Source organism: Streptomyces sp. HUAS YS2, from assembly GCF_033343995.1.
Classification (GTDB): Bacteria; Actinomycetota; Actinomycetes; order Streptomycetales; family Streptomycetaceae; genus Streptomyces; species Streptomyces solicathayae.
The window spans coordinates 2,265,001-2,322,671 of sequence record NZ_CP137573.1 but is presented as its reverse complement, the minus strand read 5'-3'; the positions used below and the strand labels follow the sequence as shown (position 1 = coordinate 2,322,671).

Sequence of the window (57,671 nt, the reverse complement as noted above, 5' to 3'; positions counted from 1 at the left end):
GGCGGGTTCACGATCATCACCGATAGGGGCTGGGCATGTTCGGCACGGGGAAGAGCACGGGACTTCGGAAGGCAGGGGCGGCCGCCGCCCTCACGGGGGTGCTGCTGACCGGCTGCAGCAGCACGCCGGAGAGCGACGACAAGCCGAGGCCGGAGGCATCCCCCTCCGCCCCCGCCTCCACCTCGCCCGTCCCCACCGCCGGCGCGCTCACCGAGGCGCAGCTCAAGGCCGCCGCCCTCACGGACGGTGAGAAGGCCGGGAAGTACACGGTCTCCGACTACACCCTCGGCGCGCCCCTGGGCGAGGCGTACACCGCCGATCCGGCCGTCTGCCAGCCGCTGGTCAGCCTCGCCGAGGACGTCGCGGACCCCGACCCGGCCGCCGAGGTGCACCGCAAGGCCGACATCCCGGAGGAGACGGTCGGCACCACCGTCGCCGTCACCCTCCGCGCGTACGGGGCGGACGGCGCGAAGACCGTCCTGAAGAACCTGAACACCGCCGGGAAGCAGTGCGCCGCCGGGTTCGTCGAGCAGCGGGCGGTCGCGCAGGCGAAGTACCTGAAGGTCGAGACGCTGCCCGCCCCGAAGATCGGCGACGAGGCGGTGGCGTTCCGGTTCACGATCCTCGACGTCAAGGGCGCGCTGACGCTGTACGAGTACCTCACCGTCGTCCGTGCGGGCACCACCACCCTCGCCTTCCGGGCCGACATCACCGACACCAAGGACATCGGGGGCGTGCCGGCCGAGGTGATCGACGCCCAGTGGAAGAAGTTCCGGGGGGCGGCCCGGACCTGAGGCACGACCTGGGGCACGAGCGGTCCGTGGATGCGGCAAGAATGGGGGGCATGAGCGATCGCCCCTCACCTCTCGCGGACCCGCACACCGCCTTCGACCCGTCCGAAGGCCGCCGGGACATCGTCGTCCTCGGCGCCACCGGGTCCATCGGCACCCAGGCCGTCGACCTCGTCCTGCGCAACCCCGACCGCTTCCGCGTCACCGCGCTCGCGGCGTCCGGCGGCCGGGTCGCGCTCCTCGCCGAGCAGGCGCACCGGCTGGGGGTCGACACGGTGGCCGTCGCCCGCGAGGAGGCGGTGCCGGAGCTGAAGGAGGCGCTGGGGCGGCAGTACGGCTCGGAGCCCCTCCCGGAGATCCTGGCCGGCCCGGACGCAGCCACCCAGCTCGCCGCGTCCCCCTGCCACACCGTCCTCAACGGCATCACCGGCTCCATCGGCCTCGCGCCGACGCTCGCCGCCCTGGAGGCGGGCCGCACCCTCGCCCTGGCCAACAAGGAGTCGCTGATCGTCGGCGGCCCGCTGGTCAAGGCGCTGGCGAAGCCCGGCCAGATCATCCCGGTCGACTCCGAGCACGCCGCCCTGTTCCAGGCGCTCGCCGCCGGCACCCGCGCCGACGTCCGCAAGCTCGTCGTCACCGCCTCCGGCGGCCCGTTCCGCGGCCGTACCCGCGCGGAGCTGGCGAACGTCACGCGCGAGGACGCGCTGGCCCACCCGACCTGGGCGATGGGCCCGGTGATCACGGTGAACAGCGCCACCCTGGTGAACAAGGGCCTGGAGGTCATCGAGGCGCACCTCCTCTACGACATCCCCTTCGACCGCATCGAGGTCGTCGTCCACCCGCAGTCGTACGTGCACTCCATGGTCGAGTTCACCGACGGCTCCACGCTCGCCCAGGCCACCCCGCCGGACATGCGCGGCCCGATCGCCATCGGCATCGGCTGGCCCGAACGGGTGCCGGACGCGGCCCCCGCCTTCGACTGGTCCAAGGCATCGACCTGGGAGTTCTTCCCGCTCGACACCGAGGCGTTCCCGTCCGTCGGACTCGCCCGACACGTGGGCGAGCTGGGCGGCACGGCCCCGGCGGTGTTCAATGCCGCGAACGAGGAGTGCGTGGCCGCGTTCCTGGACGGCCGGCTGCCGTTCAACGGGATCATGGACACGGTCACGGCCGTCGTCGCGGAGCGCTTCGGCACTTCTGAGAACAGAAAAAGCACGGCCGAAGGCGGAGCGAAGCGGAGCGGAACCCCCACGGGAACCTCCCTGACGGTCTCGGACGTCCTCGAAGCGGAGACCTGGGCCCGTGCCCGGGCCCGGGAACTGGCGGCGAAGTCCAGCGTGGAGGCGCGCGCATGACCACACTCCTCACGGTCCTCGGCATCGTGCTGTTCGCGTTGGGGCTGCTCATCTCCATCGCGTGGCACGAGCTGGGCCACCTCTCCACGGCCAAGCTGTTCGGCATCCGGGTGCCGCAGTACATGGTCGGCTTCGGCCCGACCGTCTGGTCGCGGAAGAAGGGCGAGACGGAGTACGGCTTCAAGGCCATCCCGGCCGGCGGCTACATCCGCATGATCGGCATGTTCCCGCCCGGCAAGGACGGCCGGATCGAGGCCCGTTCCACCTCACCCTGGCGCAGCATGATCGAGGACGCGCGAGAGGCCTCCTTCGAGGAGCTCCAGCCCGGCGACGAGGACCGGCTCTTCTACACGCGCAAGCCGTGGAAGCGCGTGATCGTGATGTTCGCCGGCCCGTTCATGAACCTGATCCTGGCCGCCGTGGTCTTCTTCGGCAGCTCGATGATCCTCGGCTACGAGACGCAGACGACCAAGGTCGGCGGCGTCCAGAAGTGCGTGATCGAGCAGAGCCCGAAGGGCAAGCAGCGCGAGCAGTGCGCCACGACCGACCCGGTCTCGCCCGCGCACGCGGCCGGGCTGCTCAAGGGCGACAAGATCGTCGCGTTCAACGGGCAGCCCGTCGAGGACTGGAACACCCTCTCGGACCGCATCCGCGACACCATCGGCCCCGCCACCCTCACCGTCGAGCGGGCCGGCAAGCAGCTCGACCTGCACCCGACGCTCATCGAGAACAAGGTGCTGAAGAAGGACGAGGACGGCAAGGTCGTCCAGCCGCTGACCACGGTCAAGGCCGGCTACCTGGGCTTCCAGTCCCAGACCGAGGTCCTGCCGCTCACCTTCGGCCAGTCCGTGGACCGGATGACCGACCTCATGCAGTCGGGCGTGCAGTCGGTGATCGCCCTGCCGGGCAAGATCCCCGACCTGTGGGACGCGGCCTTCGGCGACGGCGAGCGCAAGCAGGACTCCCCGGTGGGCGTGGTCGGCGCGGCCAGGATCTCCGGCGAGATCATGGCCGTGGAGGCCCCGCCCGAGCGGATCCTGTCGATGATGCTGTCCGTCCTGGTGATGTTCAACATCTCGCTGTTCCTGTTCAACATGCTGCCGCTGCTCCCGCTCGACGGCGGCCACATCGCCGGCGCCCTGTGGGAGTCCATCCGCCGGCACACCGCGCGGCTGTTCAAGCGGCCCGACCCGGGCCCGTTCGACGTCGCGAAGCTGATGCCGGTCGCGTACGTGGTCGCGGGCGTCTTCGTCTGCTTCACGCTGCTGGTGCTCGTCGCCGACGTCGTCAATCCGGTCAAGATCACGTAGCGCCGACCGCGCGCAAGGGGGCGGCCGGACACCCCGTGGTGTCCGGCCGCCCGCCCCCGGGGCTGTAACCTCGGAGGCCGGAGCCCGCCGCCGTACGGGACCTCGATCCACACCTGGCCACACTTGGGGTTGCACAGCTGATGACCGCGATTTCTCTCGGTATGCCGTCCGTTCCGACCAAGCTCGCCGAGCGCCGGGTGAGCCGGAAGATCCAGGTCGGGTCCGTGGCCGTCGGCGGCGACGCGCCCGTCTCGGTGCAGTCGATGACGACGACCCGCACCTCCGACATCGGTGCGACGCTCCAGCAGATCGCCGAGCTCACCGCCTCCGGCTGCCAGATCGTCCGGGTCGCCTGTCCCACGCAGGACGACGCCGACGCGCTCGCCACCATCGCGAAGAAGTCGCAGATCCCGGTGATCGCCGACATCCACTTCCAGCCGAAGTACGTCTTCGCGGCGATCGACGCCGGCTGCGCGGCGGTCCGCGTCAACCCCGGCAACATCAAGCAGTTCGACGACAAGGTCAAGGAGATCGCCAAGGCGGCCTCCGCGGCCGGCACCCCGATCCGGATCGGCGTCAACGCCGGCTCGCTCGACGCCCGCCTGCTCGCGAAGTACGGCAAGGCCACCCCCGAGGCGCTCGTCGAGTCCGCCCTCTGGGAGGCGTCCCTCTTCGAGGAGCACGGCTTCCGCGACATCAAGATCTCGGTCAAGCACAACGACCCGGTCGTGATGGTCAACGCCTACCGCCAGCTCGCCGCCCAGTGCGACTACCCGCTGCACCTCGGCGTCACCGAGGCCGGCCCCGCCTTCCAGGGCACCATCAAGTCCGCCGTGGCCTTCGGCGCCCTGCTCTCCGAGGGCATCGGCGACACCATCCGCGTCTCCCTCTCGGCCCCGCCGGCCGAGGAGATCAAGGTCGGCATCCAGATCCTGGAGTCGCTGAACCTGCGCCAGCGCCGCCTGGAGATCGTGTCCTGCCCGTCCTGCGGCCGCGCCCAGGTCGACGTGTACAAGCTCGCCGAAGAGGTCACCGCCGGCCTGGAGGGCATGGAGGTCCCGCTGCGCGTCGCCGTCATGGGCTGCGTCGTCAACGGCCCCGGCGAGGCCCGCGAGGCCGACCTCGGCGTCGCCTCCGGCAACGGCAAGGGCCAGATCTTCGTCAAGGGCGAGGTCATCAAGACCGTCCCCGAGTCGAAGATCGTCGAGACCCTCATCGAGGAGGCGCTGAAGATCGCCGAGCAGATGGAGAAGGACGGCGTCATGTCGGGCGAGCCCGAGGTCGTCACCGTCGGCTGAGCCGCGGCCCCGTACGGCACCAGGGCCCGTCCCCCACCGGGGGACGGGCCCTGTCCGTCAGGAGCGGTGCCGCCCCGGCACTCCGGGTAGAGTTCAGCAGATCAGCAGGCCGACATCCTGTCGTTGCCGCGAAGGAGTGCTGGAGCGGCCCTCGTGTTGACGCAGACCACCATCCGGGTCCTCGAACCCGCCGACCTCGGTGCCGCCCTCGCCGTTCTGGAGAGCGCGCCGGTCGAGAACGCCTTCGTCACCGCCCGCGTCCAGGCCGCCGGCCTCGACCCCTGGCGGCTCGGCGGCGAGATGTGGGGCTGGTACGCCGACGGCCGGCTGCGCTCCCTGTGCTACTCAGGCGCCAACCTCGTCCCCATCTGCGCCACTCCCGAGGCGGTCCGCGCCTTCGCCGACCGCGCCCGCCGGATCGGCCGCCGCTGCTCCTCCATCGTCGGCCCCTCCGAACCGACCGCCCGGCTCTGGCGGCTCCTGGAGCCCAGTTGGGGCCCGGCCAGGGACGTCCGCGCCCACCAGCCGCTGATGGTCACCGAGCAGCCCTCGGCGACCGTCGACGCCGACCCCTACGTCCGCCGGGTCCGCAAGGACGAGATGGACGCGATCATGCCCGCCTGCGTGGCCATGTTCACCGAGGAGGTCGGCATCTCGCCGATGGCCGGCGACGGCGGACTGCTCTACCAGGCCCGCGTCGCCGAACTCGTCGGAGCGGGCCGCTCCTTCGCCCGCTTCGAGGACGGCAAGGTCGTCTTCAAGGCCGAGATCGGTGCCGCGACCCGCCAGGCCTGCCAGATCCAGGGCGTCTGGGTCGCCCCCGAACACCGCGGCCGCGGCCTGTCCGAGACCGGCATGGCCGCCGTCCTGCGCTACGCCCTCGCCGACGTCGCCCCCGTCGTCAGTCTGTACGTGAACGACTACAACACCCCGGCCCGGGCCGCGTACCGCCGCGTCGGCTTCCGCGAGGTCGGCGCCTTCATGAGCGTGCTGTTCTGACGCGCTTGTATCGTGCGCGCATGGATGACGCTGATGTCACGATCGGACCGGTCGATCTCGCCGCGCGGGTGGACGAGGCCCTCGCCGTCCAGGCCCTGGCCTTCGGGCTGAGCGAGGACGAGATCGTCGTACGACGCCACATCGTGCTGCGCCACCTGCAGAACCCCGGCGCGTGCGCGTACGGCGCGACCACCCCCGACGGACGGCTCGCCGGCTTCGTCTACGGGATGCCCAACGACCGCACCCACTGGTGGTCCACCGTCGTCGAACCGTACCTGCGGGCCAACGGGTACGAGGGCTGGCTCGACGAGTCCTTCGTCATCACCGAACTCCACGTCCACCCCGCGTACCAGGGCCGAGGCATCGGACGGACCCTGATCACCACCATCACCGACCGGGCCGAACAGCCCCGCTCGATCCTCTCCGCCATCGACACCGAGAGCCCCGCGCGCGGCCTGTACCGCAGCCTCGGCTACACCGACCTCGCCCGCAAGGTCCACTTCCCGTCGGCGGCCCGGCCGTACGCGGTGATGGGCGCCCCGCTGCCGCTGCTGCGCCGGAACTGATTTCTCCGAGCCGGGCAAGCCCGGCTAACCTCAGGGCCATCACCCAAAAGTCCGGCAGGAGTACGAGAACCATGGCCAACGCACCGGTCCAGCGCATGTCCCAGTTGATGGCGAAGACGCTGCGCGACGACCCGGCGGACGCCGAGGTCCTCAGCCACAAGCTCCTCGTCCGCGCCGGCTACGTCCGCCGCACCGCCGCCGGCATCTGGAGCTGGCTGCCCCTCGGCAAGAAGGTCTTCTCCAACGTCGAGCGCATCGTCCGCGAGGAGATGGACGCCATCGGCGCCCAGGAGGTGCTGCTCCCCGCCCTCCTGCCGCGCGAGCCCTACGAGGCGACCGGCCGCTGGGACGAGTACGGTGCCGAGCTCTTCCGCCTGCAGGACCGCAAGGGCGGCGACTACCTCCTCGGCCCGACCCACGAGGAGATCTTCACCCTGCTGGTCAAGGACCAGTGCTCGTCCTACAAGGACCTGCCGGTCATCCTGTACCAGATCCAGACGAAGTTCCGCGACGAGGCCCGCCCCCGCGCCGGCATCCTGCGCGGCCGCGAGTTCCAGATGAAGGACTCGTACTCCTTCGACACCGAGGACGAGGGCCTCACCCAGTCCTACAACCTGCACCGCGAGGCGTACCGGCGGATCTTCGAGCGCCTCGGCCTCGACTACCGCATCGTCGCCGCCACCGCCGGCGCCATGGGCGGCTCGAAGTCCGAGGAGTTCCTCGCGCCCGCCGAGGCCGGCGAGGACACCTTCGCCGACTGCCCCAACTGTGACTTCGCGGCCAACACCGAGGCGGTCGCCTACGAGCTGAAGTCCGTCGACGGCTCCGCAGTCGCGGCGGCCGAGGAGATCCCCACCCCGGACACCCCCACCATCGAGACCCTCGCCGCCTCCCTCGGCGTCCCGGCCTCCGCCACGCTGAAGAACCTCCTGGTGAAGGTCGACGGCGAGATCGTCGCCGTGGGCGTGCCCGGCGACCGCGAGGTCGACCTCGGCAAGGTCGAGGCGCACTTCGCGCCGGCCACCGTCGAGATGGTCACCGAGGCGGACTTCGCCGAGCGCGGCGACCTGGTGCGCGGCTACGTCGGGCCGCAGGGCCTGGACAAGGTGAAGTACCTCGCCGACCCGCGCGTGGCTCCCGGCACCTCCTGGATCACGGGCGCCAACAAGGAGGGCATGCACGCGAAGAACGTCGTCGCGGGCCGCGACTTCGAGGTCGACGAGTACGTCGACGTCGTGGTCGTCCAGGAGGGCGACCCGTGCCCCAAGTGCGGCACCGGCCTGAAGCTGGACCGCGCGATCGAGATCGGCCACATCTTCCAGCTGGGCCGCAAGTACGCCGACGCCCTCAAGCTCGACGTGCTCGGCCAGAACGGCAAGCCGGTCCGCGTGACCATGGGCTCGTACGGCATCGGCGTCTCGCGCGCGGTCGCGGCGCTCGCCGAGCAGTCCGCGGACGAGAAGGGCCTGTGCTGGCCCGCCGAGGTCGCCCCGGCCGACGTCCACGTCGTCGCGGCGGGCAAGGCGCTCCAGACGGAGCTGGCCCTCGAGGTCTCCGACAAGCTGTCCGCGGCCGGTTTGCGCGTGCTGGTCGACGACCGCGCGGGCGTCTCTCCGGGCGTGAAGTTCACCGACGCGGAGCTCATCGGCGTTCCGAAGATCCTCGTCGCCGGTCGCCGCTCGGGCGAGGGCGTCGTGGAGCTGAAGGACCGCCGCACGGGCGAGCGCGAGGAGCTCACGGTCGACGAGGCGATCGCCCGCCTGACGGCCTGACGTATCGGCCGTCGGCCGCCGTCCCTGGAACGGAACCGTTCCCGGGGCGGCGGCCGTCGCGGTGTCAGGTGGTCTCCTCCTGGGGAGCCGGTTCCACCGGCGCGCCCGCCAGATCCTCGATCGCCTCCACCGCGTCCGCCGCGCCCCGCAGGTACGCGGGGCTCGGCGCGGGTGGGGGCTCCAGGCCCGGGAGGGGCTCCTGTGGCGTCATGGGCTTCTGCGCCGCCGCAGGCGCGGGCGCGGCCGTGCCGCCGCGCTCCAGGAAGCGCAGCAGCTCCACCGGGATCGGCAGCACCAGCGTCGAGTTCTTCTCCGCCGCCACCGCCATCACCGTCTGCAGCAGCCGCAGCTGCAGCGCCGACGGCGCGTCCGCCATCTGGTGGGCCGCCTCCGCCAGCTTCTTCGAGGCCTGCAGCTCCGCGTCCGCGTTGATCACCCGCGCCCGCCGCTCACGGTCCGCCTCCGCCTGCCGGGCCATCGACCGTTTCATCGTCTCCGGCAGCGACACGTCCTTGATCTCGACGCGGTCGATGGAGACGCCCCAGCCCATGGCCGGGCTGTCGAGCATCAGCTCAAGGCCCTCGTTCAGCTTCTCCCGGTTGGAGAGCAGATCGTCCAGCTCGCTCTTGCCGATGATCGACCGCAGCGAGGTCTGCGCCATCTGCGAGACCGCGAACCGGTAGTCCTCGACGCGCACCAGCGCGTCCTGCGCGTCCACGACCTTGAAGTACACGACCGCGTCCACGCGCACCGTCACGTTGTCCCGGGTGATGCCCTCCTGAGCCGGCACCGGCATCGTCACGATCTGCAGGTTCACCTTGTGCAGCCGGTCGATCACCGGAACGATCAGGGTGAAGCCGGGCTGTCGCACGTCGCTGAGCAGCCGCCCGAGGCGGAACACCACGCCCCGTTCGTACTGCTTCACCACGCGCGCGGCCGCCGCCGTGTACACCCCGGCCGCCACGGCCGCGCCCGCCAATGCCAACAACAGGTCTTCGATCATCACGGCCCCCAGTTCCGAGCCGAACGACGTCACTGAAATTCCAGTGTGACAAATGGGGTATTCCCCTACAGCCAGCCCGCGAACTCCAGAAGCAGCTCCGCATCCTGTCGGCGGCCCGCCGCCAGCGCCCGCGCGGCCGACTCCACCGCGCGGAACAGCGTCCAGCCGCGCAGCCGGTCCCGGTCGATCTCCAGCGAGTCCGCCAGCTTGTTCACCCGTCGCCGGGCCGCCGACGCCCCCGCGGAGGAGGCCACCAGGTCCTCCACCCGGTCCCGGACCAGTCGCGCCAGGTCGTAGGCGCGCTCACCGACCAGCGGCTCGGGCCCGACGGCCAGCCAGGGCGCGCGGTCCCCGGCGAGGACCTTGCCCTGCCGGAAGCAGCCGTGCAGCAGCAGGGTCTCGGGGGACCGGGCGACCAGCTCCTCCCGTGCCGCGAGCGCGACGGGCAACAGCTCGGCCGCCGCTGCGTCACCGCGCAGCACCTCCATCGCGACCGCCTGCCGGGCCGTCCGCTCGGCCACCGACTCGAAGCCGTGCCCGTCGGCCGGCTCGACCCACAGTTTCCGCACCACTCCGGCCGCCTCGAGCAGCGCCTTCGCGTCCGGCAGGGAGCGCAGCGACACCTCGGGGTGCAGCCGCTCCAGGAGCAGCGCACCCTCCTCCGTCTCGCCGAGCAGCCGGACCGCGCCCCAGCCGTTCCAGTGCGCGAGCGCGTCCCGCTCCAGGTCCGGACGGGCGAGGACCGGTGCGATCTTGAGCGCGGCCGGCTCGCCGTCCGGTTGCCGTACGAGGACGACGAGGCTGCTCCGCCCGCCGGGGGCCATGACCCGCTCGGTGTCGAGCCCGGCGTGCTCCAGCGTGTCCTGGGCGAGCTCCGGGAGCTTCCCGGTCCACTCGGCCGCGGCAGCTTCCCCGTACGTCTCGTCGAGAGCCCGCACCAGTCGCTGCGGCGGTTCGAAACCCATACGTGCCTTGTTTCCTTCGCTGTCCGGATCAGGCCCGCTCGGCGAGCCCAGGAAAGGTTACGTCGCCGCCGCGCCAGCGGGCGGCCCGTACCGCCGCCTCGCGCAGCGCCGTCGCCGCCTCCGCGCGCAGCGGCCCGTCCGCGGCGCGCACCAGGTCGGAGTACGCGCCGGCCACCCCGTCCTCCAACTCGGCGGCCAGGCGTCCGGCCGCGGCGGCGTCCGGCACCGGGAACGGCAGCGCGTACCCGGCGGCCGCGGCCACCGGCGCGCCGCCGAGGTCCTTCACCGTCCGGCCCAGCGCGTCCCGCCGGGCGCGGTGCGCGTCGTACGCGGCGGTGGCCTCGGCCCGCCGGGCCTCGCCGATCCGGCCGCCGACGACCCCGTACCCGTACACGGCGGCGTGCTCCGCGGCCAGCGCGGCCCGGGCGGCGTCGAGGGCGGTCATCGGGGGCTCCTTGCCGGGGCGGGCGCGGTCAGTAGGTAGGCGTGCGCCGCGGCGGCCGCCGCGACGGAGGCGAGCAGCCGGGCGTACTCGGGCGGGGCGTCGAGGAGCGCCGCCGCGTGGGCGTCGGCGGTGCGCCGGGCCGCGGCAGCGAGGTCCTTCAGCGCGACCGCGGGGTCGGCGGCGACCGGGGCGGTCACCCTGGTGGCGGAAGCGGGCGAGGGCCTCCCGGACGGCGCGGCGGACGGCTCGTCCGACGGCTTCGAGGGCTCCGACGCCTTCGCCGAGGGCGCCGGGAGGCCCTCTCCGAGGGCTGCCGCGTGCGCCGCGACCGAGGTGCGCAGCGGTGTCAGCCGGGCCGCCAGCGCGGGATGCGCCACGCGGGTGGCGTCGTAACGCTCCAGGAGGCCGGTGCTCGCCGCCACCGCCGAATGCCGCAGCGCCAGCTCGGCCCGCGCCGCCCGTTCGGCCGCGGAGGGGGCCTTGGCCCCGCCGCCGGCCGGGGCGGAGCAGCCTGCGAGCGTCACCGCTCCGGCCGCCAGGAGCGCACGCCTGCCGATCGTCCCCGTGCGCCCCACGCGTCTCTCCCTCGGTCTGACGGCGTCCCGCCGGTCGAAGATCACCGCAGGCGAGCGTACCCGCGGCCCGGGCGCCGGTGGACGGCAACACCCCTCGGGACCGGATACCCTTTGGTCTGACACGCGACGATCCCACAACAGCACACGCGGCCGAGGAGTCACCCGGATGAGCACCACCCAGAGCGACAGGCTGCGCGAGCTCGTCGAGCCGCTCGTCCTCGCGAAGGACCTGGAACTCGAGGAGATCGAGGTGTCCCGGGCGGGCCGCCGCGGAATGCTGCGGATCATCGTCGACTCCGACGAGGGCGTGGATCTGGACGCCTGCGCCGAACTCAGCCGCGCCATCTCGACGAAGCTCGACGAGACGGACCTGATGGGCGAGGGCGAGTACAACCTCGAGGTGACCTCCCCGGGCGCGGAGCGCCCGCTGTCGCAAGCCCGCCACTACGTGCGCGCCACCGGCCGGCTGGCCAGGCTGCAGCTGCGCGAGGGCGGGGAGCTGGTCGCCCGGATCCTCACCGTGGACGACGACGGCCTCGACGTCGAGGTGCCGGGCGTGAAGGGGCGCAAGCCCACCGCCCGCCGGATCGAGTTCGCCGACATCGTCAAGGCGCGCGTGGAGATCGAGTTCAACCGCAAGGACAAGAAGGAAGAGGAGGCGTAGCCGTGGACATCGACGTGAAGCTCCTGAAGGGCTTGGCACAGGAGAAGGAGATCTCCTTCGAGATGCTGGTCGAGGCGATCGAGTCGGCCCTCCTCATCGCCTACCACCGCACCCCCGACGCCCGTCGCCACGCCCGCGTGGAGCTGAACCGGCAGACCGGCCACGTGACGGTGTGGGCGAAGGAAGACCCCTCCGAGCTGGAGGAGGGCCAGGAGCCCAAGGACTTCGACGACACCCCGTCGGACTTCGGCCGGATCGCGGCGAGCACCGCCCGCCAGGTCATCCAGCAGCGACTGCGGGACGCCGAGAACGACGTCACCTTCGGCGAGTACGCCCGCCGTGAGGGCGACATCGTGGCCGGCCAGGTGCAGCAGGGCAAGGACCCGAAGAACGTCCTCGTCAAGCTGGACGACAAGCTGGAAGCCATCCTTCCGGTGCAGGAGCAGGTGCCGGGCGAGGACTACACGCACGGCCTGCGCCTGCGCACGTACGTCGTCCGCGTGGCGAAGGGCGTGCGCGGTCCGTCCGTCACTCTTTCGCGCACCCACCCCAATCTGGTGAAGAAGCTCTTCGCCCTGGAGGTGCCGGAGATCGCGGACGGCTCGGTGGAGATCTCGGCCATCGCCCGTGAGGCCGGCCACCGCACCAAGATCGCGGTCCGCGCCACCCGTCCGGGCCTGAACGCCAAGGGCGCCTGCATCGGCCCGATGGGCAGCCGGGTCCGCAACGTGATGGCCGAGCTGCTCGGCGAGAAGATCGACATCGTCGACTGGTCCGACGACCCGGCGGAGATGGTGGCCAACGCGCTGTCCCCGGCCCGGGTCTCCAAGGTCGAGGTCGTCGACCTGGCCGCCCGGTCCGCCCGGGTGACCGTGCCCGACTACCAGCTGTCGCTGGCCATCGGCAAGGAGGGCCAGAACGCCCGCCTCGCCGCCCGGCTGACCGGCTGGCGCATCGACATCCGTCCGGACACGGAGCAGCAGGCCGCCGAGTAGGGCGGACTGCGGCTTCGGGTCGCGGGAATGGATCTCGCCGTGGTGACGTTCTGCTACGGCGAGATCACGACAAACGACCGTTCGATTTTTGCCCCAAACAGGTGAGGTCGGTACGGGGAGGTAGACTTAATCGTGTCTGGCCGGACGCATGCCCGCGCGTGCCCTGAAAGAACCTGTGTGGGATGCCGGGAGCGAGCGGCCAAGAGCGATCTGCTGCGCATCGTGGCGATCGAGGGCGTCTGCGTCCCCGATCATCGCGGTACGCTGCCCGGCCGGGGTGCGTATCTGCATCCCGCCTCGGTCTGTCTCGACCTGGCGGTCCGCCGCCGGGCGCTCCCACGGGCCTTCAAGGTCCCGGGTCCGCTGGACACGGCGGAGCTGGCAGAGCGGTTGAACCAGTAAGGAAGTACAGCACGGAACCCCGTGCGGTCAGGTACCTCGCGAGTTGGAAGTAGGTCGAGATTGCGATGAGCACTCGATGAGTACGCGATGAGTACGCCCATGAAGTAGCGACGGTCCGGCGGTAACCGGACCTAAAAGGAGCGAAGTGGCTAAGGTCCGGGTATACGAACTCGCCAAGGAGTTCGGTGTGGAGAGCAAGGTCGTCATGGCCAAGCTCCAAGAACTCGGTGAATTCGTCCGATCTGCGTCCTCGACGATCGAGGCGCCGGTTGTGCGCAAGTTGACTGACGCGCTGCAGGGTCCCGGCTCCGCCGGCAAGACCGCAGCGAAGCCCGGCGCGCCCCGCAAGGCCGCGCCGTCCCCCAAGCCCGCCGCGCCCTCCCCGGCGCAGGCGGCTCGTCCCGCTGCCCCCAAGCCCGGCGCCCCGGCCCCCAAGCCGGCCCCCGCCGCGCCCGCGGCCCCGGTCACCCCGGCCGCGCCCGCGAGCAGCACCCCCTCTCCGGCTCCGGCCGCCTCGGGCCCGCGCCCGGGCCCGAAGCCCGCGCCCAAGCCGGTCACCCCGGCTCCGGCCACCCCCGAGTTCACCGCGCCTCCGTCGGCTCCCGCCGCCGGTCAGCGTCCCGGTGGCGCGGCCCCGGGACCCCGTCCCGCGGGCGGTGCCCGTCCGGGTCAGGCGCCGCGTCCGCAGGGCCAGGGTGCCCCGCGTCCGCAGGGCCAGGGCGCCCCGCGTCCGGGCGGTCGTCCGGCCGGTCCGCGTCCGGGCAACAACCCCTTCACCTCCGGCGGCTCCACCGGCATGGCGCGCCCGCAGGCGCCCCGTCCCGGCGGCGGCGCCCCGCGTCCCGGCGGCCCCGGCGCCGCTCCGGGCGCCCCGCGTCCGCAGGGTGGTCCCGGCGGCGCTCCGCGCCCGCAGGGCCAGGGCGGCGCGCGTCCCACCCCCGGTGGCATGCCGCGTCCGCAGGCTCCCCGTCCGGGCGGCGCGCCCGGCGGTAACCGTCCGAACCCGGGCATGATGCCGCAGCGTCCGGCTGCCGGCCCGCGTCCCGGCGGCGGCCCCGGTGGCCGTGGTCCGGGTGGCGGCGGCGGTCGTCCCGGCGGTCCCGGTGGCGGCGGCGGTCGTCCCGGCTTCGCCGGTCGTCCGGGCGGTCCCGGCGGCGGTGGCGGCGGCTTCGCCGGTCGTCCCGGCGGTCCCGGTGGTGGCGGCGGCGGTCGTCCGGGTGGCCCCGGCGGCGGTGGCGGCGGCTTCGGCGGTCGTCCCGGCGGCTTCGGCGGTCGTCCCGGTGGTCCGGGCGGTCGTGGTGGCACGCAGGGCGCCTTCGGTCGTCCCGGCGGTCCCGCGCGTCGCGGTCGCAAGTCGAAGCGGCAGAGGCGCCAGGAGTACGAGGCCATGCAGGCCCCGTCCGTGGGCGGCGTGATGCTGCCTCGCGGCAACGGCGAAGCCATTCGCCTGTCGCGCGGTGCGTCCCTCACCGACTTCGCCGAGAAGATCGGCGCCAACCCGGCGTCGCTCGTCGCGGTGATGATGAACCTCGGCGAGATGGTCACGGCCACGCAGTCCGTCTCCGACGACACGCTGACGATGCTCGGCGAGGAGATGAACTACACCGTTCAGATCGTCTCGCCGGAGGAGGAGGACCGCGAGCTCCTCGAGTCCTTCGACATCGAGTTCGGCGAGGACGAGGGCGGCGAAGAGGCTCTGGTCTCCCGTCCGCCGGTCGTCACCGTCATGGGTCACGTCGACCACGGTAAGACCCGACTTCTCGACGCGATCCGCAAGACGAACGTCGTCGCGGGCGAGGCCGGTGGCATCACCCAGCACATCGGCGCCTACCAGGTCGGCACCGAGGTCAACGGTGAAGAGCGCAAGATCACCTTCATCGACACCCCGGGTCACGAGGCGTTCACCGCCATGCGTGCCCGTGGCGCCAAGTCGACCGACATCGCGATCCTCGTGGTGGCGGCCAACGACGGTGTGATGCCTCAGACGATCGAGGCGCTGAACCACGCCAAGGCGGCCGACGTGCCGATCGTGGTCGCGGTCAACAAGATCGACGTCGAGGGTGCCGACCCGACCAAGGTCCGCGGTCAGCTGACCGAGTTCGGTCTGGTGGCCGAGGAGTACGGCGGCGACACGATGTTCGTCGACATCTCCGCCAAGCAGGGTCTGCACATCGACTCCCTGCTGGAGGCCGTCGTCCTCACCGCCGACGCCTCGCTCGACCTGCGGGCCAACCCGGAGCAGGACGCGCAGGGCATCGCGATCGAGTCCCACCTCGACCGCGGTCGTGGTGCCGTCTCGACCGTCCTGGTCCAGCGCGGAACGCTGCGCATCGGCGACACCGTGGTGGTCGGCGACGCGTACGGCCGTGTCCGGGCGATGCTCGACGACAAGGGCAACAACGTCGAGGAGGCGACCCCGTCGACTCCCGTCCTGGTGCTCGGTCTCACCAACGTGCCGGGTGCCGGCGACAACCTCCTGGTTGTCGACGAGGACCGTACGGCCCGCCAGATCGCCGAGAAGCGTGCGGCGCGCGAGCGCAACGCGGCCTTCGCCAAGCGCACCCGCCGGGTGTCCATCGAGGACCTCGACAAGGTGCTCGCGGCCGGCGAGATCCAGCAGCTCAACCTCATCATCAAGGGCGACGCGTCCGGTGCGGTCGAGGCTCTCGAGTCCTCGCTCATGCAGCTCGACGTCGGCGATGAGGTCGACATCCGGGTCCTGCACCGCGGCGTCGGTGAGGTCACGGAGTCCGACATCAACCTGGCGATGGGCTCCGACGCGATCGTCATCGGCTACAACGTCCGCGCGGCCGGCCGTGCCACGCAGATGGCCGAGCGCGAGGGCGTCGAGGTCCGGTACTACTCGGTCATCTACCAGGCGATCGAGGAGATCGAGGCGGCCCTGAAGGGTCTGCTCAAGCCGGAGTTCGAAGAGGTCGAGCTCGGTACGGCGGAGATCCGCGAGGTCTTCCGCTCGTCCAAGCTGGGCAACATCGCCGGTGTCCTGGTCCGCTCGGGCGAGGTGCGACGCAACACCAAGGCGCGCCTCATCCGCGACGGCAAGGTCGTGGCGGAGAACCTCACCATCTCGGGTCTGCGTCGCTTCAAGGACGACGTCACCGAGATCCGCGAGGGCTTCGAGGGCGGTATCAACCTCGGCAACTACAACGACATCAAGATCGACGATGTCATCGCCACCTACGAGATGCGCGAGAAGCCGCGCGCCTGACGGTAGGTGTCACAGCCCGAGCTCTGCTCGGTCCACCAGGGGTGGTGGCCGGGCGGCGGGCGGGACGGGGCCGATCGGCGGAAGATATTTCCGTCGATCGGCCCCGGCCGTTGCGTGTACGGTTCTGGTGTCCCTGCCAAGCGGTTGGCGGGGCCACTGACCCCGAACCGGCGGGACATCCGGACATACATGTATGTGGGGACTCTGTCCTTCGATCTGCTCCTCGGCGACGTGCGCTCGCTGAAGGAGAAGCGCTCCCTCGTCCGGCCCATCGTCGCCGAGCTCCAACGCAAGTTCTCCGTGAGCGCGGCCGAGGTGGGCGACCAGGACCTCCACCGCAGGGCCCGGCTGGGCGTCGCGCTGGTGGCCGGGGACGCGGGGTTCGTGTCGGACGTGCTGGACCGGTGCGAGCGGCTGGTCGCGGCCCGGCCGGAGGTGGAACTGCTGTCGGTGCGACGGCGGCTCCACACTGATGAAGACTGAATGAGCAAGGCAAAGAAGGAGAAGGACCAGTGGCCGACAACGCGCGGGCGAAGAAGCTGGCGGACCTCATCCGGGAGGTGGTCGCCGAGAAGCTGCAGCGCGGCATCAAGGACCCGCGCCTGGGTACGCACGTGACCATCACGGACACCCGCGTCACCGGCGACCTGCGGGAGGCCACGGTCTTCTACACGGTCTACGGCGACGACGAGGACCGGGCCAGCGCCGCCGCCGGACTGGAGAGCGCCAAGGGCATTCTCCGCTCCGCCGTCGGCCGGGCCGCGGGGACGAAGTTCACCCCGACGCTGACCTTCGTCGCGGACGCCCTCCCGGAGAACGCCAAGACGATCGAGGACCTCCTCGACAAGGCGCGGGCCTCCGACGAGAAGGTGCGCGAGGCGTCCTCGGGCGCCACGTACGCCGGCGAGGCGGACCCGTACCGCAAGCCCGGCGACGAGGACGAAGAGGGCACCACCGCCGAATGAGCCAGCAGCACAAGAAGACGCCCGACGGGCTTGTCATCGTCGACAAGCCGTCGGGCTTCACTTCGCACGACGTCGTGGCCAAGATGCGCGGGATCGCCCGGACCCGCCGCGTCGGCCACGCCGGAACCCTCGACCCGATGGCGACCGGCGTGCTGGTCCTCGGCGTCGAGCGGGCCACCAAGCTCCTCGGTCACCTCGCGCTGACCGAGAAGGAGTACCTCGGCACGATCCGGCTCGGGCAGACCACGATCACGGACGACGCCGAGGGCGAGATCACCGCGTCCGTCGACGCCTCGAAGGTGACCCGGGAGGGCATCGACGCCGGCGTGGCGGAGCTGACCGGCGCCATCATGCAGGTGCCGTCGAAGGTCTCCGCGATCAAGATCGACGGCAAGCGGTCGTACGCGCGGGTGCGCGGCGGCGAGGAGTTCGAGATCCCGGCCCGGCCGGTCACCGTGTCGCAGTTCACGGTGTACGACGTCCGCGAGGCCGTCGCCGAGGACGGCACGCCCGTCGTCGACCTCGTCGTCTCCGTCGTCTGCTCGTCCGGTACGTACATCCGCGCCCTCGCCCGTGACCTGGGCGCCGGGCTCGGCGTGGGCGGCCACCTGACGGCGCTGCGGCGCACCCGGGTCGGCCCGTACAAGCTGGACTCCGCGCGCACGCTCGACCAGCTCCAGGAGGAGCTGACGGTCATGCCGGTCGCCGAGGCGGCCGAGGCGGCGTTCGAGCGCTGGGACGTGGACGAGAAGCGGGCCCGCCTGCTGCTCAACGGCGTCCGCCTGGACATGCCGGAGACCGGGCCGGGGCCGGTCGCGGTCTTCGGACCGGGCGACAAGCTGCTCGCGCTCGTGGAGAACCACAAGGGCCGGGCGAAGAGCCTGGCGGTCTTCGGCTGATCCGCCCGCCTGGTTCGTCATCGTGGAGCGGGCACGCGCGCGTGCCCGCTCCACGATCCCCCTCCGGGGAGTGTCTGTCCGCGCCCACCCGTCCCTTCACCCCTTCGGGCAGGCGCTCGGAGTGAAAAAGGGGAGCGCGCGGGGGCGCGTTCGGCCGGGCGCTTCTCCCGGTGATCACCGCCGACCTACCGTCGAAGCATGGGAGGCGGGGACCGGGCGGCGCTGGTGCGGATCTGCGATCCGGCGGGCCGGCCGCGGGGGAGCGGATTCGTCGCGGACGACCGCGGCACCGTCGTCACCGGCCACGAGACCGTCGACGGCCTCGCCCACGTCCTGCTGCGCGCCGACCCCGGCGACCGCACCTGGATCGCCGGACCCGACGACGTCACCACCCTGCCCGAGGCCGGGCTCGCGCTGCTGCGCACCGACGGCCTGGGGGTGCGCCCGCTGCCGGTCGCGGCGCCCGGGACACCCGTCGAGCCGGGCACCTACGTACGGCTCCCGGCGGGCGGCTGGCGCGAGGCGCGGGTCCTGGGCACCACCCCCGTCACGTACACCGCGACCGACAGCGGCCATGACATCGACGACGTGCTCGAACTCGCCATCGGCACCGACGGCCGCGAGGCGCTCCGGCTGAGCGGCGAGGCCGCCGGCGGCCCCGTCGTCAACGCCGCCACCGGGGCGGTGCTCGGGGTCCTCGGCACCGCGCTGCACGGCCCGCGACGGGCGGGCGGCTTCGCGCTGCCGCTCCCGCCGGCCGGGCCGCTGGCCGAACTGCTGCGGCGCAACGCCGCGACGGTGCCCTGCTTCGGAGCGGACCTCAACCTCGCCGGCGTCCTCGAACTCACCGCGACCGGCACGCTGCCCGGGCCGGGCGACCCGGTGGACTGGCCCGCGCCCGTCGAACGACCCGACTGCGTCCGGGAGTTCACCGCCCTCCTGGACGGCGGGGCGCCCGTCCTGGCGCTCGTCGGGGGCTCCGGCACCGGCCGTACCACCGAACTCGCCGCGCTCCGCGCCCGCCGCGCACGCGGGGCGGAGCCCGCGCCGACGGTCTGGCTGCGCGGCGCGGACCTGCGGGCCGACGACGCGTCCGTCGCGGACGCGGTGGGGCGCGCGCTGCGCCGGGCGGGGCGGATCGTCGCCGCCTCCGGGAGCCCCGGCAACCCCGACACCACCCCCGACACCACCCCCGAACACGCCGCCCGCCTCGCCCGCGAGGCCGGCCGGCCGCTGCTCGTCGTCCTCGACGCTCCCGAGGAGATGCCCCCGGCCCTGGCCCACCGGTTCCCCGCCTGGACCCGGGCCACCGAGCGGTGGCTCCGTGCGCAGGACGTGCGCCTCGTCCTCGGCTGCCGCCCCGAGCACTGGGACCAGGCGTCCGCGCTCTACTCGCGCGGCGCCGCCGGGGCCGTCGTGCTCGGGGAACTGACCGAGCCCGACGCGCGGGTGGTGCGGGAGCGGTACGGGATCGGGGACCGGGACCTCGCCCCGGACGACGCGCGGCACCCGCTCGCGCTGCGGCTGCTCGCCGAGGTGCGGGCGGCGCTGCCCGGGGACGTGCCGGGCCGGCCCGGACGGGCCGAGATCTTCACCGCCCACCTGGACCTGTTGTGCCTGCGCATCGCGGTGCGGATCGCCGCCGGGTCGCGACCGCTGCCCCGGGGCGCGGCCGTACGGCGGCTCGCCGCGCGGGTCGCCGGGCAGGTGCACGAGGCGGCGCGGCGGTGCCTCGGGCCGGGGCAGGGCGAGCTGGACCGGGAGTCGTTCGAGGAGCTGTTCCCGTGGCGGGACGGCTGGGCGTCCGCGGTCCTCACCGAGGGGCTGCTCGTACCGGCCGGGACCGGCTACCGCTTCGCCCACGAGGAACTCGCCGACTGGCTCCAGGGCGCCCACCTGGACCTCGACACGGCCCTCCACGCCCTGGTCCACCGCCCTGCCGAGCCCGCCCCGGCCCCCCGGCGCTCCCCGCCCGTCCCACGCCACCGCATCGGCCCCGTCCTCCAGGCCCTCCTCCTGCTCGACCGCCTCCAGGGCCCGGCCGCCCTGGGCCGACGCCTCGCCGAACTGATCGACGCGGCGGAGCGGCTCGCGGCCCCGGACACGGAGGCGGACGCCGCCCGCGCCGAGGACGCCCGCTGGTGGGCCGGGCGCCTCGTACGGGACGCCCTGCTCCGGGTCCCGAACCCGCGTGCGTACCTCGGGGTCCTCCGCGCCCTCGCCGACCGGATCGGCGCGGGAACGATCGGCGCGACCGGCTTCGGCCCGTCGTTCTGGGCCGAGGTGCGCGTGGCGGAGGACGAGCAGATCGACCTGCTGCGACGACTGGTCCCGGCGGACGGGCTCGCGCCTGCGGACGGCGAGTGGGCGGACGGCAGCGCCGGGACGGAGGACGGGAGCGTGACGGCCGACCGGGAGGCCCCGGAGGCCGGCCCCGCGACCCGCGGCCGGGACGGCCTGCACGGCTCGGAGGGCAGGCACGCGACCAGCGGCTGGGACGCGCGGGAGGGCCGGGGCCAGCGCGGCGAGGCGGGCGGCTGGGACCGCCGGGCCGGGGCGGGAGGCTGGGACGCGACGGACGGCCGAGACCATCGCGAAGCGGCCGACGGCTGGGACGGTCGGGAGGGTCAAGGCCGTCGCGGCGCGGCCGACGACCCGCGCCGTCGGGACGGGACGGAGGGCACGGGCGCGACGGGTGGCCGGCGCCGCCGGGACCGGGCGGAGAGCCCCGACGCGGCGCATGACCGGGACCGCGCGCAGGGCCCGGTCCCGGCGGACGGCTCGGACCGTGCGCAGGGCCCGGTCCGCGCGACGCACGGTCCCGGCCCGGCGGGCGCCTCGGATCGCGCCGGTCGGTATCTGGATGCTGTTGCCGGGCGGCTGGCTGCGGATCCTCGGGGGGTGCAGCCGTTGCTCTGTCGGTGGTTCGGCGATGAGCGGGCGTTGCCCGCCGCTCCCGGGGCCACCGTCGCGGCCGCCGCGCAGGCGCTGCTCTACTCGCGCCGGGACCTGGCCGTCGACGACCTGTGCGAGGCGCTCGTCGCCACCGCCCACCCCCGCGCCGAGGAACTGCTCGCCGCACTCGCCGAGGACGAGCCGTCCGCCCTCTGCCGGGCCGTGGACCGCTGGGCGCACGACGACGGACGCCCCGCCCGCCGGGTCGCCGCCGCCGCGTACGGCGGGCTCGTCGCTGGCCACGTCACCACCGCCACCGACCGCGCCCTGCTCCGCTACGCGGCCCTCGCGCTCCTCGCCCGCCCCGACGACCGGGCCGTTCACGCCCCCGCCCTCGCCCTCCTCGTCCAGGACCCGCACACCCGCGCCCGCTACCTCCCGCAGGCCCTCGCCGAGTCCGCCGTCCCCCCGTCCGCCCTGGCCGAGGCGCTCGCCACGGACACCGAGCCCGTCCTCGCCGCCCTCCACGACCGGCTGCTCGACACCGGGCCAGGGCCGGTCGCCGCCGCCGTCCTGACCGCGCTCGCCGAGGTCTCCGCCCCCGCCCTCGCCCGCCGGGCCGCCGACCTCGTACGCGCGTACACCGACCGCCACCCCGACGGCGCCCCGCACGCCGCGGCCTTCGCCGACCGCCGTCTGGAGGACGGACCGGCCGCCCGCGCGGTCCTGTTCCCGCTGATCACGGGCCTGCTGCGGGACGGGCCCGCCGCGGTCCGGCAGGCCTTCGTCCCCGTCCTCGCCGCCCCCGGCACGGGCGCCTCCCGGCACGTGCGCGGCGAGCTGCTCGACGCCCTGTTCGCCCTCCTCGACCGATCGCCCGACCCCGACGTCCTGGACGCCCTCCTGGACGCCGCCGCGCACGGCGCGAAGCGGCGCAGCGAGCCCCGCACCCGGGCCCTGGTGCACCGCGCCGGACTCCTCCTCGTCCGTACCCCCGAGGGGGCGACCCGCTTCGACCAGCGGCTCGTCGCGCTCGCCCGCGAGGTGCCGGGATTCGCCGCGCTGACGGCCGGATGGCTCGCCGCGGCGCCCGGGGAATGGGCCGCCGTCGTCGGGCCGAGCGCCCGGCGGACGGTCGAGACGCTGGGCAGTTCCATGCCGATGCCGACCGACGGGCGCGGGCATGGCAGTCTTAGACCTGCGTAATCGGCGAACAGGCGGACGAGGAGCGGTCACAGTGCAGCGCTGGCGTGGCTTGGAGGACATCCCCCAGGACTGGGGACGCAGCGTCGTCACCATCGGCTCCTACGACGGGGTGCACCGCGGACACCAGTTGATCATCGGGCGCGCGGTGGAGAAGGCCCGCGAGCTGGGCGTGCCGTCCGTCGTCGTCACCTTCGACCCGCACCCCAGCGAGGTCGTCCGCCCCGGCAGCCACCCGCCGCTGCTCGCCCCGCATCACCGGCGCGCGGAGCTGATGGCGGAACTCGGCGTCGACGCCTGCCTGATCCTGCCCTTCACCGCGGACTTCTCGAAGCTGTCCCCGGCGGACTTCATCGTGAAGGTGCTGGTCGACAAGCTGCACGCGCGGGCCGTCATCGAAGGCCCGAACTTCCGCTTCGGCCACAAGGCCGCCGGGAACGTCGAGTACCTCACCGAGCTGGGCCGCACCTACGACTACGAGGTCGAGGTCATCGACCTGTTCGTCAGCGGCGACGCGGGCGGCGGCGCGCCGTTCTCGTCCACGCTGACCCGCCGCCTCGTCGCCGAGGGCGACATGCACGGCGCCGCCGAGATCCTCGGTCGGCCGCACCGCGTCGAGGGCGTCGTCGTCCGGGGCGCGCAGCGCGGCCGCGAGCTCGGCTACCCGACCGCGAACGTGGAGACGCTGCCGCACACCGCGATCCCGGCGGACGGCGTGTACGCCGGCTGGCTCACCGCGAACGGCGAGCGGATGCCCGCCGCGATCTCGGTCGGCACCAACCCGCAGTTCGACGGCACCGAGCGCACGGTCGAGGCGTACGCGATCGACCGCGTCGGCCTCGACCTGTACGGCCTGCACGTGGCCGTCGACTTCCTCGCGTACGTGCGCGGGATGTCGAAGTTCGACACCATCGACGACCTCCTCGAGGCGATCGCCGACGACGTGAAGCGCTCCCGCGAACTGACGGAGGCGTACGACCAGGAGCACGCGCCCTAGCAGGCGGGCCGTGCGGTGGCGGGAGGTCCCGCCACCGCCCCTGCAGGGTTCCGGCGCGCGCTCAGGGCGTTGCCGACGACCAGTGGCAGGCGACCTCGGCCGCGGCGACGCCGGTCAGGATCGGCAACGCCTCCGCGCGGCAGCGATCCGCGACCTCCGACGCCTTGCCGGAGGCCAGGACGTGGCAGCGGGCGTGGAAGCGGCAGCCGGACGGGATCCGGGACGGGTCCGGGGGCTCGCCCGTGAGGACCACCGGCGCGCCGGGGGACTCCGGCAGGACCGACAGCAGCGCCTGCGTGTACGGGTGCCGCGGCGCCGTCAGGACCGACTCCACCGGCCCGGTCTCCACGATCCGGCCCAGGTACATCACCGCCACCCGGTCCGCGATGTTCCACGCCAGCCCCAGGTCGTGCGTCACCACCAGCGCCGACAGGCCGAGTTCGTCGCGCAGGCGCAGCAGCAGCGCCAGGATCTCGCCCCGTACCGACGCGTCCAGCGACGCCACCGGCTCGTCCGCGACGATCAGTTCCGGGCCCAGGACCAGTGCCCCCGCGATCACCACCCGCTGCCGCTGACCGCCCGACAGCTCGTGCGGGTACCGCAGGAAGAACCGCTCCGGCGGACGCAGCCCGGCCCGTGACAGCGCCTCCGCGACCGCCGCCCGCTCGTCCCCCTCGTACCCGTGGATCCGCAGGCCCTCCGCGACCGCGTCGTACACCGTGTGCCGCGGGTTGAGCGAGCCGCTCGGGTCCTGGAGGACCAGCTGCACCCGCTTCCGGTACGCCTTCAGGGCCCGCGACGCGTACCCGAGCCGCTCCCCGCCGAACGTCACCGTCCCCTCCGTCGGGGGCACGAGCCCCAGCAGCGTCCGTGCCAGCGTCGTCTTCCCGCAGCCGGACTCGCCGACCAGCGCCACGATCTCGCCGGGCCCGATGTCCAGGTCCACCCCGTCCACGGCCCGCGCCGGCGGCGCGCCCCGCCGCCCCGCGAACGTGACGTGCAGCCCCCGCGCCGACAGCAACCCGCTCACGCTCCGCTCCCCACGTGCACGCAGGCCGCCCGGCGTCCCTCGCCGGCCTCCCGCAGTTCCTGGTCGTCCACCCCGCACGCCTCCACCGCCACCGGGCAGCGCGGATGGAACGTGCAGCCGTCCGGCAGCGCCGCCGGGTCCGGCGGATCGCCGGGCAGCCCGCGCGGCGCCCGCCGCGACGCCGCGTCGCCGATCCTCGGGAACGCCGAGGACAGCGCCCGCCCGTACGGATGCGCCGCCTCCGCGTACACCTCCCGCGCCGGCCCCTCCTCGACGATCCGGCCCGCGTACATCACCGCGAGCCGGTCGCAGGTGTCCGCGAGGACCGCCAGGTCGTGGCTGATCATCAGCAGCGCGATGTCCTGGTCCGCGACGAGCCGTTCGATCAGCCGCAGGATCTGCGCCTGGATCATCACGTCCAGCGCCGTCGTCGGCTCGTCCGCCACGATCAGCCGCGGATCGCAGGCCAGCGCCATCGCGATCATCACCCGCTGCCGCTGCCCGCCGGACAGCTCGTGCGGATACGCGTCCGCCCGCGCCGCCGGCAGCCCCACCTGCTCCAGCAGGTCCACGACCCGCCGCCGCGCCTCCTGCGGCGTCGGTCGTCCGTGCACCAGCAGCGGCTCCGCGATCTGGTCGCCGATCCGCCGCACCGCGTTCAGCGAGTGCATCGCGCCCTGGAACACGATCGACGCCCCCGCCCAGCGCACCGCCCGCAGCCGCCCCCACTTCATCGCGAGGACGTCCTCGCCGTCGAGCAGGATCTCCCCGGTGAGCTTCGCCGACGCGGGCAGCAGCCGCAGCAGCGCCAGCGCCATCGTGGACTTCCCGCAACCGGACTCGCCCGCGATGCCGAGCTTCTGCCCGGCGGCCAGGCTCAGGTCGACGCCGCGCACCGCGGGCACCGCGCCCGCGCCCGACCCGTACGTCACCGTCAGGTCCCGGATCTCCAGCAGGCTCAACGCCCCACCCCCAGCTTCGGGTTGAGCACGGACTCGATCGCCCGCCCGCACAGCGTGAAGGCCAGGGCGACCAGTGCGATCGCGATGCCGGGCGGCGCCAGGTACCACCAGTGCCCGGACGAGACCGCACCCGCCTCCCGCGCGTCCTGGAGCATCCCGCCCCAGGACACCACCGTCGGATCGCCGAGGCCCAGGAAGGCCAGCGTCGCCTCGGTGAGGATCGCCGCGGAGATCATGAGGGTGGTCTGCGCGAGCACCAGCGGCATCACGTTCGGCAGCACGTGTCGCGTCATCACGTGCCCGTGGCCGCCCCCCAGGGCCCGCGCCCGCTCGATGTAAGGACGGGACTCCACCGCGATCGTCTGGGCGCGCACCAGCCGGGCCGTGGTCGGCCAGCAGGTCACCCCGATCGCCAGGATCACCGTCCAGATCGACCGGGACATCACCGTCGCCAGCACGATCGCCAGGACCAGCGCCGGCATCACCAGGAACCAGTCGGTGATCCGCATGACGACGGTCGAGAACCAGCCGCCGTAGTGCCCCGCCACAATCCCCACGAGGGTGCCGGTGGCCACCGACAGTGCCGCCGCGAGCAGCCCCACGAGCAGCGAGATCCGGGCGCCCCAGATCAGCAGCCCGAGCAGCGACCGCCCGAACTGGTCGGTGCCGAGCGGGAATTCGGCGCTCGGCGGCTCGAGCGCCGTGCCCGGCGCGTTGGTCACCGACTGCACGTCCGCGCCGACGGTCAGTGGCGCGGTCAGCGCGAGCAGCGCGATCAGCACGAGCCCGGCGAGGCCGTACAGGCCGGCCCGGTGCGCGCGGTACCGCTGCCAGAAGCGGGCCGCCGAGGCGCCCCGGCGTTGCCACGCGAGAGAGGTCATCGGCCCACCCGGGGATCGAGCAGCGGATAGAGCAGGTCGGCCAGCAGGTTCATCAGAATCATCGCACCGGCGAAGACCACGAACAGGCCCTGCACGAGCGGCAGATCGGGCACGCTCAGCGCCTGGTAGAACAGCCCGCCCAGGCCCGGCCAGGAGAACACCGTCTCGACCAGGATCGAACCGGCCGCCACATGGCCCAGGTTGATGAAGACCATGGTCACCGTCGGCAGCAGCGCGTTCGGCACCGCGTGCCGACGGCGCACCACGTCGTCCTTCAGCCCCTTGGCCCGCGCGGTCGTCAGGTAGTCGCTGCCCATCTCGTCGAGCAGCGAGGACCGCATGACCAGCAGGGTCTGCGCGTACCCGACGGCCACCAGGGTGACCACCGGCAGCACCATGTGGTGCGCGACGTCGACGACGTACGCGAACCCCGTCTCGCCGCTGCCGGACTCCATGCCGCCGGTCGGGAACAGCCCCGGGACCGGGCCCATGCCGACCGAGAACACGATGATCAGCAGCAGCCCGAGCCAGAACGACGGCACCGACCACAGCGTCAGCGCCACCCCCGTGTTCAGCCTGTCGCCGAGGCTGCCGTGCCGCCACGCCGAGCGGGTGCCCAGCCACAGCCCGAGCGCCGAGTAGAGCAGCACCGCCACCCCGGTCAGCAGCAGCGTCGCCGGCAGCTTCTGCGCGATCAGCTCGCCGACCGGCGCCCGGAACTGGAACGACGTCCCCAGGTCCCCGCTCAGCGCCTTCGCGCAGTAGTCCGTGAACTGCTGCCACAGCGGCAGATCGAGCCCGAACTGGCGGCGCAGGGTCGCCAGTTGCTCCGCCGAGGTCGGCACCCCGTGCGTCATGGCCTTCACCGGGTCGCCGGGGATGATCCGGAACAGGAAGAAGCTCGTGACCAGCACGGCGAGCAGCGAGACGGCAGCGCCGCCGAGCTTGCCCGCCGCATGGCGGAGGTACGCGACGGCCGTGCCGTGCGACGCGCCGTCCGCGGCGCGTCCCACCGTGCTCTCGGGGGGACGCGCCACGTCGGCGGGAGTGCTCGCCGTGGTCACGCGCTACTCGCGGTCGTCGGCGGTGGCGCGGCGGCGCTTCGCGAGGAAGAGCCCGAGTCCGGCGACGACCACGACGGCCGCGGCGATCCCCACGACCACCCCGGTGGAGGAGCCGCCGTCGGAGTCGTCGGCGGACGAGCCGGCCGGCGCGGCCGACCACCAGCTCCAGTAGCCGTCCTGGCCGTAGATGTTGCCCGCGGCCTCCGGCATCGTCGTGATGGACGCGATCTGGTCCGTGCGGTACGCCTCGAGGGCGTTCGGGTACGCCATGATGTTCATGTACCCCGTGTCGTACAGCCGCGACTGCATCTGCTTGACCAGATCCGCCCGCTTGGCCGCGTCGTACTCCACCGCCTGCTGCGCGTACAGCGCGTCGAACTGCGGGTCGCAGATGAAGTTGTCCGTGGCGCCGGTGTCCTTGGGCGTGGCGGGCAGCGTGCCGCAGGTGTGGATGGACAGGACGTAGTCCGGGTCCGGGTTGACCGACCAGCCGTCGAAGGCCAGGTCGTAGTCGCCCTTCACCCACGGGTCGGAGACGCTGTCGAGACACTCGACCTTGAGCCCGACGCCGAGCTTGCCCCACCACTCCTGGAGGTACTTGCCGATCGCCTTGTCGTTCGGGTCGGTGGCGTGGCACAGGATCCGGAAGTCGAGTGCCTTGCCGTCCTTGCCGACCCGCTTGCCCGCGGCGTTCTTCTTGTAGCCGGCCGCGTCGAGGACCTGCTCGGCCTTGGCCGGGTCGTACGCCAGCTTCTGTGTGGCCGTCGGCTTCCAGTAGTACGAGCCGAAGCGCGGCGGGATGTAACCCTCGCCCTCGACGGCGTGCCCCTGGAAGACCTTGTCGATGAGGGTCGAGCGGTCGACGGCGAGGAAGAGCGCCTTGCGGACCGCCGGGTCGAGCAGCGCCGGGTGGCCGTTGCCGAAGGTCTTTCCGTCCTTCGCCCTGGCCCCGGGGTTGGTCGCCAGGGCGAAGAAGCGGCGGCCGGGCGCGTCGTTGACCTTGATGTTCTTCTGGGTCTTCAGCGCATCCGCCTGGGCGGGCGTCAGGTTCGGGACGAAGGACACCTCGCCCTTCTGCAGCGCCGCGACGGCCGCGTCACCGTCCTTGTAGTACTTGAACACCAGCTCGTCGAACTTCGGTGCGCCGCGCCAGAAGGACTTGTTCGGCTTGAGCTTCAGGTACTGGTCGACCTTGAAGTCGGTGATGACGAAGGGGCCGTTGCCGACGATCGGGAAACTCTTGTCGTTGTTGAACTTCGAGAAGTCGCCGACCTTCTCCCAGACGTGCTTGGGCACGATCGGGACGTCCAGCGCGGTCATCGTCGCCTGCGGCTTCTTCAGCTGGATGACGAGGGTCTGCGCGTCGGGGGCGGTGACTTTCGCGAAGTTGGCCGTGAAGCTGCCGTTCGCGGTGGCCGCGTTCGGGTCGGTCATCATCTTGTTGAACGTCCACGCCGCGTCCTCGGCGGTGGCCGGCTTGCCGTCGGACCACTTCGAGTCCTTGCGGATCGTGTAGGTCCAGGTCAGCTTGTCGGCGGAGGATTTCCACTCGGTTGCCAGACCCGGGATGGGCTTGGCGTCCTTCGCGTCGTAGTTCGTGAGGTACTCGTAGGTCAGCCGGTGGATGCTGGTGCTCAGCAGCTTCTGGGCGAGGAACGGGCTCAGGGAGTCGACGCTCTGAGAGACGGCGACGGTGAGGACCTTGCCCCCGCTCTTCGCATCGCCCTCGGTGGGCGGTGCGGCCTGGGCGGCGGACGGGACCGCCACCAGTGTGGTCGCGGTGACGCCGGCGGCGAGGAGCAGTCGCGTCAGCGGACGTTGTCGGACCGGGCGGGATGGAACCTTGACCATGACCATAGGACTGACCTCGCGTCGTGGATCTTGGTGCGCCAACTGGTGAAGCGAAGGTCTATCAGCGACGAAGGGAGTCGTCAACGATGTCTCAAACCCCTTGTGGGCTGCGGGAATGCGCCGAGGGCCCGCACCGTGGAGACGGTGCGGGCCCTCATTGGTCTATACCCCTGAAGCCTTACTGCTGAGGGGCTGGCGGCGGCTGCGGGGGAGCCTGCGGGGGCTGCTGCTGCGGCCACCCGGCGGGCTGACCCGGCCCCGGAAGTTCCGGCTGCGCACCGGGGGCGGGCGGCGTCGCGGGCGCGCCGGGCTGGCCGGCAACCGGCTGCCCGGGGAACGGCGGAAGCGGCTGACCGGGCATCGGCTGACCGGGCGCGCCGGGCTGTCCGGGCATCGGCTGGCCGTGCTGTCCCGGCGGTATGGGCTGACCGGGCTGTCCGGGCATGCCCGGCATGGGCTGGCCGGGCATGGGCTGGCCGGCCTGAGGCTGGCCGGGGGCCTGCTGCTGCCAGCCCTGCGGCGGCTGCCCGGGCTGCCCGGGCTGGCCCGGCTGACCTCCGTACGGCTGCCCCGGCGCGGGCTGCTGCGGGGCGTACGGCTGACCGGGCATCGGCTGGCCCGGCTGGCCGGGCTGCCCCGGCATCGGCTGCCCGGGCTGGCCCTGCGGCTGCTGACCCGGGACCTGCTGGCCCGGCATGGGCGGGGCCATGTGCGGCGGCAGGTGGCCCTGCTGGCCGCCCGTCCACAGCCCCTGCGCCTGCTGCGCCCGCGAGAAGTCCTCCGCGACCATCGCCGACAGGTGGAAGTACGCCTCCCGGGTCTTCGGCCGCATCATGTCGAGGTCGACCTCGGCGCCCGCCGACAGGTGCTCGTCGAACGGCACCACGACGACGCCGCGGCAGCGGGTCTCGAAGTGCGACACGATGTCCTCGACCTTGATCATCTTGCCGGTCTCGCGGACCCCCGAGATGACCGTGATCGAGCGCTGCACCAGCTCCGCGTACCCGTGCGCGGAGAGCCAGTCCAGCGTCGTCGAGGCGCTCGACGCGCCGTCGACCGACGGCGTCGAGATGATGATCAGCTGGTCGGCGAGGTCGAGCACACCGCGCATCGCGCTGTACAGCAGACCCGTGCCGGAGTCGGTCAGGATGATCGGGTACTGCTTGCCCAGGACGTCGATCGCCCGCCGGTAGTCCTCGTCGTTGAACGTCGTCGAGACCGCCGGGTCCACGTCGTTGGCGAGGATCTCCAGGCCGGACGGCGCCTGCGAGGTGAACCGCCGGATGTCCATGTACGAGTTCAGGTACGGGATCGCCTGCACCAGGTCGCGGATGGTCGCGCCGGTCTCGCGCCGTACACGGCGGCCGAGCGTGCCCGCGTCCGGGTTGGCGTCGATCGCCAGGATCTTGTCCTGCCGCTCGGTGGCCAGGGTCGCGCCCAGCGCGGTCGTCGTCGTGGTCTTGCCGACGCCGCCCTTGAGGGAGATGACCGCGATCCGGTAGCAGGAAAGCACCGGCGTACGGATCAGGTCGAGCTTGCGCTGCCGCTCGGCCTCCTCCTTCTTGCCGCCCAGCTTGAAACGGGCCGCGGCGCCGGGCACCCGGCTGGACTTGGGCTTCTGCTTGTTGTTGCGGAGCAGTCGGTCGGACGACAGCTCCACCGCGGCGGTGTAGCCGAGCGGCGCACCCGGCACGGACCGCTCACGCTGGTCGTGCGTGACCGGCTGCGGCCAGGCGGCCCCGGTGCGCGGGTCGATCGGCGGCTGCTGCCCCTGCGGCTGCTGGACCGGCGCGTTCGGGTCCTGCGGCGGCATGCCCGGCTGTCCCGGCTGCGGGAAGCCGTAACCGCCCTGCGGGGCCGGGGCGTTGCCCTCGGGACCCGGCGGGAACTGCGGCGGCAGGCCGGGCTGGCCCGGCTGCGGGAAGCCGTAACCGCCCTGCGGGGCGGCGGCGTTGCCCTCGGGGCCCGGCGGGATCTGCGGCGGCAGGCCGGGCTGGGGCGCCTGCGGCGGCAGCGGCTGCGCGGGCTGTGGGAAGCCGTAACCCCCCTGCGGCGCAGGCGCGTTGCCGTCGCCGGCGGGCGGAAGCGCGGGAGCCTGAGGCGACGCCGGGAGCGGGGCGAGCGCCTGCCCCTGCGGCGGGACCGGCGGCTGACCGGGCTGGCCCGGCTGCCCCGGCTGTCCCGGCTGGGGGAAGCCGTAGCCGCCCTGCGGCGGTACGGGAGCGAGCGGGCCGCCCGCCTGCTGGGCGGGCCACGCCGGTGCGGGCGAGGGGGCCTGCGGCGGCACGTCCGCGCCGGGCTGACCGGGCTGTCCCGGCTGCGGGAAGCCGTAGCCGCCCTGCGGCGCGGGTGCGGGGTTCTGGGCCGGTACCGGCAGCGCCGACTGGTCGGTGTTGGGCGGCGAGGCCGGCCACTGCGGGGCGCCCGCGGGCGCCCCGGTCTGGAACGCCGGCGGCAGCGGCGGCAGGCCGCCGCCCGCGGGCGCGAAGCCGCCGGGCAGCGCGGGCAGTCCGCCCTGCGGCGCGGGCGGGACTACGGGGCCCGGAAGCGCGGGGCCCGGATACGCGTTGCCCGGGGCCGCGTCGGCGGGGACGGCGTCGTTCGGTACGGCGTCGTTCGGTACGGCGTCGTTCGGTACGGCGTCGGCCGGGATCGCGTCGTTCACCGGGGCGTCGGCCGGCTCGTCCGGCACGGCGTCGGTGATCGCGACGGCGGCCACCTCCGCGTCCGAGGAGGGAGTGTCGGGGGCGTCGTCGGCGAGGTCGTTCGCGTCCTCGGCGGACGCGCCCTCCTCCGCGGAGCCGTCCAGGGCCTTGGCGGCGTCGGTGTCCCCGTCCCCGTTCCCGCCCGTGTTCCCGTCACCGTCCGTCGCGTCGGCGGACGCCGGGCTCTCGCCCGCGTCGCCGTCAGCAGGAGTGGCAGCGGCTGCGGCAGCGGCCTCGGCCGCCTCGCGCTCCGCGATCTCGGCCATCTCGCGCTTCAGCGCGGCGGGGGAGAAGCGCATGGTCGCGCCGCTCTCCACGTCGCCCCCGCCGAACGGGTCCGAGAGCACCGGAACCGACGGCATTTCGGGCACGGCAGGAGCCTCCGGCCGCGCGGACTCGTCCCCCGGTGCCGAACCCGCGGCGGCCTGCGGCGCGCCCGGTCCGGCGGCGGGCGGCGGCGGGGGGGCCCAGTTGGGCTCGAAGCCGCTGCCGGCCGGCAGTCCGGGCAGCGCGACCGGCGCACCGGACGGCGGCGGAGGCGGCGGAACCATGCCATCGGCCGCCGGAGCGGCCCCCGCGCCCGCTGCCGCGGCGTCCCCCGACGCGTTCTGCGTGTACCAGGCCGGCGGGGTGTAGTCGATGGTGAACTCACCCGACATCTCGGCGGGCTCCGCGTCGGACTGACCGTCGGGCGGTGTGTCCCAGCCCGCCCGGATCTCGTCGCGATCGCCGTTCACTTTGCCTCCTGGTGTGGTCGAGCACCGTTTGTGCTTGTCGGCGGGGCGACCGTTCCTCGTTCCGGTCCGGTCCGGTCCGCCCGGCTCCCGCACCCTCCACCCTAATCGTCAACGGTGTCAGTAGGGCAGGGCGGCCGGTCCGTCAGGGCCTGTCCCGGACACGACCGTGACCTGTCCGTCGCTCCCAAGTGACCTCACTGCTCCGCAGAGTGAGCTCGGGGGAGTCCCCGAGGCCGGTGGACGGCCCGGTGGGCCTCAGTCCATCCGCCGTGCGGCGCCCAGGAGTCCGGACTCCGCGTCCGTGGCCTGCGTCTTCACCAGCTGCCGGTCGCGTGGCGTGCACCACAGCGTCACGCCGTCCGCGAGCGTCGACAACGTTTCCGTCTCCGTGTGCGGAAGGCCCATGATCCGGCCGATCTGTTCCGCTTCGTCCGGAGACACCCGTTGCACCCCGACCAGGGCGGACTTCTCCATCAACCTCGGTGCGACGGGGCTCACATGAGGAAGCAGCGTCAGTACCGACTGCCAGGGCGCGGGCGCGACCCTGCCGCGCGGCGGCCGCGTCCCGCAGTCCCGCACCACGACCACCGGACCGCCCGCCGACGCGCCCAGCGGCGGAACCCGGCCCACGTCGTGCACGGTCACCCACGGCGGCCCGTCGTCGTCCGCGACGGCCCGCGTCAACGGCGCCCAGGCCGCCGCGCGGCCCGTCTCCACGGCCACCCGCGTCCCGGCTCCGATCGCGCGCAGCGCGAGGACCTGGGCCGTCCACAGGCCGCCGACGAGCGTGATGTCGTACGGGGACGGCCGGTTGAGGCCCAGGACCGCCGGCTCGCCGCCCGGGTCGACCCCGACGACCACCCCGTCGTCGCCCAACGGCAGCGCCAGCGCGTCCCATCCGTCCACCGGCACGGCATGCCGACCGTGCCGCGGCCCGACCAGCCCGCGCCCGAAGAGTCCCGCGAATCCGGCACTGCGCGCCCAGCGAGCCATCAGCGCGCACCGCCCAGCGGCAGCGTCGCCAGCACCCCGGGGACCTGCTCGCGGTCCAGCCGTACGAGTCCGACCCGTACCCCGCGTGCCGCGCGCTCCAGTTCGCGCCGGACCGTGACCAACTGCGCGTCGCTCCGTCCGGTGACCCGTACGTGCCCGGTCACCGTCGCCTCCCGGCGGTCGTCGGCGCCGCTCAGCGTCAGGCTGAACGTCGTCGCCGTCGCGGGCAGCGAGGTGAGCAGCGCGACCAGGCGCGGCATCGCCGCCGCGTCCCGTCCGCCGCCCAACTGCGGCCAGCGGCCCACCCAGTACGTGGTGTGCAGACTGTCGTCGCACCGCCAGGTCCGCGCCGTCTCGCGGGTTCGCGGGGCCCGCGCCCGCCCCTGCACCGGCTGCGCCAGCGCACGTGGATCGGCACCGGTCGAGGTCGCGAGCGCCGCGGTCAACTCCCGCTCGCTCAGCACCGTCGCCCGCAACCCGGCCTGCGCCCCGGCCAGCCGGCTCGCCAGACGGTCGGCCGCACGCACCACGCAGCGCTGCGCCCCCAGCAGCCCGCCGCCGCGCGCGGCGACAGCCTCCGGGCACAGCTCCGGGTCGAGCTTCAGCGCGATCCAGGTGATCCGTACCGCCGGCGCCCCCGTCCGGGCGTGCAGCGACGCGTAGTTGCGGGCGGCCGGCGACCGGTCCGGCAGATGCGGCGCCGGAGCCGGCTGCGTGTGCTGCACGATCTGCGCCGACTCCAGCCGGATCCCGTCCGCGGCCAGGGCCTCCAGCACCGGACCGACCGGCAGCGCGTACGCCGCCGGGTTCGGCCGCAGCGCCGTACCTTCCGACTCGACCCGTACGACCGCGGTCAGGAACGTGCCGTCGCCGATCAGCCCCACCGGCCGCCGGTCGCGCGCACAGTCGCCCGTGTGCTCCCCGAACGCGTACGTCCGCAGCGCCGGATCGCACTCCACGACCGGCGCGAGCCCCGGATCGGTGCCCGCGGGAACGGCCGCCGTCGCCGCCCGCCGGGTCCGGGCCCGCAGCGCGAGGACCGTCGCCAGCCACTCCGGCAGCGCGCGCCGCCGCCTGCGCGCCACCGCGAGCAGCACGAGCACCCCGGCGAACACCGCCGCGGGGACGACCAGCAGAGGCTCCACCGCCCAGGCCGCGAGCAGCAACGCCGCGGCCACCTCGATCAGGACGAGCTGTTGCAATCGGAACGATCCACCGTGCCCGGCACGCACTGCGGGACGCAACGCGACGGAGCCACGAACAGGGTCCGCCGAAGGCGCGGCAGCCGCACCGCCGAGCGCCCCGGAGGGCGCCGCCGCGAGCGGAACCGTGCCCCCGGCAGACCGCGCCTGCGCCACGGAAGCCATGCCGAACCCCCCGATTTCGTCCCGATCACCGCTGCCCGTCAGGGCTTTGGCGGCCTGGTCACCGTACCCGCCCCGCACACCCCGCCGGTCAGAGGGCATAGTAGGGGCCCGGCCGCGCCAGGCGCGGTCCGCGCGGACGGCACGGGGAGCAGGGCGCCCCCGGACCTGGCGCCGGACCGGGCGCGGCCCGGCAACGACGGGGGATCGGGGGCCCAATGGCAGCACGGCGGGACGAACTCGGCGCGTACACCTTCGCGAAGAGGCGCACCGTGGCGGCGTTCCTCCGCCCGTCCCCCTCGGGCACGGACGACGGCGCGCCCGCACCACTGCGCGCCGTCGTGCCGAGCATCGTCGCCGGCGCGCTGCTGCTCGCCGGGTTCGGCGCGTGGGGCATGCTCCAGCCGAAGGCCCCGAAGGGCTGGGACACCCCCGGCACGAGAGTCGTCGTCGGCAAGCAGTCCACCACCCGGTACGTCGTCCTCACCACGGGCGAGGGCAAGGACCGCAGGACCCTCCTCCACCCCGTCCTCAACCTCGCGTCCGCCCGGCTGCTGCTCGACCCGAGCGCCTTCGACGTCGTCCAGGTCGACGACGAGGTGCTCGACGCGGGCCGCCCGCCGCGCGGCCCCATCCTCGGCATCCCGTACGCCCCCGACCGGCTGCCCACCGAGGACGAGGCGGGCCGCGCCAAGCGCTGGGCCGTGTGCGCCCAGCCCGGCGGCAGCGCGACGGCGAGCGTGCAGAAGGCCGCGTTCGTCCTCGCCGAGCGGGACTTCCCGCGCACCGAGGGACGGGGACGGAAGCTGGCCGCCGGCGAGGTCCTGTACGTCAAGGGCCAGAAGGGCGCGCTGCGTTACCTCGTCGATGCCACCGGAACGAAGTACCAGGTGCGCGGCGCACCCGCCGAGTCCGCGCACCTCGCCACCGTGCTCGTCGGCGTGAACCGGGAGCCGCAGTCCGTCACCGACGACTGGCTCGCCACCCTGCACACCGGCAGCCCGGTCGACTTCCCGGTCCTGCCCGGCCGGGTCGGCGCGCCCGCCGGCATCGGCGGCGGCCTCAGTGAGACGGAGGACCGCGTCGGCATGGTCCTCAGGGCGGGCACCGGCGCCGGCCCGCAGCACTACGTCGTCCTGCCCGGAAAGGTCCAGCCGGTCAGCGACTTCACCGCCTGGCTGCTGGTCCACTCCCCGCAGACCCAGGCGCTCGACATGGACGGCCGGCCCACCGAGGTCGGCTCCGCCGACTTCCCGCCCGACACCACGGCCTTCGGAACCGAGCACCGCTGGCCCGTCGGAAGGGTCCGCCAGGTCAACGGCACGGACGGCGAAGGCGCCCGCGACACCGTCTGCAGCGTCCTGCGCGCTGTCGACGGCAAGGGCCGTACGACGCTGTCCACCTGGGCCGGCACGGAGTACCCGGCCGAGATCGCGGCGGGCGGACCCGGGACGTACGTCACCCCCGGCAGCGGCCTGCTCTACACCCAGGTACGGAGCGGCGGTACGGGCTCCGACGGTTCCCTCTTCCTGGTGACGGACACGGGACTGAGGTACGCGGTACGGACGAACGGCGAGGGGCAGGCGGGGGAGATCCGCTCCGAGGCCCGGATCCGCCTCGGATACGGAGACGTCACCCCGGCACTCGTCCCGGCCGCCTGGTCCGACTTCCTCTCCAAGGGCCCGCGCCTGGACACGGACGGCGCACGCCGTCCGCAGGGATCATGACGATGGGCGGGGCGTCGCGCGAAGCGGCGGTCACGTGTCTCCTCACCCTCCTCCTCACCGGCCACGGCACGCAGAACGTGCCGACCACGCTCGCCGGCAACGGCGAGTGCCGATTCCCGGGGAAGCAGACGGAGGGGACCCCCTGGCCGCTCCAGCGCATCCTGCTCGACGAGCTGTGGCAGGACACGAAGGGCGCGGGGGTACGGGTCGCGGTCATCGACTCGGGCGTCGACGACGCCAACCCGCAACTGAGTGACGCGGTGGACGCGGCGGCCGGCCGGGACTTCGTCGGTACGACGGACGGCACGGTGGACGAGGCCGGCCACGGCACCAAGGTCGCCGGCATCATCGCCGCCCGGCCCCGCGCGGGCACCGGGTTCGTCGGGCTCGCCCCCGAGGCCGTGATCATCCCGATCCGGCAGACCGACGGCAGGACCAGCGGCGCGACCGACGCGATGGCCGAGGCGATCGACCACGCCGTCGCCGCGGACGCGCGCGTCGTCAACATCTCGCAGGACACCTCCCGGCCGCTGACCCCGGACTCCCCGCTGGGCCGGGCGGTGGCGCGGGCGATCGCCGCGGACGTCGTCGTGGTCGCCTCGGCGGGCAACGACGGCAAGGACGGCCGGCGCAAGAACACCTACCCCGCCGCGTTCCCCGGCGTCCTCGCCGTCGCCGCGTCCGACCGCAACGACGAACGTGCCCCGTTCTCCCAGTCCGGCGGCTTCGTGGGCGTCGCGGCTCCGGGCGTCGACGTCGTCTCCACGGTCCCCGGCGGCGGCCAGTGCGTCGACAGCGGTACGAGCTTCTCCGCCCCGTACGTCACCGGGATCGCGGCGCTGCTGCGCGCCAAGTACCCGACGTGGAAGGCGTCGGAGGTCGTCGACCGCATCCGGCGGACTGCGGTCCGGGCGACGGACGGCCGGGACGACGAACTGGGCTGGGGCGTCGCGGACCCGGTGCGGGCGCTGGAGGGTACGGAGGGGGAGGCACGGCGCACCGCACCCGGGTCTGCGCGCCCCGACCCGGCCCCGCTGTCGGCGTCGGAGACCCGACGGGACCGCGACGCGAGGGTGGCCACCTACGCGGTCGCGGCGGGCGGGCTGCTGGTCGCCCTCGTCGCCGGAACCTGCACGGTCCTCCGCGACGGCCGGCGACTGCGGTGCGGCGGACGCATGCGCTGAACTGGCTACAGTGGCCGCCTGATTCGCAGGTGTGACGAGGGGGACCACTGTGGGGAACCGGTTGGACGTCGGAGCCGTGACGCTCCAGAGCTTCCGAACGCGCGTCGAACAGCTGCTCAGTGACCTGGACCGCTCCCCGGCGGCCCACCGCCACCTCGCCGACAGCCGGGTCGGCGCGGACGCGTACGGCGAGGGCTTCGCGGCAGCGACGGAACTCCACGCGTCGTACGCCCGGATCCGCGCGCGCCTGGAGGCCCTGTCCCGCACGTTCGGCGACACGATCGAGTCCATGGGCATCGCGATCCACCTCGCGGACCGGGGCTACGCCGATGTCGACGAGGACCTGAAACGCCGCTTCGCGGAGCTCCAGCGCAGGGCGAGGGCACAGTACGCGATCGGCGAGCCGGCCGCGCCGTCGACGGCCACGTCGACAGTCGCCACCGGCGGCTTCAGCTAGCAAGGAGGCGCGGTTCCGGATGCCCGAACAATTCGACGGAAAGCCGCTGGACGCGTTGTACGCGATGATCGCCTTCGCTCGTCCGGGTGAACTCACCGCCAGGGGCGAGGCGCTGGCGAAGGCGGTCCCCGAGCTCCAGAAGATCGCGAAGGATCTCCGCCACTACATCGGCCGCGTGCAGTGGGACGGCGCGGCGGGGGACGCGTTCCGCGTCTGGGGCGCGGACATGGTCGCCCAGACGCTCCGCCTGGGCGACTACACGAACACCGCCGCGACGGAACTGACCCGAGCCGGCCAGGCCCTCAGAGAAGCGAAGACCGCCCTCCCGAAACCGACCGGCACGTGCTTCGAGGACCCGACGAAGGAAGCCGCGAGGGTAGCCGCGGAAACGGGCCCGAAGCTCCAGGAGGCCATCCACCAGATGGAGCGGTTGTCTTCGTACTACGAGGTGGCGAAGGAGCGGTTGGACGCGGCGAAGGAACCCAGGTTCCGGCCGATTGACAACAGTGGCTTTGACGACATGGAACGTCCATACGCCACGGCGGGCCGTGACGCACCAGCTCTATCCGCAGCGGCGCTACCGGTGCCACCGGCGGCGCCGTCCCGGGGCCCGCTGGGCCCCGGTGACGCTTCTTTGCGGCTGCCAGCGGATCACCTGCCGGTGGGCAGTCGTCCGGATCAGGCAAAGATGACGCTGGACAGCGTGTCTGGAGCGCAGGGACGGGAGTCCACGCACCTTGTCGCGCAGCCCACCGCACATTCGCCATCAGTCCTCGAAGAGGACCGTTGGGTGACTTCTCCGCTGACGACGCAGGTTCCTGGCAGGTCATCTCCGGAACCTCGTAGCGGACTGCGGCCTGGAATCGCCAGTGGCAGCTCGGCATCTGGCGCTGCGGGTGTAAGCGCGACCCGACCGCGTTCCTTCCCAGGCTTGGTCATCGGTCCTGAGCCGGTCCCCCGAGGGCGCAGTGTTGTTCCTCAGCCTGGGGGCCCCGAGTCCGCGGTCCGCCGTGAGCTGCCAAACCAGGCCGGAAGGCTCGGTAGTTCCGGGCGAGCCGCGAACCCCGTTGGTGGTCCGGGGTTTGTACCGGCAGCGATGGCCCCGCCGAATCTGGTGGAGCGTCGGTCGTCCACTGGTCGACCGGCATATCTCTCAGAGGACGAGGAGACATGGACTTCGGGTCAGCGCAACGTAATGCCGCCAGTCATCGACTAGGAGCCCACCTTGAAGCGTTGTCTCGGTTGGTTGCTCGCAGCTGCGGCGCTGATCGTTCCAGCACCTGTGGTGCAGGCCGATGGCGTGGGTACGAGGCAGTGGTACCTCGGCGCGATGCAGTCGGACGAGCTCTGGAGCGTTTCCACAGGACGGGGTATCACGATTGCCGTTCTCGACACCGGAGTGGACTCGACGGTGCCTGAGCTGCGCGGCAAGGTCCTCCCCGGCCGCAACGTCTATGACGGGCAAGGGCCAGGCCGTACAGGCGACGGAGACACTGAGCGCCACGGCACCAACATGTCCTTGGCCATCGCTGGTAGCGGAGCCGAGAAGGGGGTCAACGGAATTTCCCCCGGCGCGACAATCCTGCCGGTGAAGGTGGGTGACAAGCACGGCTTCGGCACCGTCAGACCCACCGCCATAGGTATCCGATACGCCGTCGACCACGGGGCCCGAATCATCAACATCTCCATGGGCGGCCCCGCCCGCACTACCGACCGCCCCCAATGGCGCGCCGCCGTCAACTACGCCCTACAACGCGGCGCCCTCATCTTCGCCGGTGCCGGCAACGACGGCACCGGTGATCCTCAGTACCCCGCCGCCATCCCCGGCGTCGTCGCCGTCGGCGCGCTCGAGCCCGACGGCACGCACGCCTCCTTCTCCAACCACGGCGACCACCTCGCCCTCGCCGCCCCCGGCGTCGACATGCCCGGGCGGTGTTCCGCCGACAAGACGAAGTACTGCGCGTTCGACGGGACGAGTCACGCCACCGCCATCGCGTCCGCCTCCGCCGCGCTGATCTGGTCCGCTCACCCGGACTGGACCGGCAATCAGGTGCTGCGCGTCATGCTGCAGACCGCCGGGCACGACGGGCCCGTGCCGAGCAGGTACATCGGGTACGGCTCCGTCCGCCCCGCCCAGGTCCTCCTGGAGGGCAAGGGTGACCCGGGCGACCCCGACGTCCACCCCCTGCTCGCCGCCGCCCAGGCGACCGCCCCGTCCCCGGCACCACAGCGAACCGCCGGCGCCCCGGAGCCCGCCCCGGAGCCCGCTCCGGCCCCGCCCCGAACGACCTGGCGCATGCCCGCCATCGTCGTCGCCACCGCCCTCCTCCTCGCCGCCCTCACCACTCTCGCCGTCCTCCGACGGCGCCGCGCCCACCCCCCGACCCCCAGGAGCACCACATGACCACCCCCACCGGCGGGTTCGGACTCGCCGACGATCCCGTCGTCCAGGCGAAGAACAAGATCATGGAGACCGGTCAGGCCGTGACCCGTCAGGCCCGGGAGCTCGCCGACATCCTGGAGACCTGCGGGGCCGGCTGGACCGGTGTCGGGGCCGCCGGGTTCAAGCAGGCGCAGACGCGGCTGAACGAGGACCACGACATGATCCGCCGGCTCCTCGGCGTACTCCTCCACGCCGTCGGTGAGACGAAGAACCTCAGCAACGCGAACGACGAAGACGTCCGCCGCGCCTTCGCCTCCGCCAACACCGGCGCCCCGACGGGCCCCGCACCCCACTCCGCCCTGAACAGCATCTGACCCCGAGGAGCGCGCACGCATGTCCGGCATCGATCAGAACACCAAGGTCCAGTACGCCAGCGTCCAGGTGATGGCCGACCGCATCCGCGCCGTCTCGCGGAACATCGTCCAGGACATCGAGGAGATGGACACCGCCCTCAGGGTCGTCACCGGCACCTGGGACGGCGAGGCCCACCGCGAGTACGAGCTGCTGCAACGCAGGTACAAGAAGCGCGCGGAGGACATGAAGTCCCGGCTGGAGTCGGTGGCCCGGATCGTCGAGCAGGGCAAGGACAGTTACCGCTCCACGGACGTGAAGGCGTCGCGCCTCTTCACCGAGGCGTTCTGAGGGAAGGCCGAGAAGGAAGAGGGGGAGGGGCCCACCCGGGCCCCTCCCCCTCCAAGCTCTCCCCCTACCCTCGACCCCCTACCGAAGGTCGAACTCCCCGTCCTTCGCGCCGAGCACGAACGCCGTCCACTCCGCCTCCGTGTACCGCAGGACCGTCTCCGGGTCCAGCGAGGACCGCATCGCGACCGCCCCGCCCGGCAGGTACGCGATCTCCACACGCTCCTCGTCCGGGCTCGTGCCCGGCGCCCCGTGCCACTCCACGCCGCTGATGTCCAGTGCGTACAGCTCGTCCTTCTCCTGCTGGGTGCCCATCCGGCGCAGTCTCCTTTGTGCGTGGCGTTGCCGTGCTCTGCGTCGATTATCCGCAGCGGGCGACCTCGTGGGCCGAGGTCGCCCGGAACTCACCCCTGAGAGGGTCCCGACCTCTAGGATCCCGCTTCAACGCACCGGGACCCAGCCCGTCTGCACCAGCGACGCCCCACCCCGCCGCGGCACGAAGAACCCCCGGCCCGGCGGCATCGGACGCGACCGTACGCCGCCCAGCAGCTCGCCCTCCGACGGGTCGCCGGACAACAGCACGCCCTGCGCGCCGAGTTCCGTCATCCGCTGCAGGAACGGCTCGTACAGCGCGCGCGACGCGCCCGCCGTGCCGCGCGCGACGACGAAGCGGACGCCCGCGTCGCGCGCGAACGGCAGGTACTCGGCGAGCCCGGCCGGCGGACCGCCCGCGCTCGTCGCCACCAGGTCGTAGTCGTCGACGAGGACGAACACCTGCGGGCCGGTCCACCAGCTCCGGTCCCGCAGTTGTTGCGGGGTGACGTCCGCCGGAGGACGGCGGCGCTCGAAGACCCCCGCCAGGGCCTCCATGTGCGTCCGCATCGCGTCCGCGGTCGGCGCGTACTCCAGCAGGTGGCTCTCCGGCACCTCGCCGAGCAGGGTGCGCCGGTAGTCCCCGAGGACGATCACCGCCTCCTCGGGGGTGTACCGCTCGGTGATGCGCTGCGCGATCAGCCGCAGCAGGTTCGTACGCCCCGACTCGCCGTCCCCGAGGACCAGGAGGAATGGGTCGGCGTCGAAGTCGACGAACACCGGCTCCAGGGCGGCCTCGTCGATGCCGATCGCGATGCCCCGGCCCGGGAACTCGAAGCCCTTCGGGAGTCGGTCGGCGGGCAGCCGGTGCGGGAGCAGCCGTACGACCGGCGCGCCCGGCCCGGACCAGCCGTCCCGTACGGCCGCCACCAGCGCGGCCGCCGCCTCCGCCGGACCGACCTCGTCCTGATCGCCCGCCGTCCGCGGCACCGCCGCCATGAAGTGGAGCTTCTCCGGCACCTGGCCCCGCCCCGGCACTCCCGCCGGGACGTTCTCCGCCACCCTGCGGTCGAACTCCGAGTCCATCGCGTCGCCGAGCCGCAGTTCCAGCCGGTTCAGCAGCTGGTCCTTGATCCCCGCCCGGACCTCCATGTAGCGCGCGGCCGTGAGCACGACGTGGACGCCGTACCCGAGCCCCCGCGCCGCCAGGTCGGCGACGACCTGCTCCAGGCCCTCGTACTCGTTCCTGAACCCGCCCCAGCCGTCGACGATCAGGAACACGTCGCCGAAGGAGTCGTCGGGCAGCGAGGTGCCGTCGGCACGCTGCCGCCGGTACGTGGCCATCGAGTCGATCCCGTGGGCGCGGAAGCACTCCTCGCGCCGGTTCAGGACGCCCACCACCTCGGCGATCGTCCGCCGTACCCGCTCCGGGTCGAGCCGGGACGCCACCCCACCGACGTGCGGCAGGTCCGCGAGCGCCGCCAGCCCGCCACCGCCGAAGTCCAGTGCGTAGAACTGCACTTCACGCGGAGTGTGGGTGAGCGCGAACGACGTGACCAGCGTGCGCATCAGCGTCGACTTGCCGGACTGCGGGCCGCCGACCACCAGCATGTGGCCGGCCGCCCCGGAGAAGTCCCGGTACAGCACCTCGCGGCGCTGCTCGAAGGGCTTGTCGATCAGCCCGAGCGGCACGGTCAGTCCGCCCGGACGGGTGTACCGCGTCGCCGTCAGGCCACGGTCCTCCGTCCGCGCGATGCCCGGCAGCATCTGGTCCAGCGTCGGCGCGCGGTCGAGCGGCGGCAACCAGACCTGATGCGCCGGTACGCCCTGCCCCTCCAGGCCGCGGACGAGCACGTCGAGGACGGTGTCCGCGAACGCGTCGTCCACGTCGTCCGGTGCTCCCGCGGATCCGAGATACGCGCTCGCGCTCGGGTCCCCGTACGTGACCGGCCCCGTGACCGGCACCGTCACCGGCCCCGCCGTGAACAGCGCCGGCGCGACCGCTCCCGCGCCCTCCGGGACCGTACCCCCGCCGCTCCGCGAACCCGCCCCGTACGGCCCCGACACGTACGCCGCCTTGAACCGCACCATCTCGTCCGTGCCGAACTTCAGGTAGCCCGACCCCGGCACCGACGGCAGGTGGTACGCGTCGGGGACGCCGAGCGCCGTGCGCGACTCCGCCGTCGAGAAGGTCCGCAGTCCGATCCGGTACGACAGGTACGTGTCCAGGCCGCGCAGCCGGCCCTCCTCCACGCGCTGGGAGGCCAGCAACAGGTGGACGCCCAGCGAGCGTCCGATCCGGCCGATCTGGATGAACATGTCGATGAACTCGGGCTTGGCGCTGAGCAGTTCTGAGAACTCGTCGATCACGAGCACCAGCGAGGCCAGCGGTTCCAGCGCGGCGCCCGCCGCCCGGGCGCGTTCGTAGTCGTGGATGTTGGCGTAGTTGCCCGCCGCGCGCAGCAGTTCCTGCCGCCGCTGGAGTTCGCCGCGGATCGCGTCGCCCATCCGGTCGACCAGCGTCAGGTCGTCGGCGAGGTTGGTGATGACGGCGGCGACGTGCGGCAGCCGGGCCATGCCCGCGAAGGTCGCACCGCCCTTGAAGTCCGCGAGGACGAAGTTCAGGGTCTCGGACGGGTGTGTCACGGCGAGCCCGAGCACCAGAGTGCGCAGCAGCTCCGACTTGCCCGAGCCGGTCGCGCCGACGCACAGGCCGTGCGGGCCCATGCCGTCCTGCGCCGACTCCTTCAGGTCCAGCATCACCGGCTGCCCGTTCTCGCCGACGCCGATCGGCACCCGCAGCCGCTCCGCCGCCGGTCGCGGCCGCCGGGACCGGGCCGCCACGTCGGCGCCCGCCGCGTCGCCGAGGCCCAGGAGTTCCGTGAAGTCGAGGTCGGCGAGGAGGGGTTCGTCGTCGTCCCCGCCGCCGGTGCGCAGCGGGGCCAGTCGGCGGGCCAGCGCCTCGGCGGCGGGCAGCGTGATCCCGTCCGGCACGCCCTCGTACGCGACTCCGGCACCGGAGTCGAGGCGCAGCCGGCCCGGCCACACCTCCACCGCGAGCCCGCCGGGGCGGGTCTCCACCGCGTGCCCGCCGAGCCACGAGGCCGCGCCACCGAGCGGCGAGGCCGCCCCGGCGCCCCGCGCCGCCGGCTCGCCGATCCCGCCCAGGGTCACCACGGTCACGCCCTGCAGCCCCTCCGGGGCCGCGAAGAGTGACTCCTGCGGAACGACCGCCCCGTCGAGCACGACCACCACATGCGGGCGGTCGAGGACCGGCTGCGCGTCCCGGCCGAACCGGGGGCGCCCGTCGAGCCGGCCGACGGACCGCAGCACCTCCTCCACCTCCGCGAGGTCGTCGCCGAACAGCCGCCGCGTGCCCGCCCCGTCGAGGCGGTCCGGCGCCTGCGCGTGCGGCAGCCACTTGACCCAGTCCCAGCGTGCTGCCGCGCCGCGCGCCGCCACCACCGCGATCACCAGGTCGTCGGGGGAGTGCAGCGTCACCAGCTGGCACACCAGCGCCCGCGCCGCCGCCCGCGCCGACTCCGGCTCGCCCGTGACGGACAGCCGTGAGAAGGAGCGCAGCGCGACCGCCACCGGCAGTCCGTCCAACGCGCCGTGCACCGCGAGGAACTGGCGCATCGCGCCCGCGCACAGCGGCTCCAGGTCGTCCACCGGCGCGGTGTCCGGGGCGACCAGCGGCGTCGCGAGCCGTTGCGCGCCCAGACCGATCCGTACCTGCCCGAAGTCCGCGTCGCCCACGCGCCGTTCCCAGAGCCGTGAGCCCTCGGCGACCACCGCCCACAGGTGGTCGGGCGCGGGGTGCAGATACAACTGGGCGTCGCGCTGCCGCTGTGCGGTGAGACGTACCGTCCTGCGGATCCGCGCCAGGTACGCGAGGTAGTCCCGCCGTGCCTCGGCGAGCGGTCCGCCGCTCGCGCCGTTGCGGTGCCGCACGACCTGTGCGACCGCCATCGCGAGCGTCGACGCGACCATCAGTACGCCCATGATCCGCATGAACGGATGGGCGCCCGGCAGGAAGAAGAAGACCGCCGACGAGCCCATGCCGAGCATCGGCAGCAGCTGCATCAGCAACGATTCGCGTTCGCCGCGCGGGAGTTCCGGCGGCGACTCCAGGACCAGCTCCCCGCCGGGGATTTCGGGCGGCAGAGCCCTCGGCGGGCGTTTGACGACGATCTGGCTCACCGGAGCATCAATCCCTCGTGCATCCCTGTGCGTCCCCCGTGCCTGGTGTGCGGACATCACCGCACCGCGCGAGACGGTGATCCTACTGGCCGGGCCGCGCGCAAGGGGCCGGTAGGGTGACGCGCGCAGCGTGCGCGACCGCGAATCAGCGCGAACCAGGGGGCCAGAGACGTGAGTAGGACCACGCCGACGGGGAACTCGACCGCGCCGTCCGGGGGCTCGACCGCGCCGCCCGGGAACTGGACCGCGCCGACGGGGAGCCCGGCCGCCGCGACCGGCTTCAGCCGCGTCACCGTGGTGGCACCGGACTGCCGCATCGACGTCGCGCTCCCGCAGGACGTCGCCGCCGCCGACGTGTACCCGGAGATCCTCCGCCTCACCGGCCGCCCCCAGCCCCCGGGCACCCCGACCGGCTACCACCTGTTCCGGCTCGACGGCACCGTCCTCGACGGCGCGCGCACCCTCGCCGAGCAGCGGGTCCTCGACGGCGAGCTGCTCACGCTCCGTCCCTTCGCGCAGTCCCTGCCGCCCGCCGTCTTCGACGACGTCGCCGACGCCGTCGCGTCCGCCGTCACCCGCGACCGCCGGCTGTGGAACGGCGAGCTGCTGCGCGCCGCAGGGCTGGGGGCGGGCGTGCTGATGCTGGCGCTGCTCGGCCTCGTCCTCTGGTACGCCGAGCCGGTCCGCCACGACATGCACGGCCTGCCGGGCATCGTCGCGGGCGTCCTCGGCGTGCTCCTGACCGCCGTCGCCGCCGTCCGCGCCCGGGTCTACGAGGACCGCGGCTCCGCCGTCGCCGTCGGGCTCGGCGCGCTGCCGCTGCTGATGATCGCCGGGTCGGGGATCGTCGCGCCGCACGCGGGGGAGGGACCCGGCCGGCTGCAGTTCCTGCTGGGCTGCGTGACCGTCCTCGTCGCGTCCGTCGTCCTGGTGGCGCTGCTGCCGGGCGGGGACGCCCCCTTCGTCGCGGCCGTCCTGCTCGCCGCGACCGGCACCCTGGCCTCCTTCGCCGTGATCCTCACCGGCGCCGCCGCCACCGCGGCGGCGGCGGTCTGCGCCCCGGCCGCGATCGGCCTCGTCGCCTTCCTCCCGGCCCTCTCCACCCGCTTCGCCCGCCTCCCCATCGGCTACACGTCCCCCCGCGCCGCCACACCCCCGTACGGAGACCCCGGCGCGCCCACCCACCCGCACGGCGCCCCCGTGGACGCCGAGCGCATCGCCGCCCGGGCCCGCCGCGGCCACGAACTGCTGCTCGGCCTCGTCGGCGGCTGCGCCGCCACGGTCACCGGCTCGGCGGCGGTCCTCAGCCTCACCGGCGGCCCGGACGCGGTCTGGCCCCGCCTCCTCACCCTCGCCGCCGGCCTGGCGCTGCTGCTGCGCGCCCGCCTCTTCCGCTACACCGCGCAGGTCGCCTGCGTCCTCGCGGCCGGCCTCGGCGCCCTCGCCCTGCTGATCCTCGGCCTGGCCCTTGACCTGCCCGCGCACCAGCCGGAGATCCGCACGATCTGGCTGAGCGCCGCCGTCGCCGCCGGCGCCGCCCTGATCACCGCGATCGCCCTGATCGTCCCCGCCAGGGGCGTCTCCCCCCTCTGGGCCCGCCTCACCGACCTCACCGAGAGCACCACCCTCCTCACCCTCGTCCCCCTCACCCTGGCCACCCTCGACCTCTACGAATCCGCCCGCTCCCTCACCTCCTGAGTGGATCCCCCGGCTTCTGCCACCGGTCCCGGCCAGGCCCCGCGGGCCGCTCGCCGCCCATGGGCTGGTACGCTGTGTGACGGCCGTTTGTGTACGCGCTCCCGGAAAACCCCTCGAAGGGCTCACGCTCTCGGAGGGATCGGGGAGCAGCGCTCATCGTGCCTTCGCCTCCGAGTCACGGAAGCTTCCCCTGAGACCCAGACCAGGGGCACTCGTGGGCGCATCGAACACCAAGAGGAGATCCGCGTGGCTCTCGACGCCGCTGTCAAGAAGCAGATCATGGCCGAGTTCGGCACCAAGGAGGGCGACACCGGCTCCCCCGAGGTCCAGGTCGCGATGCTGTCCCGTCGCATCTCGGACCTGACCGAGCACCTCAAGCAGCACAAGCACGACCACCACTCCCGCCGTGGTCTGCTGATCCTGGTCGGCCAGCGCCGCCGCCTGCTGCAGTACCTGGCCAAGAAGGACATCCAGCGCTTCCGTACGCTGGTCGACCGCCTCGGCATCCGTCGCGGTGCGGCCGGCGGCGCGAAGTAAGTCGCCGTGAAGGGAGCGGTTCCCACTTTTAGGGGGCCGCTCCCTTTGCTGTACGTGCGCAAAGTGCCGACCGGCAATTAGTCTGGTCACACAACGCCACATCCCCGCGCGAGAAGCAGCCGGCACGACGCCGGTCCTCGGTAGTGGCCCCCGGACCCTCATCCCCGGGTGCTTCGATCGAAGACCGGCCCGCCACCAAGAGCGCTTCTCCCGCACCGTTCCGGGCCACACGGGCCCGTGGACGAAAAGACGCAGAGACGAAACGTAGGAGAAACCGCTAGTGGAGAACGAGACCCACTACGCCGAGGCCGTGATCGACAACGGCACCTTCGGCACCCGCACCATCCGCTTCGAGACGGGCCGCCTGGCCAAGCAGGCCGCCGGCTCCGCCGTGGCGTACCTGGACGACGACACCATGGTGCTGTCGGCCACCACCGCCTCGAAGAAGCCCAAGGACCAGCTCGACTTCTTCCCCCTGACGGTCGACGTCGAGGAGCGGATGTACGCGGCCGGCAAGATCCCCGGCTCCTTCTTCCGCCGTGAGGGCCGCCCCTCCGAGGACGCGATCCTCACCTGCCGCCTGATCGACCGGCCGCTGCGCCCCTCCTTCAAGAAGGGCCTGCGCAACGAGATCCAGATCGTCGAGACGATCATGGCGCTCAACCCCGATCACCTCTACGACGTGATCGCGATCAACGCCGCCTCCTGCTCCACGCAGCTGGCCGGCCTGCCCTTCTCCGGCCCGATCGGCGGCACCCGTGTCGCCCTGATCAAGGGCCAGTGGGTCGCGTTCCCGACGCACACCGAGCTCGAGGACGCCGTCTTCGACATGGTCGTCGCCGGTCGCGTCCTGGAGGACGGCGACGTCGCGATCATGATGGTCGAGGCCGAGGCCACCGAGAAGACCATCGAGCTCGTCAAGGGCGGCGCCGAGGCGCCGACCGAGGACGTCGTCGCGGCCGGCCTCGAGGCCGCCAAGCCGTTCATCAAGGTCCTCTGCAAGGCCCAGTCGGACCTCGCCGCCAAGGCCGCCAAGCCCGAGGGCGAGTTCCCGGTCTTCCTGGACTACCAGGACGACGTGTACGAGGCCCTCGAGGCCGCCGTCAAGGGCGAGCTCTCCCAGGCGCTGACCATCGCCGGCAAGCAGGAGCGCGAGGCCGAGCTGGACCGCGTCAAGGAGATCGCCGCCGAGAAGCTCCTCCCGGCCTTCGAGGGCCGCGAGAAGGAGATCGGCGCCGCCTACCGGAGCCTGACCAAGGCCCTGGTCCGCGAGCGCGTCATCAAGGACAAGGTCCGCATCGACGGCCGCGGGATCACGGACATCCGTACCCTCGCCGCCGAGGTCGAGGCCATCCCGCGCGTGCACGGCTCCGCCCTGTTCGAGCGTGGCGAGACCCAGATCCTGGGCGTCACCACCCTCAACATGCTCCGCATGGAGCAGCAGCTGGACACCCTCTCCCCGGTGACCCGCAAGCGCTACATGCACAACTACAACTTCCCGCCGTACTCCGTCGGTGAGACCGGCCGCGTGGGCTCGCCCAAGCGCCGCGAGATCGGCCACGGCGCGCTCGCCGAGCGCGCCATCGTGCCGGTCCTGCCGACCCGCGAGGAGTTCCCCTACGCGATCCGCCAGGTGTCCGAGGCTCTCGGCTCCAACGGCTCGACGTCCATGGGCTCGGTCTGCGCCTCCACCATGTCGCTGCTGAACGCCGGTGTGCCGCTCAAGGCCCCCGTCGCCGGTATCGCCATGGGTCTGATCTCCCAGGAGATCGAAGGCCAGACGCACTACGTCGCCCTCACCGACATCCTCGGTGCGGAGGACGCCTTCGGCGACATGGACTTCAAGGTCGCCGGCACCAAGGAGTTCGTGACCGCCCTCCAGCTCGACACCAAGCTGGACGGCATCCCGGCCTCCGTCCTGGCCGCGGCCCTCAAGCAGGCCCGCGACGCCCGCCTCCACATCCTCGACGTGATGATGGAAGCGATCGACACGCCGGACGAGATGTCCCCGAACGCCCCGCGGATCATCACCGTCAAGATCCCCGTGGACAAGATCGGTGAGGTCATCGGCCCCAAGGGCAAGATGATCAACCAGATCCAGGAGGACACCGGCGCCGAGATCACGATCGAGGACGACGGCACCATCTACATCGGTGCCGCCGACGGCCCGGCCGCCGAGGCCGCCCGCGCCACGATCAACGGCATCGCCAACCCGACCATGCCGGAGGTCGGCGAGCGCTACCTGGGCACGGTCGTCAAGACCACGACCTTCGGTGCGTTCGTCTCCCTGCTCCCGGGCAAGGACGGCCTGCTGCACATCTCGCAGATCCGCAAGCTCGCCGGTGGCAAGCGCGTGGAGAACGTCGAGGACGTGCTCGCGGTCGGCTCCAAGGTCCAGGTCGAGATCGCCGAGATCGACCAGCGCGGCAAGCTGTCCCTGATCCCCGTCATCGCGGACGAGGACGGCGCCGAGGGCGACAAGGACGACACCGACAAGTGACGTCCCGTAGTTCCGTGACGACGGCCCGCCCCTCTTCGGAGGGGCGGGCCGTCGCCCGTACCCAAACACTCCTCAAGGGCAGGGACGGCATCGGCACCGTCCGCCGCACCACCCTGCCCGGCGGCCTCCGGATCGTCACCGAGACCCTGCCGTCCGTACGCTCCGCCACCTTCGGCATCTGGGCGCACGTCGGCTCGCGCGACGAGACGCCGGCCCTGAACGGCGCCACGCACTACCTGGAGCACCTCCTCTTCAAGGGCACCGCGAAGCGGTCCGCCCTGGACATCTCCTCCGCGATCGACGCGGTCGGCGGCGAGATGAACGCCTTCACGGCGAAGGAGTACACCTGCTACTACGCGCGGGTCCTCGACACCGACCTGCCGCTGGCGATCGACATCGTCTGCGACATGCTCACCGGCTCGCTGATCCTCCAGGAGGACGTGGACGCCGAGCGCGGCGTCATCCTCGAGGAGATCGCGATGACCGAGGACGACCCGGGCGACGTGGTCCACGACCTTTTCGCGAAGACGATGTTCGGCGACACCCCGCTGGGCCGCCCCGTCCTGGGCACCGTCGACACCATCGAGGCCCTCGACCGCGGCCGGATCGCCCGCTTCTACAAGAAGCACTACGACCCGACCCACCTGGTGGTCGCCGCCGCCGGCAACGTCGACCACGCCACGGTCGTCCGTCAGGTCCGCCGCGCCTTCGAGAAGGCCGGCGCCCTGACCCGTACGGACGCGGTGCCGGTCGCCCCGCGCGACGGACACCGCACCCTGCGCACGGCGGGCCGCGTCGAGCACCTGAGCCGCCGCACCGAGCAGGCGCACGTCGTCCTCGGCATGCCGGGCCTGGCCCGCACCGACGAGCGCCGCTGGGCGCTCGGCGTGCTGAACACCGCCCTCGGCGGCGGTATGTCCTCCCGCCTCTTCCAGGAGGTCCGGGAGAAGCGCGGACTGGCGTACAGCGTGTACTCGTACACCTCCGGCTTCGCCGACTGCGGCCTGTTCGGCGTGTACGCGGGCTGCCGCCCCAACCAGATCCACGACGTGCTCGGGATCTGCCGGGAGGAACTCGACAAGGTCGCCCACGAGGGCCTGACGGACGAGGAGATCACCCGGGCGATCGGCCAGCTCTCCGGCTCCACGGTCCTCGGCCTGGAGGACACCGGCGCGCTGATGAACCGCATCGGCAAGAGTGAGCTGTGCTGGGGCACCCAGATGTCCGTGGACGACATGCTCGCCCGGATAGCCGCCGTGACCCCGGACGACGTGAAGGCGGTGGCGGCCGACATCCTGGGACAGCGTCCCTCGCTGGCGGTCATAGGCCCGCTGAAGGACAAGCAGGCGGCACGCCTGCACGAATCGGTCTCGTAGGAACGAAGAGAGTCGGAGCGATGAGCAAGCTGCGCGTGGCGGTACTCGGAGCCAAGGGCCGTATCGGCTCGGAGGCGGTACGGGCCGTCGAGGCCGCCGAGGACATGGAACTGGTCGCGGCCCTGGGCCGGGGCGACAAGCTGGAGACCCTCACGGAGACGGGTGCCCAGGTCGTCGTCGAACTGACCACCCCGGCCTCCGTGATGGAGAACCTCGACTTCTGCGTGGGCCACGGCATCCACGCGGTCGTCGGCACCACCGGCTGGACCGAGGAGCGCCTCGCGCAGCTGAACTCCTGGCTCGCCGCCTCCCCGGAGACCGGCGTCCTGATCGCTCCGAACTTCTCCATCGGCGCGGTCCTGACCATGAAGTTCGCGCAGATCGCGGCCCCGTACTTCGAGTCCGTCGAGGTCGTCGAGCTGCACCACCCGAACAAGGTGGACGCCCCCTCCGGCACCGCCACCCGCACCGCCCAGCTGATCGCCGCGGCCCGTGCCGAGGCCGGCCTGGGCGCCCAGCCGGACGCCACCGCGACCGCCCTGGACGGCGCGCGCGGCGCGGACGTCGACGGCGTCCCGGTGCACGCGGTACGCCTCCGGGGCCTGCTGGCCCACCAGGAGGTGCTGCTCGGCGGCGAGGGCGAGACGCTGACGATCCGTCACGACTCGCTGCACCACAGCAGCTTCATGCCGGGCATCCTGCTCGGCGCGCGCCGTGTGGTCACGACTCCGGGCCTCACCTTCGGCCTGGAACACTTCCTGGACCTGGGCTGAGGCGGCAGAAGGCCATGGGCGGAAAGATCACGTACTTCTTCCTCGCCACCGTGCTGGTGCTCGTCTTCGGCGTGGTGGCGATGGAGGGCGTACTGCTCCTGCTGACGGGCGAGCCGGCGGCGATGGGCATGGGCGCGGTCGCGTTCCTGCTGCCCGGCGTCGGCGGCTGGTTCCTGTACCAGAACACCCGGTTCGCGCGGCGCGCGAACCGGCTGGCGGCGGAGCTGGAGGCCGAGGGCGGCCTGCCGGCCGACGAGCTGACCCGTACGCCGGGCGGCCGGATCGACCGGGACTCCGCCGACGAGGTGTTCGCGCGCCGCAAGGCCGAGACCGAGGACACCCCGGACGACTGGCGCTGCTGGTTCCGCCTCGCGGTCGCCTACCACGACGCCCGCGACACCCCGAGGGCCCGCAAGGCGATGCAACGCGCGATCACCTTGCACGGGGGCGGCACGGCGTAAGGGGCGCCGCCCGTCCGGCGGAGCGCTAGCGCGTTTGCGCGTACTCCGCGTTCCACGCCTCGACCGTGTCGGCCGCACGGTCGAACGCCTCCGTGCGGGCGAGGAAGTCGGCACTGTGGTCGGTGAGCAGCGGGAGCTGCTCACCGTCCTGTCGTACGAGAACGAGCGCCTGGCCCTGCACCGTGCGGGGCAGTCCCAGCCAGCGCACCGGCTGCTGCACGGTGCGCAGCCCGGCCACCTTGTGCCAGGGCAGCGTGGTGGTCGAGAGCAGCCGCACCTGGCGCAGCCCGTCGCGGCTCACCCACGTGCCCATCCGCAGCATGCGCAGCGCGCCGGCGATGATCAGCGCGGCCATTCCGAGGCAGACGCCCGCGCCGGGCAGTGCCCCCGCGAAGGCGATGATCATCGCCGCGAGGAGCACGAACGACGCCAGCAGCAGCGCGACCGCCGCGGCACCGACGCGCCAGGGGCCGGGCCGGTAGGGCCGACGCCAGGTGTCGTGGTCGTCGAAGGGCAGCGCGACGTCGTCGTCGGTATCGAAAGCGCGGTCGGCCGTCAGGAAGGGCAGGGGCACGACAGGTCCTCACTCACACGCACGCTCGTTGGGGCTGTGACCGGTGAGGCTACCTCAGCGGTCCTCGGAAGCCTCGGACTGTGCCTGACGGGCGGGGGAGTGGCTGGTCTCCAGGGCCGGCATGCCGAAGAGCAACGAGCCGACGAGACCGGCCACGACGGTCAGCCCGATGAGCGTACGACCCACGAGCTGCGAGGCGTTGAGGCGCTCCCGGGGCGGCGGAGTGACGTTACTGCGGAAGCTGTCCGCCTCTGCCACGAAAGCGAACGGGACGGCCTCACGCCGGCTGAACATCTGGGACCACTCTCCTCGAAAGACGCATGGGAACGCGCTGTTACCGGTACAGACGGGCGGAAGCGCGGTGCGGTGCCCCATTTTGCCGAATTGGCCGAAGAAAGTTTGCCGCCTGGCCGAGGACGGCTCACCGGACATGAGTGTCAGCGGCTCCCCGTAGAGTGGGCGCCGCCCCGAGCGAAGCAATCTGGAAGGACCCGCCGGTGACCGACACCCCCGCCGAAGATCTCAAGCCCAGCTTCCGCAGCGATGTGACCGTCGAGCTCGTGAAGCACAGCGCCGCCGACTCCGACGTGCTGTGGGCGGCCCGGGTCTCCACGGCCGGCGAGCAGTCCCTGGACGAGCTGAGCAAGGACCCGGAGCGGTCCAAGGGGCTGATCAACTACCTGATGCGGGACCGCCACGGCAGCCCCTTCGAGCACAACTCGATGACGTTCTTCATCAGCGCTCCGATCTTCGTGTTCCGCGAGTTCATGCGACACCGCGTGGGCTGGTCCTACAACGAGGAATCGGGCCGCTACAGGGAGCTGGAGCCGGTCTTCTACGTGCCCGACGCGGAGCGCAAGCTGGTCCAGGAGGGCCGTCCGGGCAAGTACGTCTTCGTCGAGGGCACCCAGGCGCAGCAGGAGCTGACCGGCCGCGTCATGGAGGACTCGTACGTCCGGGCCTACGAGGCGTACCAGGAGATGCTGGCGGCCGGCGTCGCCCGCGAGGTGGCCCGCTCGGTCCTCCCGGTCGGCCTGTTCTCGTCGATGTACGCCACCTGCAACGCGCGCTCGCTGATGCACTTCCTCGGCCTGCGCACCCAGCACGAACTGGCCAAGGTGCCGTCCTTCCCGCAGCGGGAGATCGAGATGGTCGGCGAGAAGATGGAGCAGCACTGGGCCGAGCTCATGCCGCTCACGTACGCCGCCTTCAACAAGAACGGCCGTGTGGCCCCGTAAGGCACAGATGTGCGACCTGTCACGCGAAGTGTCCGGATTGCGACGTTTCACGAAGTTCATCTAGGCTGATCAAACGGACCCGGCACTGCTTGAACCCCCGAGCAGGCAGTGCCGGGCTCCCCTTCACACGTCCCCCGAGGGGACACCGGGCGCTGAGCAGCGAGTAGCGTGTTACCCATGGCTCCGATCTCCACTCCGCAGACCCCCTTCGGGCGGGTCCTCACCGCCATGGTCACGCCGTTCACGGCTGACGGCGCACTCGACCTCGACGGTGCCCAGCGACTCGCCACCCATCTGGTCGACGCCGGCAACGACGGTCTCGTCGTCAACGGCACCACCGGCGAGTCCCCGACCACCACCGACGCGGAGAAATCGCAGCTGGTACGCGCTGTCCTGGAGGCCGTCGGCGACCGTGCCCACGTCGTCGCCGGCATCGGTACCAACGACACGCACCACAGCATCGAGCTGGCCCGCACGGCCGAGCGTGACGGCGCGCACGGCCTGCTCGCCGTCACGCCGTACTACAACAAGCCCCCGCAGGAGGGCCTGTACCGGCACTTCTCGGCCATCGCCGACGCCACCGAGCTGCCCGTGATGCTCTACGACATCCCCGGCCGCAGCGGCGTCCCGATCGACACCGAGACGCTCGTCCGGCTCGCCGAGCACCCGCGGATCGTGGCCAACAAGGACGCCAAGGGCGACCTCGGCCGCGCCAGCTGGGCCATCGCCCGCAGCGGACTCGCCTGGTACTCCGGCGACGACATGCTCAACCTGCCGCTGCTCTCCGTGGGCGCGGTCGGCTTCGTCTCGGTCGTCGGCCACCTGGTCAGTCCGGAACTGCGCGCCCTGCTCGACGCCCACCTGAACGGCGACGTCCAGAAGGCCACCGAGATCCACCAGAAGCTGCTTCCGGTGTACACGGGCATGTTCCGCACCCAGGGCGTCATGACCACGAAGGCCGCCCTCGCCCTCCAGGGCCTCCCGGCGGGCCCCCTGCGCCTGCCGCTCGTCGAGCTGTCTCCCGAGGAGACCGCCCAGCTGAAGATCGATCTCGCCGCCGGCGGGGTACAGCTCTGACAACAGACTTCACAACTGAATAGACGATCTTCGGATCACGACAGACAACAGCAAGTGCACGAATGTCACGCGCGCCACGTGCCCGAGCGGTACGTGGCGCGTGTGGTGAGGAGAGTCTTTTGAGTCATCCGCATCCTGAACTCGGCGCCCCGCCGAAGCTTCCCAAGAACGGTCTGCGCGTCACGCCGCTCGGCGGGCTCGGCGAGATCGGCCGGAACATGACGGTCTTCGAATTCGACGGCCGCATCCTGATCGTCGACTGCGGCGTCCTCTTCCCCGAAGAGGAGCAGCCCGGCGTCGACCTGATCCTGCCGGACTTCACCACCCTCCGGGACCGCCTGGACGACGTCGAGGGCATCGTCCTCACGCACGGCCACGAGGACCACATCGGCGGCGTCCCGTACCTGCTCCGGCTCAAGCCGGACATCCCGCTGATCGGTTCCAAGCTGACCCTGGCCCTCATCGAGGCCAAGCTCCAGGAGCACCGCATCCGCCCCTACACCCTCGAGGTGGCCGAGGGGCAGCGCGAGCAGCTCGGACCGTTCGACTGCGAGTTCATCGCGGTCAACCACTCCATCCCGGACGCCCTGGCGGTCGCCATCCGCACCCCCGCGGGCACGGCCGTCGCCACCGGCGACTTCAAGATGGACCAGCTCCCGCTGGACGGCCGCCTCACGGACCTGCACGCGTTCGCGCGGCTGAGCGAGGAAGGCATCGACCTCCTCCTCTCGGACTCGACGAACGCCGAGGTGCCGGGTTTCGTCCCGCCGGAGAAGGACATCTCGAACGTCCTGCGCACGGTCTTCGCGAACGCCCAGAAGCGGATCATCGTGGCCAGCTTCGCCAGCCACGTGCACCGCATCCAGCAGATCCTCGACGCCGCCCACGAGTACGGCCGCAGGGTCGCCTTCGTCGGCCGGTCGATGGTCCGCAACATGGGCATCGCCCGTGACCTGGGCTACCTGCGGGTCCCCGCCGGCCTCGTCGTCGACGTCAAGACGCTCGACGACCTGCCGGACGACGAGGTCGTGCTCGTCTGCACGGGCTCCCAGGGCGAGCCCATGGCGGCCCTGTCCCGCATGGCCAACCGCGACCACCAGATCCGGATCGTCCCCGGTGACACGGTGATCCTGGCGTCGTCCCTGATCCCGGGCAACGAGAACGCGGTCTACCGCGTGATCAACGGCCTGAGCCGCTGGGGCGCCAACGTGGTCCACAAGGGCAACGCCAAGGTGCACGTCTCGGGCCACGCCTCGGCCGGCGAGCTGCTGTACTTCTACAACATCTGCCGCCCGAAGAACCTCATGCCGGTCCACGGCGAATGGCGCCACCTGCGTGCCAACGCCGAGCTCGGCGCGCTGACGGGGATCCCCAAGGACCACATCGTCATTGCCGAGGACGGCGTGGTCGTCGACCTGGTCGACGGCAAGGCCCGCATCGTCGGCAAGGTCCAGGCCGGTTACGTGTACGTCGACGGCCTCTCGGTCGGCGACGTCACCGAGTCCTCCCTGAAGGACCGCCGCATCCTCGGTGAGGAGGGCATCATCTCGGCCTTCG

General features: G+C 72.7%; 48 protein-coding genes (1 of these 48 running past the window's edge). 32 read left to right on the top strand and 16 right to left on the bottom strand.

Annotated elements, in window-relative coordinates; translation table 11 throughout:
• The first annotated feature begins 35 nt into the window (after positions 1-35).
• The 7 genes from R2D22_RS10370 to R2D22_RS10335 all read left to right on the top strand — a co-directional run bounded on the left by R2D22_RS10370 (position 36) and on the right by R2D22_RS10335 (position 8,091).
• Positions 36-794 (top strand): hypothetical protein, encoded by a 759-nt coding sequence (locus R2D22_RS10370; protein WP_318102803.1) that lies wholly within the window; start codon positions 36-38, stop codon positions 792-794.
• 50 nt (positions 795-844) lie between these two features.
• Positions 845-2,146: a 1-deoxy-D-xylulose-5-phosphate reductoisomerase gene (dxr, locus tag R2D22_RS10365; protein ID WP_318102802.1), complete on the top strand. Its 1,302-nt coding sequence runs from the start codon at positions 845-847 to the stop codon at positions 2,144-2,146.
• Positions 2,143-3,456 carry a M50 family metallopeptidase gene (locus R2D22_RS10360; protein ID WP_318102801.1) on the top strand — a complete coding sequence of 438 codons (1,314 nt, stop codon included), beginning with the start codon at positions 2,143-2,145 and terminating at the stop codon, positions 3,454-3,456. The genes dxr and R2D22_RS10360 overlap by 4 nt, the downstream gene beginning before the upstream one ends.
• 140 nt (positions 3,457-3,596) lie before the next feature.
• Entirely contained in the window at positions 3,597-4,754 is a 1,158-nt protein-coding gene (gene ispG / locus R2D22_RS10355) for a flavodoxin-dependent (E)-4-hydroxy-3-methylbut-2-enyl-diphosphate synthase (RefSeq protein WP_318102800.1), read from the top strand.
• Between the two features lie 153 nt (positions 4,755-4,907).
• Positions 4,908-5,753 carry a GNAT family N-acetyltransferase gene (locus tag R2D22_RS10350; protein ID WP_318102799.1) on the top strand — a complete coding sequence of 282 codons (846 nt, stop codon included), beginning with the start codon at positions 4,908-4,910 and terminating at the stop codon, positions 5,751-5,753.
• Between the two features lie 20 nt (positions 5,754-5,773).
• Positions 5,774-6,319 (top strand): GNAT family N-acetyltransferase, encoded by a 546-nt coding sequence (locus R2D22_RS36115; protein ID WP_362737592.1) that lies wholly within the window; start codon positions 5,774-5,776, stop codon positions 6,317-6,319.
• Between the two features lie 71 nt (positions 6,320-6,390).
• The gene (locus tag R2D22_RS10335) at positions 6,391-8,091 is read left to right on the top strand and encodes a proline--tRNA ligase (protein WP_318109682.1); all 1,701 of its coding nucleotides are present in this window, start codon (positions 6,391-6,393) and stop codon (positions 8,089-8,091) included.
• A 64-nt stretch (positions 8,092-8,155) separates the two neighbouring features.
• Here the strand turns inward: R2D22_RS10335 and R2D22_RS10330 are convergent, their stop codons facing one another.
• The 4 genes from R2D22_RS10330 to R2D22_RS10315 all read right to left on the bottom strand — a co-directional run bounded on the left by R2D22_RS10330 (position 8,156) and on the right by R2D22_RS10315 (position 11,079).
• Complete coding sequence (locus tag R2D22_RS10330) at positions 8,156-9,094, bottom strand: slipin family protein (RefSeq protein WP_318109680.1); 939 nt, start codon at positions 9,092-9,094, stop codon at positions 8,156-8,158.
• 65 nt (positions 9,095-9,159) lie between these two features.
• Complete coding sequence (locus tag R2D22_RS10325) at positions 9,160-10,059, bottom strand: aminoglycoside phosphotransferase family protein (RefSeq protein ID WP_318102798.1); 900 nt, start codon at positions 10,057-10,059, stop codon at positions 9,160-9,162.
• 28 nt (positions 10,060-10,087) lie between these two features.
• Entirely contained in the window at positions 10,088-10,504 is a 417-nt protein-coding gene (locus tag R2D22_RS10320) for a ferritin-like domain-containing protein (RefSeq protein ID WP_318102797.1), read from the bottom strand.
• On the bottom strand, positions 10,501-11,079 hold the full coding sequence (locus tag R2D22_RS10315) for a hypothetical protein (RefSeq protein WP_318102796.1): 579 nt from the start codon (positions 11,077-11,079) through the stop codon (positions 10,501-10,503). The genes R2D22_RS10320 and R2D22_RS10315 overlap by 4 nt, the downstream gene beginning before the upstream one ends.
• A gap of 166 nt (positions 11,080-11,245) precedes the next feature.
• Here R2D22_RS10315 and rimP point away from each other — a divergent pair, with 166 nt between their 5' ends.
• From rimP to R2D22_RS10270, 9 genes are all read left to right on the top strand, one after another.
• On the top strand, positions 11,246-11,743 hold the full coding sequence (gene rimP / locus R2D22_RS10310) for a ribosome maturation factor RimP (protein ID WP_318102795.1): 498 nt from the start codon (positions 11,246-11,248) through the stop codon (positions 11,741-11,743).
• 2 nt (positions 11,744-11,745) lie between these two features.
• The gene (gene nusA, locus R2D22_RS10305) at positions 11,746-12,738 is read left to right on the top strand and encodes a transcription termination factor NusA (RefSeq protein WP_318102794.1); all 993 of its coding nucleotides are present in this window, start codon (positions 11,746-11,748) and stop codon (positions 12,736-12,738) included.
• 132 nt (positions 12,739-12,870) lie between these two features.
• Complete coding sequence (locus R2D22_RS10300; RefSeq protein WP_318102793.1) at positions 12,871-13,140, top strand: YlxR family protein; 270 nt, start codon at positions 12,871-12,873, stop codon at positions 13,138-13,140.
• A 145-nt stretch (positions 13,141-13,285) separates the two neighbouring features.
• Entirely contained in the window at positions 13,286-16,369 is a 3,084-nt protein-coding gene (gene infB / locus R2D22_RS10295) for a translation initiation factor IF-2 (protein ID WP_318102792.1), read from the top strand.
• Between the two features lie 189 nt (positions 16,370-16,558).
• Positions 16,559-16,852: a DUF503 domain-containing protein gene (locus R2D22_RS10290; protein ID WP_318102791.1), complete on the top strand. Its 294-nt coding sequence runs from the start codon at positions 16,559-16,561 to the stop codon at positions 16,850-16,852.
• Positions 16,853-16,881: 29 nt separating this feature from the next.
• Entirely contained in the window at positions 16,882-17,334 is a 453-nt protein-coding gene (rbfA, locus tag R2D22_RS10285) for a 30S ribosome-binding factor RbfA (protein WP_318102790.1), read from the top strand.
• Positions 17,331-18,233 carry a tRNA pseudouridine(55) synthase TruB gene (gene truB / locus R2D22_RS10280; RefSeq protein ID WP_318102789.1) on the top strand — a complete coding sequence of 301 codons (903 nt, stop codon included), beginning with the start codon at positions 17,331-17,333 and terminating at the stop codon, positions 18,231-18,233. Before rbfA ends, truB begins: the two co-directional genes overlap by 4 nt.
• 198 nt (positions 18,234-18,431) lie before the next feature.
• A complete protein-coding gene (locus R2D22_RS10275; protein ID WP_318102788.1) occupies positions 18,432-22,334 on the top strand; it encodes an NACHT domain-containing protein in 3,903 nt (1,300 codons plus the stop codon).
• A 31-nt stretch (positions 22,335-22,365) separates the two neighbouring features.
• The gene (locus R2D22_RS10270) at positions 22,366-23,328 is read left to right on the top strand and encodes a bifunctional riboflavin kinase/FAD synthetase (RefSeq protein ID WP_318102787.1); all 963 of its coding nucleotides are present in this window, start codon (positions 22,366-22,368) and stop codon (positions 23,326-23,328) included.
• Positions 23,329-23,389: 61 nt separating this feature from the next.
• On the opposite strand, the gene R2D22_RS10265 is transcribed toward R2D22_RS10270, so the two are convergent.
• The 8 genes from R2D22_RS10265 to eccE form a co-directional block, all read right to left on the bottom strand.
• Complete coding sequence (locus R2D22_RS10265; protein ID WP_318102786.1) at positions 23,390-24,358, bottom strand: ABC transporter ATP-binding protein; 969 nt, start codon at positions 24,356-24,358, stop codon at positions 23,390-23,392.
• A complete protein-coding gene (locus R2D22_RS10260; RefSeq protein WP_318102785.1) occupies positions 24,355-25,320 on the bottom strand; it encodes an ABC transporter ATP-binding protein in 966 nt (321 codons plus the stop codon). Before R2D22_RS10260 ends, R2D22_RS10265 begins: the two co-directional genes overlap by 4 nt.
• Positions 25,317-26,201, bottom strand: coding sequence for an ABC transporter permease (locus tag R2D22_RS10255; RefSeq protein ID WP_318102784.1), 885 nt, complete (start codon positions 26,199-26,201; stop codon positions 25,317-25,319). Before R2D22_RS10255 ends, R2D22_RS10260 begins: the two co-directional genes overlap by 4 nt.
• On the bottom strand, positions 26,198-27,265 hold the full coding sequence (locus R2D22_RS10250; protein WP_411977001.1) for an ABC transporter permease: 1,068 nt from the start codon (positions 27,263-27,265) through the stop codon (positions 26,198-26,200). Before R2D22_RS10250 ends, R2D22_RS10255 begins: the two co-directional genes overlap by 4 nt.
• 3 nt (positions 27,266-27,268) lie before the next feature.
• Positions 27,269-29,122, bottom strand: a complete 1,854-nt coding sequence (locus R2D22_RS10245; RefSeq protein ID WP_318102783.1) for an ABC transporter substrate-binding protein — start codon at positions 29,120-29,122, stop codon at positions 27,269-27,271.
• A gap of 172 nt (positions 29,123-29,294) precedes the next feature.
• Positions 29,295-32,558 (bottom strand): SCO5717 family growth-regulating ATPase, encoded by a 3,264-nt coding sequence (locus R2D22_RS10240; protein WP_318102782.1) that lies wholly within the window; start codon positions 32,556-32,558, stop codon positions 29,295-29,297.
• A 255-nt stretch (positions 32,559-32,813) separates the two neighbouring features.
• Complete coding sequence (locus tag R2D22_RS10235; protein ID WP_318102781.1) at positions 32,814-33,551, bottom strand: hypothetical protein; 738 nt, start codon at positions 33,549-33,551, stop codon at positions 32,814-32,816.
• A complete protein-coding gene (gene eccE / locus R2D22_RS10230) occupies positions 33,551-34,918 on the bottom strand; it encodes a type VII secretion protein EccE (RefSeq protein WP_318102780.1) in 1,368 nt (455 codons plus the stop codon). Before eccE ends, R2D22_RS10235 begins: the two co-directional genes overlap by 1 nt.
• Positions 34,919-35,133: 215 nt before the next feature.
• Here eccE and eccB point away from each other — a divergent pair, with 215 nt between their 5' ends.
• The 7 genes from eccB (at position 35,134) to R2D22_RS10195 (ending at position 41,368) form a co-directional block, all read left to right on the top strand.
• A complete protein-coding gene (eccB, locus tag R2D22_RS10225) occupies positions 35,134-36,642 on the top strand; it encodes a type VII secretion protein EccB (protein ID WP_318102779.1) in 1,509 nt (502 codons plus the stop codon).
• Between the two features lie 2 nt (positions 36,643-36,644).
• Positions 36,645-37,826 (top strand): type VII secretion-associated serine protease mycosin, encoded by a 1,182-nt coding sequence (mycP, locus tag R2D22_RS10220; protein ID WP_411977000.1) that lies wholly within the window; start codon positions 36,645-36,647, stop codon positions 37,824-37,826.
• A gap of 76 nt (positions 37,827-37,902) precedes the next feature.
• On the top strand, positions 37,903-38,283 hold the full coding sequence (locus R2D22_RS10215) for a hypothetical protein (protein WP_318102777.1): 381 nt from the start codon (positions 37,903-37,905) through the stop codon (positions 38,281-38,283).
• 19 nt (positions 38,284-38,302) lie between these two features.
• Positions 38,303-39,499 carry a hypothetical protein gene (locus tag R2D22_RS10210; RefSeq protein ID WP_318102776.1) on the top strand — a complete coding sequence of 399 codons (1,197 nt, stop codon included), beginning with the start codon at positions 38,303-38,305 and terminating at the stop codon, positions 39,497-39,499.
• Between the two features lie 114 nt (positions 39,500-39,613).
• On the top strand, positions 39,614-40,687 hold the full coding sequence (locus R2D22_RS10205) for a S8 family serine peptidase (RefSeq protein WP_318109676.1): 1,074 nt from the start codon (positions 39,614-39,616) through the stop codon (positions 40,685-40,687).
• Positions 40,684-41,040 (top strand): hypothetical protein, encoded by a 357-nt coding sequence (locus R2D22_RS10200; protein ID WP_318102775.1) that lies wholly within the window; start codon positions 40,684-40,686, stop codon positions 41,038-41,040. Before R2D22_RS10205 ends, R2D22_RS10200 begins: the two co-directional genes overlap by 4 nt.
• 19 nt (positions 41,041-41,059) lie before the next feature.
• Positions 41,060-41,368 carry a WXG100 family type VII secretion target gene (locus tag R2D22_RS10195; protein WP_318102774.1) on the top strand — a complete coding sequence of 103 codons (309 nt, stop codon included), beginning with the start codon at positions 41,060-41,062 and terminating at the stop codon, positions 41,366-41,368.
• A 78-nt stretch (positions 41,369-41,446) separates the two neighbouring features.
• Here the strand turns inward: R2D22_RS10195 and R2D22_RS10190 are convergent, their stop codons facing one another.
• Both R2D22_RS10190 and eccCa read right to left on the bottom strand, forming a co-directional pair.
• Positions 41,447-41,680, bottom strand: coding sequence for a DUF397 domain-containing protein (locus R2D22_RS10190; protein ID WP_318102773.1), 234 nt, complete (start codon positions 41,678-41,680; stop codon positions 41,447-41,449).
• 126 nt (positions 41,681-41,806) lie between these two features.
• Positions 41,807-45,880, bottom strand: a complete 4,074-nt coding sequence (gene eccCa / locus R2D22_RS10185) for a type VII secretion protein EccCa (protein ID WP_318102772.1) — start codon at positions 45,878-45,880, stop codon at positions 41,807-41,809.
• A 171-nt stretch (positions 45,881-46,051) separates the two neighbouring features.
• Here eccCa and eccD point away from each other — a divergent pair, with 171 nt between their 5' ends.
• The 6 genes from eccD to R2D22_RS10155 all read left to right on the top strand — a co-directional run bounded on the left by eccD (position 46,052) and on the right by R2D22_RS10155 (position 53,225).
• Entirely contained in the window at positions 46,052-47,578 is a 1,527-nt protein-coding gene (gene eccD / locus R2D22_RS10180) for a type VII secretion integral membrane protein EccD (protein WP_411976999.1), read from the top strand.
• Positions 47,579-47,824: 246 nt separating this feature from the next.
• Complete coding sequence (gene rpsO / locus R2D22_RS10175; RefSeq protein WP_015036567.1) at positions 47,825-48,115, top strand: 30S ribosomal protein S15; 291 nt, start codon at positions 47,825-47,827, stop codon at positions 48,113-48,115.
• Positions 48,116-48,395: 280 nt separating this feature from the next.
• Entirely contained in the window at positions 48,396-50,615 is a 2,220-nt protein-coding gene (locus R2D22_RS10170) for a polyribonucleotide nucleotidyltransferase (RefSeq protein ID WP_318102771.1), read from the top strand.
• Positions 50,612-51,991: a M16 family metallopeptidase gene (locus tag R2D22_RS10165; RefSeq protein ID WP_318102770.1), complete on the top strand. Its 1,380-nt coding sequence runs from the start codon at positions 50,612-50,614 to the stop codon at positions 51,989-51,991. The genes R2D22_RS10170 and R2D22_RS10165 overlap by 4 nt, the downstream gene beginning before the upstream one ends.
• Before the next feature lie 20 nt (positions 51,992-52,011).
• Positions 52,012-52,764 carry a 4-hydroxy-tetrahydrodipicolinate reductase gene (gene dapB / locus R2D22_RS10160; protein WP_318102769.1) on the top strand — a complete coding sequence of 251 codons (753 nt, stop codon included), beginning with the start codon at positions 52,012-52,014 and terminating at the stop codon, positions 52,762-52,764.
• A 14-nt stretch (positions 52,765-52,778) separates the two neighbouring features.
• Positions 52,779-53,225 carry a hypothetical protein gene (locus R2D22_RS10155; RefSeq protein WP_318102768.1) on the top strand — a complete coding sequence of 149 codons (447 nt, stop codon included), beginning with the start codon at positions 52,779-52,781 and terminating at the stop codon, positions 53,223-53,225.
• 25 nt (positions 53,226-53,250) lie between these two features.
• Here the strand turns inward: R2D22_RS10155 and R2D22_RS10150 are convergent, their stop codons facing one another.
• Together R2D22_RS10150 and R2D22_RS10145 are read right to left on the bottom strand one after the other, a co-directional pair.
• Positions 53,251-53,799, bottom strand: coding sequence for a PH domain-containing protein (locus tag R2D22_RS10150; RefSeq protein WP_318102767.1), 549 nt, complete (start codon positions 53,797-53,799; stop codon positions 53,251-53,253).
• A gap of 54 nt (positions 53,800-53,853) precedes the next feature.
• Positions 53,854-54,093 carry a hypothetical protein gene (locus tag R2D22_RS10145; protein ID WP_318102766.1) on the bottom strand — a complete coding sequence of 80 codons (240 nt, stop codon included), beginning with the start codon at positions 54,091-54,093 and terminating at the stop codon, positions 53,854-53,856.
• A 203-nt stretch (positions 54,094-54,296) separates the two neighbouring features.
• Between R2D22_RS10145 and thyX the strand changes: the two genes are divergently transcribed.
• The 3 genes from thyX to R2D22_RS10130 form a co-directional block, all read left to right on the top strand.
• Positions 54,297-55,037, top strand: coding sequence for an FAD-dependent thymidylate synthase (thyX, locus tag R2D22_RS10140; protein WP_318102765.1), 741 nt, complete (start codon positions 54,297-54,299; stop codon positions 55,035-55,037).
• A gap of 177 nt (positions 55,038-55,214) precedes the next feature.
• A complete protein-coding gene (gene dapA, locus R2D22_RS10135; protein WP_318102764.1) occupies positions 55,215-56,114 on the top strand; it encodes a 4-hydroxy-tetrahydrodipicolinate synthase in 900 nt (299 codons plus the stop codon).
• 119 nt (positions 56,115-56,233) lie between these two features.
• On the top strand, positions 56,234-57,671 hold the 5' portion of the coding sequence (locus tag R2D22_RS10130; protein ID WP_318102763.1) for a ribonuclease J. 248 nt of this gene lie beyond the right edge of the window; 1,438 of the gene's 1,686 nt are visible here — the first part of the coding sequence; the start codon lies at positions 56,234-56,236; its stop codon lies beyond the right edge, outside the window.

What these genes read in the sequence shown, in the direction of transcription:
- truB (WP_318102789.1), top strand. Translation starts at nt 17,331, where the DNA reads ATGAGCCAGCAGCACAAGAAGACGCCCGACGGGCTTGTCATCGTCGAC.
- R2D22_RS10195 (WP_318102774.1), top strand. Translation starts at nt 41,060, where the DNA reads ATGTCCGGCATCGATCAGAACACCAAGGTCCAGTACGCCAGCGTCCAG.
- ispG (WP_318102800.1), top strand. Translation starts at nt 3,597, where the DNA reads ATGACCGCGATTTCTCTCGGTATGCCGTCCGTTCCGACCAAGCTCGCC.
- R2D22_RS10155 (WP_318102768.1), top strand. Translation starts at nt 52,779, where the DNA reads ATGGGCGGAAAGATCACGTACTTCTTCCTCGCCACCGTGCTGGTGCTC.
- R2D22_RS10320 (WP_318102797.1), bottom strand. Translation starts at nt 10,504, where the DNA reads ATGACCGCCCTCGACGCCGCCCGGGCCGCGCTGGCCGCGGAGCACGCC.
- dapA (WP_318102764.1), top strand. Translation starts at nt 55,215, where the DNA reads ATGGCTCCGATCTCCACTCCGCAGACCCCCTTCGGGCGGGTCCTCACC.
- dapB (WP_318102769.1), top strand. Translation starts at nt 52,012, where the DNA reads ATGAGCAAGCTGCGCGTGGCGGTACTCGGAGCCAAGGGCCGTATCGGC.
- R2D22_RS10235 (WP_318102781.1), bottom strand. Translation starts at nt 33,551, where the DNA reads ATGGCTCGCTGGGCGCGCAGTGCCGGATTCGCGGGACTCTTCGGGCGC.
- R2D22_RS10145 (WP_318102766.1), bottom strand. Translation starts at nt 54,093, where the DNA reads ATGTTCAGCCGGCGTGAGGCCGTCCCGTTCGCTTTCGTGGCAGAGGCG.
- R2D22_RS10190 (WP_318102773.1), bottom strand. Translation starts at nt 41,680, where the DNA reads ATGGGCACCCAGCAGGAGAAGGACGAGCTGTACGCACTGGACATCAGC.
- R2D22_RS10325 (WP_318102798.1), bottom strand. Translation starts at nt 10,059, where the DNA reads ATGGGTTTCGAACCGCCGCAGCGACTGGTGCGGGCTCTCGACGAGACG.
- R2D22_RS10335 (WP_318109682.1), top strand. Translation starts at nt 6,391, where the DNA reads ATGGCCAACGCACCGGTCCAGCGCATGTCCCAGTTGATGGCGAAGACG.
- R2D22_RS10370 (WP_318102803.1), top strand. Translation starts at nt 36, where the DNA reads ATGTTCGGCACGGGGAAGAGCACGGGACTTCGGAAGGCAGGGGCGGCC.
- R2D22_RS10205 (WP_318109676.1), top strand. Translation starts at nt 39,614, where the DNA reads ATGCAGTCGGACGAGCTCTGGAGCGTTTCCACAGGACGGGGTATCACG.
- R2D22_RS10210 (WP_318102776.1), top strand. Translation starts at nt 38,303, where the DNA reads ATGCCCGAACAATTCGACGGAAAGCCGCTGGACGCGTTGTACGCGATG.
- R2D22_RS10290 (WP_318102791.1), top strand. Translation starts at nt 16,559, where the DNA reads ATGTATGTGGGGACTCTGTCCTTCGATCTGCTCCTCGGCGACGTGCGC.
- R2D22_RS10360 (WP_318102801.1), top strand. Translation starts at nt 2,143, where the DNA reads ATGACCACACTCCTCACGGTCCTCGGCATCGTGCTGTTCGCGTTGGGG.
- R2D22_RS10245 (WP_318102783.1), bottom strand. Translation starts at nt 29,122, where the DNA reads ATGGTCATGGTCAAGGTTCCATCCCGCCCGGTCCGACAACGTCCGCTG.
- R2D22_RS10255 (WP_318102784.1), bottom strand. Translation starts at nt 26,201, where the DNA reads ATGACCTCTCTCGCGTGGCAACGCCGGGGCGCCTCGGCGGCCCGCTTC.
- R2D22_RS10330 (WP_318109680.1), bottom strand. Translation starts at nt 9,094, where the DNA reads ATGATCGAAGACCTGTTGTTGGCATTGGCGGGCGCGGCCGTGGCGGCC.
- eccE (WP_318102780.1), bottom strand. Translation starts at nt 34,918, where the DNA reads ATGGCTTCCGTGGCGCAGGCGCGGTCTGCCGGGGGCACGGTTCCGCTC.
- R2D22_RS36115 (WP_362737592.1), top strand. Translation starts at nt 5,774, where the DNA reads ATGGATGACGCTGATGTCACGATCGGACCGGTCGATCTCGCCGCGCGG.
- eccB (WP_318102779.1), top strand. Translation starts at nt 35,134, where the DNA reads ATGGCAGCACGGCGGGACGAACTCGGCGCGTACACCTTCGCGAAGAGG.
- R2D22_RS10200 (WP_318102775.1), top strand. Translation starts at nt 40,684, where the DNA reads ATGACCACCCCCACCGGCGGGTTCGGACTCGCCGACGATCCCGTCGTC.
- mycP (WP_411977000.1), top strand. Translation starts at nt 36,645, where the DNA reads ATGGGCGGGGCGTCGCGCGAAGCGGCGGTCACGTGTCTCCTCACCCTC.
- rimP (WP_318102795.1), top strand. Translation starts at nt 11,246, where the DNA reads ATGAGCACCACCCAGAGCGACAGGCTGCGCGAGCTCGTCGAGCCGCTC.
- dxr (WP_318102802.1), top strand. Translation starts at nt 845, where the DNA reads ATGAGCGATCGCCCCTCACCTCTCGCGGACCCGCACACCGCCTTCGAC.
- R2D22_RS10275 (WP_318102788.1), top strand. Translation starts at nt 18,432, where the DNA reads ATGGGAGGCGGGGACCGGGCGGCGCTGGTGCGGATCTGCGATCCGGCG.